Raw genomic sequence first — 57,671 nt, forward strand, 5'->3', positions numbered from 1 at the left:
CCGATGATAGTGTGGCATTTGCCATGTGAAAGTAGGACATCGCCAGGCTCCAAATTAAAGAAAGCCCGATTCGAAAGAGTCGGGCTTTTTTGCGTCTGGGAGCTGTCAGCTTTCAGCCGTCAGACGTCAGCTGAAATACAGAGATATCAGTGGTTAGAGATTAGATGTCAGAGTTAGCGAGTTGCAAGTTAGCAAGGGTAAAGTTGATCTGTGGGGTTGTTTAGTAAAGAGTCACCCTCAGCAACACCCCCCGTAGGAGGCATTTCAGTGCCGAATCTAGACCATAACAAATACATTCACGGCTAAATAGTTAGCGAGTTGTTAGTTAGCAAGGGTAAAGTTGAACTGTTGGTTTGTTTAGTACAGAGTCACCCTCAGCAACAAACCCCGTAGGAGGCACTTCAGTGCCGAATCTAGACCTTAGCAAAACATTCATGGCTAAAGCCATTCCTACAAGTACACTTTACCTAGAACCTAAAACCTAGAGCAGAGGAAGACGCTGCACCAAACACCCACACCGCGCAGCTGATCGCTGACGGCTGAAAGCTGATAGCTCTGTGTTGGGTTTCACTTCGCTCTACCCAACCTACGCCAGACCTTAAAACTTTCCCCTCGCTAACTTTACCCTTTCAAACTTGCTAACTAGCGACTAAAAAAGCCCATACTCTTCGGTTTCTTCTGCTTCGTGGCGCATGAGGTGCTCAGGGCGGAAAATGGCGCTTGGGTCTAATAATAAGCTGTGTTTATGCTTCATTTTGATTAGTCCGCGCATCATGTTTTTAGTTTGCGGATCAACATCAAAACCCACAGAGGTAAGTTGGTCTAATGGTTTGATATCTTCTTTCTTCACGTTGATGTTGTCTTCTACTTTGTCGACTAGAAGGCCTATATGAGGTGTTACGCCATCTTTTGTGGTGAAGATGATGATAGGCTTATAATCAAGAATGATCTGCTCACGTGCCGATTCAAACAGTCTAATAAGTTGGTTGAATGTTTGGCGCTTTTTCTCTGCAAATAAGCTGATTACTTTGTCGTGAGGTTGGCTCTTTTGTAATTCTAATAATTCACCGGCCATGGCATGTAATTCACGGTGTGGCTTATCAAACTTGGCTAAGATACTTTGTAAGTCTTCGTTATCGGTTTCAAAATTGTTATACCAGCGACCAAAAGCGCATTTGTCTGGATCTGTGGCTTTTGTAAAAGGTGCACCTGTTACTAGGCTATTTTCTAAGGCATCTAGCCAATCTAAATGGTCTTTTTCTCTTTCGACTAAAAGGTCAGATAATTCGCTATTGGTCTCTTTGGTTGAGTGATTGTTTAATACAATTCCTAAATCAAAGATAGGCGTTGGGGTTTCCATATAATCTTTAACCCCAATGAAGCTTTTATTTTCATTTGGCAACGACGTTAAATTTCCTTCGTAACGCTCAGTTAGAAGAATATCGAGAATTTTTAGTGAAATGGTCTTTTGGCCAACTCGAAAATTAATCAGATCCATATTTCCCTCAAAGCCTTGTTAAGTCTCTATAGCATAGAACATTATTGTAATTTAGTCGTAGTTTAACCTAATTACTTTTAAAATATGAGCGGTAGATTTTTTTGTTATTTCCCGCAGTGTGAGTGTTAAATAGATCAGCGAAATCTGATGTGTCAGTAAAGAGATGATTTAGCTCGGTCAGCAGACATTGATTGTTTAGTGGCGTTGGGCATTTTTGGGCAGCGCTAACCAAGGCAACGGCATTCAAATAACCTTCAAATATAATTCTATTTGCACTCGTGTGATAAGGCTCGATATCTTCAATAAACTGCTTACACCAAGGGTTTTTACAGTTATTAGGGTCGGGAACCACTTCAGTGACCATAATGTTGGCGGGCTGTTTAACTCGCTGATATAAATCATGGCTCGAAACGAAAGACACCGAAGTATAATCTGGGTTGAAGCTTTGTTTGTTTGCTGCATTAATGAATTCAGCGAGAGGCTCGTAAGTGCCGACTAAACAAATTGCGGTTGCTTTACTTTCTTTTAGAAGCGCTAAAGCTTTTGAAATATCATCACTATTGCGCTTAAACCGAGCGACTTCTACAGGTTTAATACCATGTATTTTTAACGCATTAACAAGGTTGTTTTCTACCATATAGCCAAACTCATCGGCTTGGATCATCAAGCCAATTTTTTCATGCTTACGCTCTTTCACGAAATAATTAATCTGCTCTATGGCTTCATCTTGGTAGCTCGCTCGAAGATTAAATACATTTGGCATTGAGCTGTTATGTAAAAAATCAGCGCCTGTAAATGGCATTAGAAAAGGAATGCGGTGCCTATCCAGTAAAGGTTTAATTGCATGAGCTGTTGGTGTGCCCATAGAGCCAAAAATTGCATGGATCTTTCGATCAAATAAAAACTCGCGGGTATTCACTACGGTATTTTTTGGCTCGTAGCCATCATCAGCTAATATCAGATCGATACTTTGCCCATTAATACCGTTTTCTTTGTTGATTTTATTAAAGTAAATATTACTGCCAAGCGCCAGTTGTTCGCCTATTTGCTTTGCCGGTCCTGTGAGTGCAGTGGACATGCCTAGTTTAATGGTAGGCTGTGCGTGTTCAGCTAAAGCTATCTGAGATAGCAGCAAGGTATAAATACATAAACACTTAATGGCTGTGATTTTGAAGTGATTTATAGTGAGCATACCAACCTTGCACTGCGGTTTTGAACTGTGAGTCTAAGTCTTTTTTACCTGTAAAACCGGCTTCATCGATTAAGCTATTTACAGAGGTTTGCTGTAATACTAGTCGAATAAGGATGAATTTTGTATGTTCATCTAATAAATTTAGACTAATTGGTGTGCTCCAAATCATTTGCCATAGCAATGGCTGCACTTGGAAGAGGTTAATATCACCAATTAACAGTCGCTCAGCTCTTGCATCTAAGGCAGGAGAATAGTCACTTTTTGGTAAGCTTTTGAATAGCTCTGCAATAAGCTGCCAAGGAAGCGAGCTAAAGTGACCAAGGAGTTGCAAAGACAGGTCTTGCTTAAACTCCTCTATAAAGAGTTCTGCGCTATCTGAAGTTTGCTTATCTAACGCTTTAATCACTAAAGCAGCATGTTCAGCCGTTGCTTTGTCATGACTAAATCCAAGCTTAACAACATTAAAGCCATTACTTTGCCAAAACTTAACTAACGCTGCATTGGCGCCAAAGCTGGCACCAAAATAACTGCAATTATTTAATTGGCTTTCGCAGTAGTTTAACAGGGCTGAGCCAATACCTTGTTGATGACATTCAGGTGCAACAGCTATTCTCACGACTCTCGCTGAGTGTTTACACAAGTCTTCTGTATTTCGGCTCAATTGAGTCAGAGTTTGCGCCATTAAATGACCATGTGGCCGACGCTTTCCTCTTATAACCTGCTCTGCGATTTCTGGTGTTAAGCCACCCTCAATAGCAATTAAGCAAACGGCTTTTAATGTACTTTCTTGTTTGCAGATCGATAGTTGTAACTCTGGGGCATCAAGCAATTGGCGTAAGTCGTTTACCGTAGTTTGATAATGAGCTAACGCCAATAGCGCCATAATTTGGCTAAGCAGCTGCTCATCATCAATGAGTTGCTCTTTGCTTATGCTTTCAAATTGGTAAGAATTACCACTTTGCGCTTCTAGGTACTTTGCATCGAGTAGTAATAGTTCGCGTAGGCTATTTTCGAGGGGGTCACGTTTAGCAAAACGAATAGGTTCATCCAGAGTAACTGCCTTTAGCGATTTATATTGGCTACGTAAGTAATGTAAAAAACGTAACGTGTAACCACGCCCATTTCCTTCATAACCAACCATAGTGCTGGCAAATACGATCCGTGGATAACTTTTTAGGATCTGCAATAGCATAGGAACCGGAATCGCTGCTGCTTCGTCGACAAATAACAGATCGCAATCAGGTTTTTCGTTTAGCAGTGTATCTGGCGCAATATAGCTAAGGTTAGCTAGCTGCTTACAGTTTTGCTCTTTGCTAACACCAAGCTCAGCGGCTAAATGTTTAAAGCTTGTTTGTACGGCTTTGGCTTGGGTGGCACAAATAAGGATTTTTTTATCTTGAAGACATGCTGCTGCAAGCCCTAAAGCAGCTGACTTACCACGACCTCGGTCTGCACTGATCACGAAAGGACGATTAGCGCGCCCTGTCGCGGTTTTAATAATTTGCTCTACACATGCTTGTTGTTGCTGATAATTTATCTCAGCATTTGCTGGCGAAATTGATTGGTAACTAGGAAGCGAGTGCTCAGTAAAATAATGTGGCTGCAATTTTAGCTTGGCGAAAAAGCGCTGATTAAAAAAGCTGTGTTTAACCTCTTCGCCATAAGAGGTGATACTTGTGAGTGCTGGGTCTTGCCACTTATCGTCATCGGGCAGCAATAATATCAGTACACCGCCTGCTTTTACGGTACCTGCAAGCGCGGCTAGTTTATTGGCATATAAACCGCTAAAACCATCAAAAATTGCGTGATGAAACTCTTGACCAAGAATTTGGTGAGCATGTTTTGGAAACTCACTATTTGCTAATAATGAGTTGCTACTGAAAACATAGGTATTTTTAAGCGCTAATTGGTTTGCAAACTGATAGCACCAAGTTTCGCTGCCTTGCACAAAGACAAGCTGGCGATGCTTTGCAATCACCAGCTCATTACACAGTGCTGTTATATACTCATTATAAGGCTTGAAGTCTTGCATACTGTGTTACAAGCCATTTGCTGCCTAGGTCATCAAAGTTCACTTGAATACGTGACTGTGCGCCGCTACCTTCGTAATTGAGTACGGTTCCTGCACCGAACTTAGCGTGTAATACGCGTTGCCCTAAGTTAAAGCCGCTATCTTCAAATGCGGCATGTGTTACTGACGGACTAAAACGACCTGCCGCAGGTGGTCTTGAAACCTGTGTTTTAATACGAATTTCTTCGATACAGTCTTCAGGCATTTCGCGTAAAAAGCGTGATGGGCTGTGGTATTTTTCTTGTCCGTATAAACGGCGACTTTCTGCATGGCTAATGTATAGTTTTTCCATTGCGCGAGTCATACCAACATAGCAGAGGCGACGTTCTTCTTCTAAACGACCAGACTCTTCATTACTTTGTTGTGATGGGAACATGCCCTCTTCAACACCAACCATAAATACCAGTGGGAATTCTAGGCCTTTTGCTGAGTGCAGAGTCATCATTTGCACCGCGTCTTCGTGCTCGTCAGCTTGACCTTCGCCAGATTCTAGTGAGGTATAAGCCAAAAAGCCCTGTAGTGGTGAGCTGAACTCTTCATCTTCTGGGAGTTCATATTGACCACAAGCACTAATTAGCTCTTCTAAGTTTTCTACGCGGGCACGGCCTTTTTCACCTTTTTCAGCTTGATACATTGCCATTAACCCCGAGCTTTGAATGGCGTATTTCGCTTGCTCTTCTAAGGTGAGATCGCTGATCTTATCTTCGATATGCTCAACAAGCTCTAAGAATTTAGTGACGGCACTCGCTGCACGGCCAGATAAGTGCTGCTGCTCGATAATAGCTTTTGCGGCATACCAAAGTGGCAATGACTCATTGCGCGCGCAATCACGAATGTGGCTTAGTGTTTTATCACCAATGCCGCGAGCAGGGGTGTTAATAACGCGCTCGAAAGCAGCATCATCTTGACGGTTACCCACTAAACGTAAATACGAAAGTGCATCTTTGATCTCTTGGCGCTCGAAGAAGCGCATACCGCCGTAAATACGGTATTTTAAACCTTCTTGTAGCATCGCTTCCTCGAGTACACGAGATTGCGCATTGTTACGGTATAAAATGGCGGCATCTTGTAATGCATTACCTGCATTTAGCCAGCTACGTAGTTTGCTGCTGACAAAGCGCGCTTCGTCTAACTCATTAAACGCAGCGTAAACAGAAATAGGCTCACCATCATTGCCGTCTGTCCACAGGCTTTTACCCATGCGTTCAGCATTGTTTTTGATCAGCGCATTTGATGCTTTCAAGATTGTTGCCGTTGAACGGTAATTTTGTTCAAGGCGAATGGTTTCGGCTTCGAAGTCAGTTAAAAAGCGTTTGATATTCTCAATTTTTGCGCCACGCCAGCCATAGATACTTTGGTCATCATCACCTACGATCATAATACTGTTAGTGTCACCTGCGAGTAATTTTAACCAGGCATACTGAATAGTATTAGTATCCTGGAACTCGTCGACCAGCATATGGGCAAAACGCTGTTGATAATGACGTAAAAGTGTTGGGTGGTTTTTAAGTACTTCGTAGCAGCGCAGCAGTATTTCTGCAAAGTCGACTAAACCTGCACGGTCACAAGCCTCTTGATATGCAGCATAGACTTTCAGCATCATTTGCTCATTAATATCGTAGGCTTGAATGTCTTTAGGTCGCAGACCTTCATCTTTTTTCGCGCTGATATACCAACCAAATTGTTTTGCTGGCCACTTTTTATCATCGATGTTCATCGCTTTAAGTAAGCGTTTGATCATACGTTGTTGATCGTCAGAATCTAAAATTTGAAAGCTTTCAGGCAAGTTCGCTTCACGGTGATGGGCGCGCAGAATACGATGAGATAAGCCGTGGAAAGTACCAATCCACATACCACCAACCGGTGCTTTTAAGGTTTCTTCTACACGAGTGCGCATTTCTTTCGCGGCTTTGTTAGTGAAGGTTACCGCAAAGATGCTGTATGCAGAAGCTTGCTCAACTTGCATGAGCCATGCGATGCGATGAACAAGTACTCGAGTTTTACCAGAACCTGCACCTGCAAGTACTAGCATATTTTGCAATGGGGCTGCGACTGCATCCCGTTGTTTGTCATTTAAGCCATCGAGTAATTCAGAAACGTCCATCGTTACGCCTTTTCAATCTATAATGGGTGGAGTATAACAGGTGTTTATGCAAGGCTAAATAAAATACTGTTTTTATAAACAGCTATTTGGGCAAGTCATTAAAATTGAAGTATAAAAATTGTGAATTTGACCGATTTTTAGCAAAAAAAACTAAAATCAAAATAACGTAACTTTTTAACGCTTTGATTTGTAAGCCATAATAAGTTGGCATAAAGTGTGTTTACTAAAAGTATAATCATTAAAAACTACAGAGGTTAGTATGGCAGAGCAAGGTTCTGGCGGTAATGTAATCGCAGCAATATGTAATATCTTTTTTCCTGGTTTAGGACAATTGGTACAAGGTCGTTTAATGGCGGCTATTGCATTCTTTTTAGCATGGGTTATTAGTGGTGCACTAATTTATGTTGCAGTTGGCTTTATTTTACTGCCAATCGTATACCTATGGGCGATTATTGATGCTGCGCGTTTCAAATCGAGAGTCTAGCTATTTTAAATAGCATAAACACGAGCGCCACGTTGGCGCTCGTGCTGCTTTAAAGCTACAAAACTCGCCACGTTTAGCTGCAAACGGTATAATTAGCAGATAACGTATTATGAGTACCCTCCATGGAATATCAATTTATCCGCGATCCTATTAGCGGTTTACGCATTAAAATCTCCTCTGAGCATGCAGTTATTGGCCGTTGGCTAAATGAAGAAGTCGGCAAAGAAAAAATCGCGATGGTGCAAGCGTTGATCTCTGCGGTTAAGAGCAGTCATGAGCCTTTAACCTTACAGGGTCAAGAAATTGATTTGATCTTAAGTAAAGACGAAGCGCTATTCGAAGCTCATGCATTACATCAAGACAACGAAGACTTAGTTGCCTACCAAGATGATGATTTAATGCTTGAAGAAGAAGGCCTGTGCAGTGGCTGTGGTTTTGAAGACTTTGTTGATTTAATTGAATCTTGGCAAGAATTTACACAAGGCCGATAAGCAGACGCATGGTCTGCTTATCGATTACTAAATTATTGCTCGCTAACTGATTTAACAGCGGCTAGTAATAAATCTTCTGTTAAGCGGACTTTGTAATTTGGGTTGGCGTATTGAAAATGAACTAACCCATTTGTATCTATCACGAATACTGCGGGTACTGGCAGTGCTACTTTCGCTTCACCCTCTAACGAGACAAAGTTAACCCCAAGCTTATTGCGGTAAATCTTTGCTGTTTTGTCATCTAAGTAAAACGCTAGACCTAACGTTTGCGCCAAAGTGAGGCTGTCGTCAGAAAGCAATTGATAGCTAGGAGCTGTAATTTTTGTTTCAGCGAGTTTTTCAGGGCTATCTGGTGAAACGGCAATTAATTGCGCGTTTAAATTTGCTAATTCTTTCTCAATTTTTTGCACGCTGGCCAATTGCTTTGAACAATATGGACACCAGCCACCACGATAAACAATCAGCACAGTGGTTTTCTCTTTAAAGCGCTCAGCGAGCGAGACGGTTTTACCGTATTGGTCTTTCAATTCAACATTTGGCACCGTTAAGCCAGGTAATAACGGACTAACTTGCTCTGCTGACTCGGCAATATTGGTCGCAGTTGCAGCGATAACGTGGCTTGATAGTACAAACAGTACACTAATGAATAGGGATTTAAACATGGGCTTCCTCGGTTATTTTTATCAACTGCAAAGATGACCTGATTGTTGCGGGATTTATTTCATCTTTACCTACATCAAACTCAAATTTAACTGTAGTATATAGGCAAATAAAAAATGCAAGTTGGGATAAAGAATGTCTGCTAATTTACAAAAACTCGTTGTTATGCTCGAAATGCAAAATGCGATGAATACCAAAGTTCATGAGCAATGGTTTAGCCAAGGTTTTGAATGGTATCGTGCAATTTGGGTTGAGTGTGCTGAAATGCTTGATCACTACGGTTGGAAGTGGTGGAAAAAACAAACCCCAGATACAGAACAAGTTATTTTAGAGTTAGTTGATATTTTCCATTTTGGTTTATCTTTACGTATTGATGGTGAAACCAGCTATGAGCAGTTGGCTGCGCAACTTGAAGCTGAGTTAAGTGCACCAGTTCAAGCCGATGATTTTAAACAAACACTCGAATTATTAGCCGCATCAGCTGTTGCTGAAAAGAGTTTTAATGCCGCTGCATTTGCAGGTTGTATGGCGCAAATTGGTATGGATATCGATGATTTATACCGTGGCTACGTTGGTAAAAATACCTTGAACTTCTTCCGCCAAGATCATGGCTACAAAGACGGTAGTTATATCAAAGTGTGGAATGGCCAAGAAGATAACGAGCACTTAGTTGAAGTGGTAAAAAGCCTCGATACAGAGCATGCAGATTTTGCAAAACTTGTATACCAAGGCTTAGAGCAGCGTTACCCGAAGTAATTATTTAACGGGGATAAACTCGCGAAAATCGATGGTCGATAAAAAGCCATCAAATTGCTTATGCGGTTGCTGACTATCAGGGTTGGCAACCGCAAGTATATGGCCGATACCAAACTCTTTTGCCGCATCTAGTACGGCAGGGCTGTCGTCCACAAATAAAGTCCGTTCCTTATCAAACTGCCATTCTTGGTGGACTTGTTGCCATAATGGTTGATGCTCTTTACTCACGCCATATTGGTGAGTTGAGATCACCCCGTCTAAGTAATTATCGATAGCAGTATGTTCAAACTTTAACATGGCACAATCTGGGTGCGCGTTAGTAAGCATGATCAATTGCTTGCCTGCTTTTCTCAGTTCAGTTAAGAAAGGCGGAACATCTTCACGAATTCTGATTAAATGTTGAATCTCACGTTTTAGCGCCATAATTGGTAAATCAAGTTGCTGTTGCCAATAATCTAAACAGTACCAATTAATTTGTCCGTGAACTTGTTGATAACGGTGCAAAATGTCAGCTTTTGCTGCGTCTAAACTGATTTTATGTTTACGTGCATATTGCTCGGGAATAACAGTAAGCCAGAAATAATTATCAAAATGCAAATCGAGTAAGGTGCCATCCATATCTAACAACACAGTATCGATTTTTGACCAATTTAACATAGGCAATTCACTTTAAAAGATTTATGATGAGCATAACTGCCATGATAGCAAATTAATGCCAATGACACAGAAAAAGCATCCTACACCACCGCAAATTTTGTCTAATGAAGTTGTCGCTAAAAGTCGACTATTTACTGTTGAATCGCTCGAATTGAAGTTCTCAAATGATGAGCAAAGGCAATACGAAAGAATTCGTGGCGGTGGTAGGGGGGCTGTTATGATCGTGCCAGTAACGGCCGATAACGAACTGTTATTAGTGCGAGAATATTGTGCAGGTACCAATGATTATCAGTTGGGCTTTCCTAAGGGCTTAATTGACCCAGGCGAAACACCTCAGCAAGCTGCAGACCGTGAGCTGAAAGAAGAAGTTGGCTTTGGTGCTAAACATTTCGCTGAACTTAAAAAAGTTAGCATGGCGCCAAGTTACTTTAATGCCACTATGCATATTTTGTATGCTGAAGATCTCTACACTGAAACCTTACCTGGTGATGAGCCTGAACCGCTTGTCGTTGTTAAATGGCCAATAACTGATTGGCAATCATTATTGCAACAAGAAGACTTTACTGAAGCACGAAGTGTCGCAGCTTTGCTATTATTAACAAAGTACTTAGAGTCGGGAGCGGGCAATGAATGATTTTTTAGAACCGTGTATTCGGTTAGCTGAGCAAGCAGGCGATGCCATTATGGCCATTTATCAGCAGGATGATATTGGTGCTGAGCAAAAGTCAGATCATACTCCGGTCACCAAGGCTGACTTAGCATCAAATGACGTATTAATGGCAGGTTTGAAGACCCTAGCCCCTGATATTCCAATTATGTCAGAAGAAACACCCATTCCAGCGCTGGCAGACAGAAAAGATTGGCACCGTTATTGGCTGCTTGATCCTATGGATGGTACTGGGGAGTTTATTCTGGAAAGCGGTGATTTTGCAGTTAATATCGCATTAGTTGAAAATAATCGCCCAGTGCTGGGTGTTATTCATTGGCCAGCGAAACAAGTGACTTATTTTGCAAGTTATCAAAATGGCGCGTTTAAACGTGAAAATGGCCAAGATCAGCAAATTTCGGTAGCAACACCCGATAATTTAACCTTAGCTGTAAGCCGCAGACAAAAAATTGAAGCGGTCAGCCAGTATCTAAATACTCAGTTTGCGACAGTGGCATTAGGCTCATGTTCATTAAAAGCGTGTATTATCGCTGAAGGTAAAGCGGATTGCTTTTTACGTATCGGGCCAACAGGTGAGTGGGATACCGGCGCGTCACAAGTGATTGTAGAAGAAGCCGGTGGTTGCATTACAGATGCTGAATTTAACCCGTTAACTTACAATCAACGAGAAAGCACAGAAAACCCAGATTTTATTGTGATGGGTCACCCGGATTGGGAATGGCAAAAAATGATTAGTCCTCATCAGCGTGCATTTTAGCTTTGTTTTGTGTGCTTTTTGTTCGTTTGAGTTAAATTTATCACTATAACCCTTGATTTCTAATCTTATTGCTATATGATAGCGCTCTCTTTGAAACAGGGCGTCGTTAACATGCTCATGTTACTAAGAGATTACAGGCGCGGGATGGAGCAGAATGATAAATCATTCGTCGGACTCGCTAATACCTGAAGTCGAAGGTCGTCGGTTTAAATCCGGCTTCTGGGACTATAAACATACAGGCGCGGGATGGAGCAGCCTGGTAGCTCGTCGGGCTCATAACCCGAAGGTCGTCGGTTCAAATCCGGCTCCCGCAACCAACTTCTTAAATTAAGTGAGAAGTAAAATAAACTTAATAATTTCAGGCGCGGGATGGAGCAGCCTGGTAGCTCGTCGGGCTCATAACCCGAAGGTCGTCGGTTCAAATCCGGCTCCCGCAACCAACTTCTTAAATTAAGTGAGAAGTAAAATAAACTTAATAATTTCAGGCGCGGGATGGAGCAGCCTGGTAGCTCGTCGGGCTCATAACCCGAAGGTCGTCGGTTCAAATCCGGCTCCCGCAACCAACTGAAATTATATAATAGGCACGCGAAAGCGTGTTTTTTTATGCCTGAAATTCAGGTTCAGAGCCCGAAGTTCGTCGGTTCGCTCTCAAAATTCACAGCCCCCGCAACCAACTGAAATTAAAAATTAATATGTAATACTAGACACGCGAAAGCGTGTTTTTTTATGTCTGGAATTCAGGCTCAGAGCCCGAAGGTCGTCGGTTCGCTCTCAAAATTCACCCGTTAATTCTACGGGTAGGTTGGTTTGAGCGCAGCGAAACCCAACATAAACAGAGCTATCAGCTTTCAGCCGTCAGACGTCAGTTGATCAGAGCGATAGGCTTGACCTAGAACCTAGAACCTAGCACCTAGCACCTTTACCCCGCTAACTCGCTAACTCGCTAACTCGCTAACTCGCTAACTCGCTAACTCGCTAACTCGCTAACTCACATCTAAATCCAACTCCTTGATATCTTTCCTAGTTATTCATCCCTAAATTGGGAAATGATTATGAATGTTAGCTGAACTGAACTACGCTTGATTAATAACTAATAATAAATGTGTAGATTTAGGGATGATCCGTTTTTTTATAGCGCTCTTAGTAGTTCTGTTTTTACCTTCAGCTTGGTCTGCATTTCATAATTACGATATTGATGATGGTCTATCGCAAAGTGTTGTGTTCGATATTGTGCAAGATCAGCAAGGTTTCATGTGGATTGCAACACAGGCAGGCTTAAATCGCTTTGATGGCAATGAATTTACTGTATTCACAGCATCTGATGAGGAAAATAGCCTAGCGAATAACTATATCTATCCGTTGGCACTTGATAGCGAATCACAGCTATTTATAGGTACTCGAAATAGTGGTGTAAACCAACTCGCATTACATAATTATCAATTTTCTGAGCCGCTTTTAAAAGAGCGCCGTATTACCAGTTTATTGGTGGCGCAACAGCAAGTTTATATTGGCACTTACGACGGCAGCCTATTTCGTTACGATAAGCGAACAGAGCAACTTGAAACCTTAATAACAGGGTTAAAAAAGCCTATTTATGCGCTATCAAAAATCGCTGACATACTTTGGATAGGAACGCATGGAGCTGGGTTACTTCATTATGATCTTATTAATAAACAACAAATTAATACTGTTTTTTCTGGCTTTGCTGAGCCAGTAAATATTCATGCCAGTATCTTTGCAATCAAACAGGCCGCCGATGGCAGTATTTGGTTGGCAAGTCAGGGCGGCGGTTTATATAAGATTGAGCTTAGTACCAAAACAATAACGCAGTGGTTAACTTCTAATGATGATAATTCTGGGCTTAGTAGCAATGAAATTCGTGATATTGAGTTTGATAGCCAGGGCCGAGTTTGGCTAGCAACGCGAGGCGGCGGAATTAATGTTTACAACCCCATTGATGCAAGTTTCACCGTTTTAGCGCATGACCCGTTTGATAAATATAGTCTTGCCCATGACCGGGTATATAGTATCTATCGAGACAGTAGTGACATCATGTGGTTTGGTACTGCACATGGGATCAGTAAGCTCGACCCCGCATCATTACAATTTAGTAAGTTAAAAAAGCCAACGCCACTTTCAAGTAACGATGCGTGGGCGTTATTTGAAGACTCAAAGCAACGTATTTGGTATGGCAGCTGGGGTGGCGGTATCGATATTCTTGATCAGCAATTAAATCGTTTAGATCGCATAACCACCGAAAGTTCACCGTACTCAATAAGCAGTAATGCAATTAAAGCCATCGCCGAAGATCGTAATGGCGATATATGGATTGGCAGCTGGCAGCAAGGGATTGATGTTTTGCATACCGATGGCAGCATCAGTCACTTTCGAGCAGATGAAGGTGAGCATGGCTTAACTGAAAACAGTATATATGCCCTTTTAGTTGATGAGAAAAATAATGTTTGGGTCGGCACGAATGGAGGAGGACTGTTTTGTTTTGATAGGAAGCGTGGCAAATTTATTAGTTTTGCACAGCCTGTAGCTAGTACACAACTGGTAATTCCAACGGCGCGGGTGACGAGTTTATATAAAACCTCGCAAGCAGATCTGTGGATAGGTACAGATGGTGATGGGGCTTATCATTACAATGCTGCAACCGATACCCTCACTAATTATCGTAAAGGGGACCTGGCTTTATCTGATAATACAGTGCGTGCATTTTTAGAAATTGACCAGCAAATGTGGCTCGCAACGTCGAACGGCTTAAATATTATTGATTTGAGCAACCAGCAAGTTCATCAGTTTAATGTCGCTCAAGGCCTTCCTAATCAAGTCGTTTATGCGTTGTTAAAAGACAACGAAGATTGGGTCTGGCTAAGTACTAATAACGGTCTCGCTAAAATAGATCCTGCAACCATGAGCATTAAAAACTATAAAGCTCGCCATGGCTTACAAGGTAATGAATTTAATGCCGGTGCTTATTTAAAAACCCGTGATGGCCGCTTGATGTTTGGTGGCACACAAGGGGTTAGTGTGATTAATCCTGCTGACCTTGAAGTTAATACTATTGGTGGGCAATTAGCGCTTACCAGTTTGCAATTTGATGATGAGAATGTGGTAAATCAAGGTGAAGGTCGTTTAGGCAGTTTATATCAAATAGAAAAAAGCCGTACAGTGACTATTCCTGCGGGCATAAAACGGGTTCATTTCCAGGTAAGTTATCTGCACTACTCTGAGCCGCAAACTAATCAGTATTCTTATCAGTTAGCTGGCTTTGAGCAGCAATGGCGCAAGGTAACTGGCCCGAATTTGGCTGTTGACTACACTAACCTTCCTGCAGGTGAATATCAGTTGATTGTAAATGCCAGTAGTGAAAATGGTGCTAATGCACTTACCCCATTACTGTTAAACATAACCGTTCTTGCTCCTTGGTGGCAAACAAGTGAGTTTTATCTGTTAACAGTTATGCTGATGTTGGCGATGGTGTGGCTATTCACAGTGCTTTGGACTCGGCGGATTCGCCAACAAAAATATTATCTGGAGCAAATCGTCACCGAGCGCACTGACGAAATCGCAGAGCAAAAAATGCTAATCGAACAGCAAGCTGATGCTCTGAGTGACTCACTCGAAAATAAAGTGCGTTTTTTCACTCATGCATCTCATGAATTACGCACTCCTTTGAGTTTGTTGATTGCGCCGTTGCAAAAGCTAATCGCAGATGAACGAAATACTGAAAAGCGTGAGCAATTGAACTTGGTATTGCGTAATAGCCGGCGCTTAGAAAACTTGGTCGATAAGCTATTAACCTTGACTCGATATGATGAGCGCCATGAAGAGATTATTAAAGTAGTGTCATTATCGGCAATAGCCAGAGAGGTCGCGGGGCAGTTTGCTGTGTTAGGTGAAAAGTCCATCGACTTTCAGGTTGATATTGAAGAGGCTGTATTTATTGAAAGTACCCGAGAAGGAGTGATCACGATTCTTACCAACCTATTAAGTAATGCCTTTAAATATACTCAACAAGGTCAAGTCAGCTTAACCGTAAGCGCATCAGGTGAGCTTGCCAACATAGAAGTAACAGACACAGGCAAAGGCATCGCAGACGCTGAAAAAGACAAGGTGTTTGATACATTCTACAGAGTAAGTAGTCATGCAAATGTAGAAGGCAGTGGCGTTGGTTTAGCTATCGTTAAACGTTTGGTCGATAAATACAAAGGCACTATTATGCTGGCAAGCCGTTTAGGAGAAGGAACCAGTTTTAAACTCGCCTTTAAAACTGCACAATTTGCAGATCAAGTTCCTGTCGATAACACAAGTCTAAAGTCAAAAGTGAGTCATGACAAAGCGAGTGTACTAATTATTGAAGATAATGACGAGTTGCGCCATTACCTGAAAACCGAGCTGCAACACCGTTATCAAGTATTATTAGCTGAAGATGGTCAAGCCGGTTTACAAATAGCGCTGAGCCAAGTACCAGATTTAATTATTACTGATTTAATGATGCCAAAGGTCGACGGCTTTACTGTGTTAGATTCATTACATAATTCGCCTGTTACATGCCACATTCCAGTGATTATTTTGACCGCTAAGGGCGACTATGAGACCAGAGTAAGTAGTTTGCAACAGCATGCATTAGATGTGATCACCAAACCATTTGATAGAGAAGAGCTATTTTTAAAAGTTGAGAATTGGATACAGTGGGTCAACTTATACTCTCAGCAGCAAATTTTGGCTGTACCAGAACATGTGGAGGATGAGCAATCAATCGCGGTTGATCCTCGTGACAAACAGTTACTTGAAAACCTTGAACGGTATGTTGCCGAGCATTACCAGCAACAAGGCTTCTCTATGATGAATTGTGCGAAAGAGTTAGCGCTTAGTGAGCGTCAATTACAACGTAAGTTAAAAGTGTTACTCAACATCACACCCAGTGAGTATTTACGTAATTATCGACTGAGTAAAGCTGCTGAATTACTAAGGCAAGGGCGACAAATAAGCTTAGTAATAGACGATGTGGGCTTTTCTTCACGTTCCTATTTCTCTAAATTTTTCAAAGCAAAATATGGTATGACGGCGAAAGAATATCAATGCTATTATGTATAACTCGTTGTTTATTATTGAAATGTCGTATTTGAGTACATTTTTGTCGGCATTCAGCATACTTATTTCTTGTAACTAATCTACCCTTGAACCTTAACGAAAAATGAATCGCTTTGATGGGATCTCTGGTGTTCATATTTGACGGGCAAACATGACTGAACTCAGATTATGGTTAAGGACGACACTGAGATCCCGCCTTTATTTCATGTTCAAAATAGGTTTTGCTTCCCTTGAGTTATGGCAACTGTGTAAGCAGTTGCCTCTTTTTAGGGAAATACAGCACTCAATGTAAGGATTAGCATGATGAGCCCCCCTAATTTTCACTCCATAAAGTATTTAAAACAATTATTACTAGCGACAAGTCTTGTCGCTTTAACCGCTTGTGGTGGAGGCGGTGGAGGTGGTGATGACGATGATGATACCCCTCCTGTCGCGACAAACAAAAATCCCACGGTATCTATTAGTAGTGATAGCAGCGTAACAGAAGGCGGCGAGTTAGTCCTACAAGCGACGGCAACAGACAGTGATGGCACAATTGCAAGTTATGCATGGCAGCAAACATCAGGTCCAGAGTTAACACTTAGCGGAAGCGATACAAGTAAACTTACGATCACCGCACCAGAAATTGAAGAAGATGCAGATGTTGCTGTTTCATTGACTGTTACTGATGATGATGGTGCTACCGCCACAGCTAAGGTAACGATTGAACTGAAACGTAAAGTGCTCAGTGTAACGATTACCGGTATTGTAACGGATGAGCCGATTATTAACTCAAGTATAGTGGTACAAATTGGCGACGAACAATTTGCGATTACCGCTGATGCAGAAGGTCGCTATAGCGTAAACATTGAGGTTGATGACTCAGATGCCGCTGAACTGGTTAAGCTGGTGGCGCTAGGTAATAACGCCATTGACCCAGGTGTTGAGTTTGTATCCCAGTTGAAATCAATCGCAACGCTTATTTCACAAGCGGGGGCAGATGGCACATTAAGCAAAGATGAAAACTTCGGTGTAAACATTACTAATGTTAGTACTGCAGAGTTTGCACTTTTAAGCCGCGATGGTACAGACATCGACTCTGAACAGGCATTAGATGACGCTTTGCTCGCCGTTGATGCTGATGAAAAACTGCTACTTGCAGCGTTAATCAAGATCATTGTCGATAATGATGACTATGAACTACCAGAGGGGGTCGATACGACCCTTGATTTAATATCCAGTGCAGAACAAATTGATGACTTTATAAATACAGTTGAAAGCCAAGATCCTGGATTAATCGACAGTACAAAAGAAGAGATTAAAGATGATGATGAACTCGTTGATCAAACAATCAATAATCTTACTGGCAATTATTTATTAATGCAGCCGCAATACTATCGCACCTCAGTTGGGCAGTTTGAGTTTAATACTGATGGTAGCGGATATGTTAGTTTGCTGGATGTTGATACTGACTTTAGTTGGTCGCAACAAGATCAAGACATCACGATTACACTAGCTGAGCCGGCATTGATGAGTTGCTTTGTGATTACTGATGCAAACAATGAACAGCAAGATGCCTGTGAGTACTTAGTTGAGTTAGATCTAACGATTCTTTTAGAGAACGACGCAAACAGAACGGTCGAATTTTTCCGCAAAAGCGAAACTCGCCTAACCAGTTCAGATGTCGTGTATAGAACCACAGAATCGAATTATAACGCGACCCTTATTGAACAACAGCAAACACTTGCTGTGACGGCTGATGAACTTATTGGTACTTGGGTTATAGATAACTTAAGTGAGTTTGGTGGTTACAGTAGTGCTGTCAGCATTGAGCTAGTTTCTGGTGGTACAGGGACGCTCACAGATAATGATAACGCGCCTGTTAGTGTGGCTTGGCAAGTTGATGGAAATCAACTACTAATAACCAATAGCGCAGAAGATATCAGTTATGACATCGCAATTTGGCTCGTTAAAAATGTACAAGTTGGCTATCAATTTGCGGCATCACTTGAAGCGAAAGCTGATGATAGCTCGCGTACTGTCACTGGTTTAATGGTGAAGGATAATCAGCTTTCATTTACTAAAGCTGATCTATTGGGTAAATGGACTGTTTATCAGGGCTATAACTCACCACAAACAGACCTTCATTATGATGTGTATGATGATGGTTTAATGAATTTTAACTTGAATCAGAACTTCCGTTCATGGCAAGTGAGTAGTGAGGGAGTGTTCTTACGCCACAACTATTATACAAGTAATGGCGTTCAACCAATCTGCCCTGAAGGCGAAGTTTGCCAAGTATACAGTGAATTCTCGCAGCGATTATTAGCGACTAATAATGGCCAAAACTTTACCTATCGCAAATATCGCTTTTTTAACTACGATGGTTCGGAGCGTGTCGAAGATTATTCATCTCACCTACGTAATTTTTCTGTATCAGATGAGTATGGGGTAACCAAATTCGCACCTTATTGGTTAGAAGAAAACGCAAGTTATGATGATAATGGCTACCCAATTACAACTAACTACATTGAACTCTATACAGCAAGAGAGCTCGGTGTAGAAACCATTAAAATAGCGACTATTTATGATGAGATGACGGCTGAGTATAGCCATCAAATCACCTTTACTTATCTTGGTGTGGTCAATCAATACGACTACAGTTTAGCATCAGGCAAGTTACTATTTGGTAGCATGCAAGCAGAAGTGAGTGATTTTGATCGACACTTCTTAACCATTTGTGTTTATGAGCAAGCAGGTACATGTACTGAAGATGCTAAACAAGCGTGGTACTTTGATAAGGCAATGGCTGAAGAGCAAGTTGTTATAGAGCGCCCAGCAACGGATCATCCATTAGATGGGGCTTGGCAGCTTGCTGATGAACCTGATGTTGCGGTGATTATTCGTGACGGAAAGTGGTTACAAATTCAAGCAATGGACGACCCTGATGACGATACCGCATTCCCAGGCTATGAAATTGGTGATTTTACTTGGAATGAAACAACAGGTGCATTTGTTGTCACTATTACAGAAGATACCAATGGTAGTTTTGGTATTGATGATGCCGGTAGTATCGTTGCCAGTGTTGATAGGGATACGCTGACATTCGATATTGAAGGTGAGGGTATTATCACTTTAAGTAGAATCTACAGCGAATCAAATCCGTTGATAGGGGGTTATACATATGGCTCTTACGATGGTGATTTCTTTATTGGCGTATTTAAAGAAGATGGTACTTTCTTAGAACTTGCTCATGATACAGAGTTTAATGAGTTAGGTATCTCAGGTGGTTACTATACCTATGATCCAGAAACTCAAAAAGTAGAGGTTGATTTCTATGTGAAAACCTATGGTGATCCCATTGAACAAGCTGACCCTTACTTTATTGTTAAACCACAAGGTAACTTTATGCAGTTTAAAGATGGCGATGATTTTGGCCTCTTTGAACGAGTGACCCGAGTGATTGACCAAGCAGCCTTTACTGAAGCAGATCTCGTTGGCTCACATGTATTCACTTTTATGGCGGATGATGGCAGTGGTTTAGAAACCTCTAATGTCGTTATAAGCAATGATGGTACTGCAACATTTGAATTAGATGGTGAAGTACGCTCTGCAGAGTGGGTATTAGATCTTGGGTCGTTGATGATGTATAGCGAACCAACAGCTACACAAAATTATGGCTACGGTGTCATCATGACGCCTGTGATAACCATTGATGGTGGCTTTAGTGTAGCGACGCTAGGTTTTGAAGTACCTGAAATCTATGATGATAATGATGATCCCGAACTACATACTTTTGTATCGGGCAGTTTAATTAAGCAGTAATTTTCTGAGCCTAGTAGCAGCAATGCTACTGGGCTTTTTTGAGGAGTTAGTTTATGAAAGCGTTATATTTCTCAGTATTACTTCTTACCCTTAGTGGGTGCCAAACGATGGATGCAATGCAAGAAGACATTAGCGATTTAAGTAATAGTTTGTTTTCAAGTGAAGATATGAGCGAAGAATCACAAGATGCATTCTTAAAAGCACAAGAGGCATTTTATGAAGCCGACAATGTTCGTAAGAAACATGCGCAATTAAATGCTCAAGAACGAAGCTTATGGGTCGAGTTAGAAGATGATTACAACATCTTATTAGCTGCGCCAAGTAAAGCCACTGAGAAGGAATCTTACTTTTCAGACTCCACACTTGCAGACAGCGTTATGATGCAGAGTTTAAAGTTTATTGAGCTGGTCGAAAAAGGCGAGTAATCGAAACTTCGCTTAAAAGATTGAAAAGTTTATGTTACAACGACACTAACATTACTTTTTAGTTACAAACATGACTGAACTTTACCATTGGTTTGATTTAATCGGCGTAGCCGTGTTTGCTGTTTCTGGAACGCTATTAGCGTACGACAAAAAAATGGATGGCTTTGGGGTTGTTGTGTTAGCCACAGTCACTGCTATCGGGGGGGGGACTGTGCGCGACGTAATTTTAGATGTACCCGTATTTTGGCTACATGATCAAAGCTACTTCTGGGCTATATTACTTTCTGTATTTGTTACCACTCGTTTAATCAATAAACAGCGATCGATTTCACTCAATGCACTACAAGTGGCAGATGCTTTTGGTTTAGCATTTTTTGCGGTGATGGGCGCACAAAAAGCCATGCTCGCAGGCATGCCTGATACCACCGCAATTATTATGGGGGTGATCACAGGCTGCTTTGGTGGCGTTATCCGTGATGTGCTCGCTGGAAATATGCCGATGCTATTAAAGGGCGAGCTCTATGCTATCACCTGTATCGCAGGTGGAATTGTTTACACGCTAAGTATCTCACTGGGTTTCGTGACCGAAATGGCCATGGTATTAGCCATGCTAATGACCTTATCACTGCGTTTAGCTGCAATGAAATGGCAGCTGACATTACACGTTTTTAAATATCCCGACTAAGCTTAACCTAAGGATGAATGATAGGGACATCATGGATCGTGTCTTTAGCTAGAATATTTTCACGTGCACAAGTGGGCGTGCAAGCTCCTGAAGTAATTGTAGAAGTACACTTAGGAAACGGCTTACCTGCTTTTCATATCGTTGGCTTGCCTGAAGCGTCAGTCAAAGAGTCAAAAGACAGAGTGCGTAGCGCACTCGAAAACTCACAGTTTGGTTTTCCAGATCAACGAATAACCGTCAACCTTGCGCCCGCTGATTTACCTAAAGGAGGTGGCCGTTTTGACTTGGCTATTGCTGTGGGTATTTTAGTCGCCTCAGGGCAAATAAGCTGCCCTGATATTCATCGTTATGAGTTTTACGGAGAGTTGGCTTTAAATGGTGAGGTAAGAGGGGTAAATGCTATTTTGCCTTCGGTGTTAGGAGCGAAAGAGCAGGGTCGTTGTTGTTTCTTACCCGCTGAAAACGATAATCTCGCAAGCCTTGTTTCGGGCGTTTCTCGAAAAGCTGTTTACTCCTTACAAGATGTCTGGAATGACTTATTAAATCAGCAACCTCTGCCACTTAATATTAGCTACCCAGAGCAGCAGTCGCAGCGCGAATCACTGCTTGATTTAAGTGACGTGAAAGGCCAACCAGGTGCCAAACGAGTACTCGAAATAGCCGCTGCTGGTGGCCATAATTTATTGTTTCTTGGCCCTCCAGGTACTGGCAAGTCAATGCTTGCCCAGCGTATGCCAACGATTATGCCAACCATGTCGGATGATGAAGCAATTAGTACTGCTGCGCTATATTCGATAATTGGTCAGTCAGTTGATTTATCTAATTGGCGTGAACGGCCCTTTAGAAATCCACATCATACTTGCTCTGCTGTTGCCCTTGTTGGTGGCTCTTCGAACCCTAAGCCGGGGGAGATCTCCCTTGCTCATAATGGCGTATTGTTTTTAGACGAGCTGCCCGAATTTGAGAGAAAGGTGCTCGATTCACTGCGTGAACCAATGGAAACGGGCGTGGTGACTATATCGCGAGCGGCCCGACAAATGGAATTTCCATCGCAATTCCAGCTAATCGCCGCATTAAACCCTAGCCCCACAGGAAGCCATACTGATAAGCGTGCAACGCCAGATCAAGTATTGCGGTACTTATCTCGGGTGTCTGGACCATTTATCGATAGGATTGATTTACAAATTGAGCTGCCGAGACTCACCAGTAGCCAATTACAGAGCACGCAAGTAGAAGAAAGCAGTGAACAAGTAAGAGCCAGAGTCGAAAGAGCTTATGCAATTCAACTTAACCGACAAGGCAAAGTGAATGCGCGCTTGAACAATAAAGAAATGAGTATTCATTGTGAGTTGGCAGCAGCTGAGCTGCAGTTTTTAGCAAAAGCCAGTGAGAAACTGGCGTTATCACCACGCTCGTATCATCGCATTATCAAGGTTGCACGCACAATTAGCGACTTGAAAGCACAGCCAGCAATTACCTTAAATGAATTAAAAGAGGCGCTGAATTATCGCGCCTTTGAACGGTTAATTAGCCAATTAACGCAGTACTAGCAAGCTTGCTAAATAGATAGCATGTAGCCTTTGCCGCGAACGGTAACGATACGTTTTTGGTCTTTTTCATCGCTTAACTTTTTACGTAAGCGGCCAATCAGCACATCAACGGTACGATCACTTGGGCTCCAGTCAGGCTGGCCAATTTCTTCGGAAATTTTTTCACGTGATGTCGCTTTACCGGCATTTGCAATAAGGCAAATAAGTACCTTGTGCTCTGCTTCGGTCAGACGTGATTCTTCACCATTAGGGGTGATCAAGGTGCGGTTATCTGGGTGTAGTTTAAAGTCGGCATATTCAATAAACTCTTCACTCTCATCATCTTGCTGAGAGCCTTTTATGCGCTTAAAAAGAGCGCGCATTCGCAGTTCGAGTTCAAGTAAGTCAACCGGCTTGCAAATGTAGTCATCGGCACCTTGTGCAAGACCAGCAATACGGTCAGCTTGCGAGTCACGACTAGATAGCACAATAACGCCAATATCCGTCAGTGCATTAAGTTCTTTGGCAAGCAAAAGCCCATCGCGTTTTGGTAACACAATGTCGATAACGGCTAAAGAAATTGCTTCTTTTGATGACGCACGCGATTGCACAATGCTTAATGCATCGGCCCCCGTTGAATCTACCTCAATATTAAACTCAGTTTCTTTAAAATGATTAAGAATGCGCTTAACGAGTAGTTCGTCGTCTTCAACCAATAAAACTTGAATAGTCATTCGCTTTAATTTCACACTTGATTTGTTGTTATGTTAGCACTGTATGGCAAAGGCTGAGAAGTGTCATAGCGAGGTTTGTAACTATTTCTTACAATTTAATGGCTTAGCAATAGTTGAAAAGAATGACAGCTGAGCACTCACAGCGTGCCCAGCCAAATGATTAAACTACTTTTCAGGATAAAGGTATTGCCACCATTGTGGCTGATCTTTTAAGTTTTTATCGAAATAAGCCAACATGGTATTCCACCAGTCGAAGCGTTTATCACGAGCAAAAATTTGGTGATCTGCACCTTTGTACTCAATCAGGTCAACATCTTTACCTAATAACTTTAATGCCGTGTACATATTGTGGCTTTCACCAACCGGTACGTTGGTATCTGAATCACCATGAAGGAGTAATAACGGCGTTGTTACTTTGTCAGCATGAAAAACCGGGCTGTGTTGGCTGTAAAGTGTAGGATTGTTCCACGGGTAGCTATTTTTAGATGCTTCAGCTGAGTATAAGTAACCCCACCAACCTTGACCCCAATACGAGGTGATATTTGAAATCCCTGCATGGGCAATCGATGCACTGAAAATATCCGTTTTAGTTGCGAGTAGCATGGTCATAAAGCCGCCGTAAGAGGCCCCTAAATTACCCACACGTTTGCTATCTACAAAGTTATATTTATCTAAAAAGGCTTTAGTACCGTCGATGATATCGTTGGCAGTGTATTCACCCCATGCGTTGACGTGTTTAGCTGAGAACTCTTGGCCAAAGCCTGTTGCGCCAGTAGGTTGCACAACGTAAACAACATAGCCATGCTCAGCCCATAAGTTAAACGGGTAACGGCCTGTAAAGCCACGAGTTACTGGCGATGTACCACCATAATAATAAACCAGTGCAGGGTATTGTTTATTGCTATCTAAATCATGGGGTAAATAAACTCGCCCCTTTATTTCAATGCCATCTTTATTAGTAAAGTTAAACTCTTCCAGTGAGGCTACTTGCGTATTTTCATAGCCAATTGGTTTAGAATCCCACACTACTTTAGCGCGACCCTTACCTAAGCTGAGTTGTTTTAACTGCTGAGGTGTTGACGCTGTGGTGCCGGTAACCAAAATGCGTGGGGTACGCTCGTTTGAGTAGCTAAATTGCTCCACAACATCAAAGCCCGTATTCACTTTATTAAAACGCTTTTTGCTCAAGTCGAATTGATAAAGTTGTACGGTATCTTGCTCGGTAACTTTAATAAGCGCATCACCGTTTTCAAGCACATTTAACTGGCCGATAGCCGGGTTAAACTCTTTACTTAGTGCACTGGTTTTTTTACCGTCACGGCTTAGCAAATAAAGTTGACCGTCATAGTTATTAGCAAGCATACCTTCAGGAAGGTTACGACCTAAGCCATTGTTAAAATCTGGACCGGCAGTGACATAAATTCCGTCGTCAGTATATTTAGCTTGATTAAAGGTATTGTATTGACCAAGTACCGTGATAGCCGATGAAGCTAGGTTTAGCTCAACAAGCTCTGTTGCTGGCTGTGGTGATAGCTGCATTGCTTGTGCTGAGCGGCTCATCAAAACGTGGCCGCTTTTAGCGTCAAAATCTTCAAGTGAATGGCTAAGCGGGCCTTGGCTTAATATTTTGCTTAAACCAGTTGCGATATCGAGTAAATAGACTTGCGACGTGGTACGAGCATAAGACCAACGGTCTTGCAGGCCTTGGTAATGCTTAGTGAGCTTGCCATTGTCTGTTGGAGACTTCGACCAACTAAAAATTAAGCTGTTGTTATCGAAAAACTGAAAGCCACTTGCACCCGCGAGGTTTTTAGCAATGACGCTAAGTTGCATGGTTTTCAGGTTTAAACGTTTAAGCTCGCCATTTAATAAATACACTAAGCTTTTGCTGTCTGGGCTCCAAGTAATGTTACTCGGTTGGGCTGATTCAAAGCGATAAAGCGTATTGCTTTTTGCGTCTTTAAGCTCAGTAACATATTGCGCTTGATTAGCGGTTGCATCTTCGTAATGACGTTGGCTGGTAATGAAGTAATCGCCATTTGGTGCCATTGAAATATAACTGACCGTTGGCGCATCGAATAATTGCTTAGCTGACAAACCGTGTTGTTGTTTAGCACTAAATTGCACTGCATCTAGTTCAGACTTAGCCGTAAAATCAAGCTCAACCTCATTCCAGTTAGCTACTTGCTCAGTGATGATAACAAACTGGTGATCGCCTTGGCTTAAAGCTAGCTCATAGCTTTTATTTTTTTCTGTTTGCTTTTCACCATCAATAAATAGCTGCGCGTTTTCAATGCCTTTAAGCGTTAATGAGCCTTGGCTAAAGCGTGCAGTTGAGGCGGTAAATTTGAGTGCCTGTAAACCACCAAGTGTTAGCGCACTCACTTTGTCGAATGATTGCCAGTCAAGCTCATTGCCAAATACGCGTATGCTATCGCCGCTTTTTTGCAAGCTAGGTAATAGGTTAGCAATAATGGCATCGCGATGATCCGTTTGATATGGCTTAAGTTGCATATCTTCGCCAAGAGGGCCAATAAATTGCACCGCTGATTTATCAATGGCAGCGGCCATTGCTGTATTACTTAACGCACATAACGCTAATGCACTAAATGTTGTTTTTAGCTTGGCTGATTGGCTTAGCCAAGTAGTTGAAAGTGTCATAGTTTCGCCTGTTGAAGGTAATTTAAACCAATATAGCACGCTGCAAATTACCCAAAAAGTGCTCTGCGTTAGATTGCAGTCGGGTTTGAGCTTGTGGTTTTCAATTGCTATGGTGAGCAGGTTAACTTTTTTAAGAGGGCTCAGCGTGACATTGCTACTTGTTTATATGTTTGTTGCCATTGCGGTTTCGTTTTTGTGCTCAGTGATGGAAGCGGTACTGTTAAGTATTACGCCAAGTTATGTTGCGATGCTAAGAAAGCAACAACCGCAATTAGCAAAGCGGGTAGGTAAACTCAAAGACAATATAGACCAACCGTTGGCGGCAATACTCACGTTAAATACCATAGCGCACACGGCGGGTGCCGCTGGCGTTGGCGCACAAGCTGCAGTGGTGTTTTCAGATGCTGCGGTTGGCGTAGCCTCCGCAATTATGACGTTATTGGTACTGGTGCTTTCTGAAATTATTCCTAAAACATTAGGGGCTAATTATTGGCGAGGATTAACACCCATTGTTAGTGTGAGCTTAATTTGGTTAGTGTTTATTCTAAAACCCTTTGTGTGGTTTGCTGACATTTTAACGCGCTTTTTGGGGCGTAATTACGATGAAGCCTATTATATTCGCCAAGAGATTGAAGCCATGGCTGATATTGGCACTGAATCAGGAGCCCTTGGGCAAGATGAATCTGAGATCATACGCAGCCTGCTGCATTTTCGTCATGCCAAACTCGATACTTTAATGACACCACGTACGGTGCTTTTTAAAGTCCATAAAGATTTAACCGTAAACCAATACTTGTCGGAGCATGGTTCTTCTTCGTTCTCACGGGTATTGGTTTATGACAAAAATGGTGATGATATTATTGGCTTTGTGCATAAAAATGACATTATGCTGGCTTATCATCGTCTGGGTGAAGACTATAAAATTAGCAAGCTCGTTAAGCCTATTTACACCGTACCAGAAACCTTGCATGTGCCGACCTTACTCGAAACCTTACTGTCTGAGCGTACGCATATTTGTTTAGTCGTGGATGAATACGGTGATGTTCAAGGTATTGTCACCCTTGAAGATTTAATTGAAGCATTAATGGGGCTTGAAATTGTTGATGAGCATGATCAATCAGCCAATATGCAAAAAGTCGCCAAACAGCGTTGGCGACAGCGTTTAGCATCGAGTAACACCATCGTCAGTGACGATAAGCGTAAACCTTAGCGGCGATGCCCCGCTGCGGTTTTGACCATTTGCCGCCATGAGAGTGACCAATTTAAAAAGTCTTCTTTGGCTTTTGGACGGCACAGCAAAAAGCCCTGCATTAAAATAAATTCTTTGTAGCGGTCGAGGTATTCAAGTTCTTCAACGCGTTCAATGCCTTCGGCCACAATAGCGAGATCTTCTTGTATCGCTATATTCACCAAGCTACTAACAATCACTTGGGAAAACTGATCGGTTTCAATATTACTGATCAGGGTGCGATCGATTTTAATTTCGGTAAAGGGTAGTGTTTTTAGCTGCTGAACATTAGTAAAGCCAGTGCCAAAATCATCTAGTGAAATACCAAAACCGCGCATTCGTAAGCGGTTGAGTGATTCAAGTTGCGATGCACTACGCAGCGCATACTGTTCGGTAATCTCTAATATAACTTCACTAGGCGTGAGCTTGTTAAGGTGCAGTATTAAAGCCAGTTTATCTGGACAACTTAAGTCCTCAAGCTGCGAGGGAGATAAGTTAAATGCGAGCTTTAAGTTAGGATCAAACTGCTCTTTAATTTCTGCAAAATCGTTAGTGGCCTTTTCAAATAATTGGAAAGTAATAAGGTTTATTAAATCTAGGTCTTCAGCAATACAAATAAAGCGATCAGGTAAAATTATTTCGTCTTCTTGGCTTGTGTTGATGCGGGCAAGTACCTCAATGCTTTCAACCCGATTATCATGGCGATTTATCTTAGGTTGATAAAACGGAATAATCTCATTATGACTGATGGCATGTAGTAACAATGACTCAGAAATAGGGGTTTTTGTACGCTCAACATGAATAGCAAAGTGCTCAAGCTTTTGCAGTAGTAAGTACACTTGATTAAGTTGCACTGGTTTAGTGACGTTACCAATTAAGTGAGCGTTATGCTTACGAGCAAGGTCTGCTGCAAGGTCAATGACTTTAGGGTCCATCTCAGAAATTATGGCAATTGCACCTTGGTATTTCATGGCGCCTAAGTGACGAATAAGCTCCATGCCATCCATATCTGGCATATTGAGATCGGTAAAAATGGCATCAAAAAAGCGAGGGGCTTTTTTAACTTTTTCTAAGGCTTCTTCTGCACTTAGGCAGGTTGTAATGTGTGGAACCTCAAGCTCATTCAAGATGGCATGCATAACAATCAGGATAGCTTTTGAGTCATCCACTACGAGTATGTGTCTATTTGACTTAACCATATTCACTCCTTGAACAAGAACGCTATAGTTAAAAGTAGTAGATAAACCCTATTTAGTCATGTTTTTTGCTTGTTTTATAGTGCGAAAAATACACAGTCTTGTACCTAAAGGAAATTCGTAATTTTGCAAGGTCTCAGTATAATAGCCGCACTTTTTATTCGTATTTATAAGAACTATGGTCAGACTTCAGCTGAGTCTCGCAGACGAAACCTTTATTTTGCATTTAAATGGCTCACAGTTAATTCAGCTTTTTCATCATCAACAAGCAATTGCTTTCGATAACCCAGAGCCAGAACTTTATGAATTTGATTTTCAGGGGCAACGCATTGGTCTTGATACCAGCAAAGTGCACGAAAAAAGCTTAGCCATTTTTGTTAATCAGCAGCAGGTGAGCCAGCTTGCTTTACCGGAGTTACAAGAAGCCGAACCCAAACGCGGCATTATTGGTTTGCTGGCACTGGGCTTTAAATTATTTAAAAGTGCAAAAGTAGTTAAAGCGGCTTTAGCGGGTGCTTCGGTGGCAGGCTATGCTTGGTTATTTTCTATTGAATTTGCCTTGATGCTAATTGCTTGCTTGGTGGTGCATGAATATGGTCATGTACGTGCGATGAAATACTTCGGCATTAAAACTAAAGGTATTTACCTTATTCCCTTTGTCGGTGGTTTGGCTGTTTCCGATGATAAAATTACCACGCGATGGCAAGACGTAGTGATCTCACTCATGGGGCCTGCTTTTGGCTTGATTACCTCAGTACTGGGAGTCGTGCTTTACTACGCCACTGAAATGGAAATATTCGCTGGTGTGGCAGTACTCAGTGCACTCCTAAACCTCTTTAACTTGTTACCTATTTTGCCCTTAGATGGCGGCCATGTACTTAAAAGTATAAGTTTTTCTATGCGGTCATGGATAGGTCTAAGTGTGTGTTTATTAGGTGTGTTATTTGGCTTGTGGCTGAGTTATACCTTTGGCTTGATGCTACTGGTGTTCTTCTTATTTGTAGGGGCTCTTGAAATTATCTTTGAATGGCGCGGACGTCACTATTCACATCTCATTCCTCTTGATACATACGGGCAAGGCTTTTCAGCTGTAATGTACGCACTGGTTGTTGCAGGTCATGTCGCGGTAATGATGCACTTTGCCGATTCAGAAAGCGCAATCCTAAGCTTACCAATGAAGATTCTAGCAAGTTAAATAATGCTTAAGATTAAGCCGGTATTTTTGTTTAGGCACTAATCAATTCTTACTTGTAATTGCCCTAAGCTACACACTCAAAAATTTGTTAAACTCATGGTTGGATTATTTACTTAAAGCAATCATGAGTCGCAAAATTACCCCCGTTATTCTTGCTGGTGGCATAGGTTCTCGTTTATGGCCTTTGTCGCGTAAAGCGATGCCTAAGCAATTTTTATCTTTGCTTAGCGAAAAGTCACTCTTACAGAGCACGCTTTTACGTGTCGCTGACTCGCGATTTAATGCGCCGATTTTAGTTTGTAATGAAGAACATCGTTTTATTGCTAAAGCGCAAATTGCAGAAATCACTGATAGCTTTACGTTGCTTCTTGAGCCCGAAGGTAAAAATACTGCACCGGCGATTGCGTTAGCGGCTGAATTTGCATTGCAAAATGGCCTAACGGATCCCTTACTGGTGATGCCTGCTGATCACCACATTAGTGACTTTGAGAAGCTTATTGCCTGCTTAGATAATGCTATAGCACTTTGTCAGCAACAACAGTTAGTGACTTTTGCTATTACTCCCACAGAGCCTCATACCGGCTATGGGTATATTCGCCAAGGAGAGCCGTTAGCCCATAAAGGCTGCTTTAAGGTGGCTGAATTCAAAGAAAAACCAGCACTGCAATTAGCCAAAAAGTACCTTGCCAGTGGTGACTATAGCTGGAATAGTGGCATGTTTTTATTTCTGCCAGATGTGTATTTAAGCGAGCTTACTCGCTTTGCACCAAAGATTGCTGACAGTGTCGCCAAAGCTGCAAGTTTCACTGCAGATTTAGGTTTTCAACGGCCTGTTACTAATTCGCTCGCAGCATGCCCCAGTGATTCTATTGATTATGCTATTTTGGAACGTAGCGCTAACGTTGCTGTTATCCCTGTTGATTTAAATTGGAGTGACGTAGGTAGTTTTTCAGCGCTGTCGAAAATCGCTGAAAAAGACCACCATGGTAACTATTTAGCCTCGCAAGGAGTGAGTTTAGATAGCGAAAATAATCTACTTATTAGCGAAGCTGATCACACCATTGCGGCGCTCGGTGTGAGTAATCAAGCCATTATACATACTCATGATGCCACCTTAGTGGCAGATAAAAGTGCACTCGATAAGCTCCCTGATTTACTTAAACAGCTTGCTTTGGTTGATAGTGACAAATTGACCCATCACCAAGCGGTATTTAGGCCTTGGGGTAACTACCGAACTTTAATTGAAAGCACCGGCTTTAAGGTGAAAAAAATAATTGTAAACCGTGGTGCAAAACTCTCAACTCAGCGCCATCAACATCGTGCAGAACATTGGGTCGTCGTATCAGGAGTCGCAAATGTCCGAGTTGGCGATAACGAATTTGAATTAACAGCTGACCAATCTTGTTATATTGCGGCAAAGCAATTACATAGCCTTGCTAATCAACAAAACACACCGCTGATCGTTATTGAAGTACAAACCGGTGCGATACTAGATGAAAGCGACATCGAGCGTTTTGATGATAGGTATGGCAGAGACTAGCTGGAAGCTCTGAGCCATAAGTTTTAAGTAGATTAAGCGGGTTGTTTTCTTTCTGTTCACAGGAACTAATTGTTGCTTGAGGGTAAACTGGATTTAGTGTGTCCTAGCACCTAGCACCTAGCACCTAGCACCTAGCACCTAGCACCTAGCACCTAGCACCTTCTATCATTTCCCCAATGCTTTATCTAGCTCTTCTCTAAGGCGTGGGCCCTTTAGGTTTTCAGCCATGATTTCGGCAACTTTTGCATTGCTACTATTTTCAAGAGCGGTAATGCGTTCTGCTAAATCACTGGCATAACTGTTGTTGCCGTCTCTTGTGGCACGGAAAAATTGGCCGATGAGGGCTGTGGCAGAAATATTGCGAACATAGTCATTATCGTCAGTTTGTAACAGCTTTTGGAAATGCTCAGCGAGCTTAGGTGAGACGTTATTTTGGCGAGATAAATTCTCTAATGTACTGACACGAATCTTAGGATCATTAGTGTATTCGCTAATGCTTATCATGGCATCGATTACTGCATTTGCTTGGCTGTCGTCCAAGTCGCGTCTGAGCATGCTTAGGGTCATTTTTAGTTGCCCGTAGGCTGCTAAGCGCTCATTTTCTGATTTGCTCAAATTGAGTAAGGTAGCAAGTGCTTCATTTATTGAGCTGTCGGCATATTGTGGGTCTGCTTTGATGCGTTCTCGGTAGTCATCAGGTAAATTACTTAGCCAGCCAAGCGCCGGATTTCTCTTCTCAATTTCGGCACGTCGCTCGTTTTCTTGCTTTTCTATCGCTTGTTCAACTAATGTTGCTAGCAGTTCGGGATCAATGGCTGGCGCTTGATTTTCAAGCTCATGAATGCGTGTTTCGAGATCTAAAATATAGCCATGTAAGGCGACTAGGTTTTCTCTATCTTGTTCTGGAATGGCCAGCTTTTTTAAGGTGGGTTTTGCCTGCTGAATCGCGACAGGCTTGTCCGTCGAGATTGATTTTGTGTGGCTATAAATAGATAAGCCCAGTGCAATGCTTGCAAATGCCAGCGCAGTATTCCCTTGCCAAGTTGACATATCACATCATCCAAGTTGCTTTGTAATATCAGCAGATTAAAACAAGCCATTTGTATTATCAATTACTTATGATGATAAAAACAAAAAGCGCAGCTAGTTAGCTGCGCTTTTAAAGAGAGTTTATGTCGATTAATGGGCTTTTGCGTATGCTTCAGCTTGTTGCCATACACGAAGCATATTGCCACTTAAAATCTTTTTAATGTCTTTATCGCTATACCCACGGTCCATTAGACCTTGCACTAGGTTAGGATAGCTAGATACATCTTTTAAGCCAGTAGGTAGAGAGTCGCCGACACCATCGTAATCTGAGCCAATGCCCACATAATCGATGCCAATTAGCTCAACGACATGATCGATGTGATCAAGTACTTGTTCTAAGCTTGCAAATGGAAACGGGTTTTTAGCGCGATAAGCAGCATCAAAATCTTTACTTAGCTTAGTACCGTCTTTTTTCTTTTCAGCCTTTGCTGATTTAAGTTGATCGTACCAAGAGCCTGCTTGAGCTGTAACAAAGCTTGAACCGAAGTTAATTTGAATAACACCACCATTCTTTTTAAGCGCTAACAGCATATCGTCGTTCATATTACGCTCAAAGCCTGGGGTGTATTTACGCAGTGATGAGTGTGAAGCAATCACAGGTACTTTTGAAATTTCCATCACTTGATAAAACGCATCATCAGAAATATGCGATACATCAACCAGCATACCAATGTTATTCATTTCTTTTACCAGCTCTTTACCAAATGGGCTCAGGCCTTTCCACTTACGACGAATATCATAAGATGAATCAGAAATGTGGTTACTCTGCGAGTGGGCTAAAGTGATGTAACGTACGCCACGCTCATAAAAATGCTTAAGGTTCTTAATGTCGCCTTCGATAGGTGAGCCGTTTTCCATACCCATAGCAATCGACATTTTGCCTTGTTTAAACTGCGCTTTAATATCAGCAGTAGAGTCTGCAATAGCGAACTTATCTGGCGCGCGTTGCACAATCGCTTCCATCGAGTCGATCAGCTGATTTGCTAATTGGTAGCTTTTACCTTTGCCTTCAAATTCTAGGTTTGCAGGAATATAAATTGACATGAAAGGGGCATTCAAACCACCTTGCACAGCACGCGGGTAATCGAAATCACCGTCGCTTGTGGCTTTTGTTACGTCAGCCCACTTGTTATGAATACGATAAGGCACATCGATATGGGTATCGATTAAAATAGTGTCTTTTGCCAGTTTAATGGCTTTATCTGATGCAGTAACCTGATCTGCGCTTGCTTGGCCAATCAAGGCCAAAGAAACAGCGGCAACCAATGAGCTTAGTTTTTTCATTTTTAATGGCTCTTTAAGTTAAAAAGCCATTGTGAAGGGATACGGTTTAACTTACAAGTTTAGTCGTTAAACGACGCTTGGTACTCTGGATCTGCCTGCAAGGCAATGAATTCAGCCTTTGAGATAATAGTCACTGATTCATGTAACTCAGAAAAAAACACCATGGCTTCACCACTTTTAAGCTGTTGATGAACCTGCGCTACTTTGCTTTCAATACTAAACTCTTGTTCGCCGTAATCAGTGCCTTCACGTAACACATAACTTTCGATTAAATTATACAGAGTCTCTTTATCTAGGCGGTCGTGAGGAATGATCATAGCTGCTCTTTTTTAACTAATTGTTGAAAATACTCAGGCACAATTCGTTCAAGCCAATACTCGGGTTTAAAAGGGTTTTTACCGCAAATAAAGCCGACATGGCCACCTTGTTCTGAGATGCGCAGCGTAACATGTTCACTGACATCTCCGCTATCTGGCACGGCTTTTATTGATAACATTGGGTCATCTTTGGCGTGCACAATCAGTGTAGGTGTTGCAATGCTTTTTAAAAACGGCTTAGCACTCGCTTGTTGATAATAATCTTCAGCGCCCGCAAAGCCATGCAATGGTGCCGTGAGCATATTATCGAATTGCCATAAGTCATCAATCGCCATAAGTTTTTCTGGCGTTAGGCTAATTTGTTGTTCGATTTGTGGCAGCTTTCTTTGCATCGACTTTTTCATCCGGTCGAGCAAATATTTTTGATAAATTTTACCCAAGCTTTTACGAATAACTTCGCAAGATGAAGATAAATCAAACGGTGCAGATACAACGGCAGCACCTGTTAAGTTCGATTTAGCACCTTGCTCACCTAAATACTTTGCCAGCACATTACCACCTAATGAAAAGCCCACTGCAAATAACGGGCGTTTTGGAAACTTGATCTTAAGATGGTTGATGAAAAAACGCAGATCTTCAGTTTCACCGCTGTGATAAGCACGTGCCAAACGGTTAACTTCGCGAGAGCAGTTTCGAAAATGCATTAAGACCACAGCAAAGCCTTGCTGCTTAAGTTTTTTCATCATGCCTTTAGCATAAAAGCTATTTATGTTGCCTTCTAAGCCATGCAATACAATAGCGAGGGGGGCTTGTTCGTTATGAGGTGTTGCCCAAGCCAGTTCTAAAAAGTCACCATCAGGAGTATCGATTGTCGATAAGTCGTAGCGGGTATTATGAAAAGGGCGAAAAAAGCGCGGCATTATGGTTTGTAAATGGCGATTGCGCATCCACCACGCAGGCTTAAACTCAGGTAACATAGCTGACACTTTCGAAACAAAATAAGCGCCTATTGTAGCAAGTTTTTGCTTTTTGAGAACCGCTACAAGATTTTAGCTGAATGTAAATAAAAAGCCCCTAAACAATAAATTGGATAGGGGCTTTGTGCGTCGTGCTTAATTCTTATTTAGGAACTTCTGCGTCGTGAATTTTCTTAATAAAGAAACCAACGTAGAAAAGGCATAAAACGATAACAACTGCCAAAATGCCGAATGACATAAATAAAACTGGGTCGCTAAAAAAATCTCTGAAGAATACGTTCATGGTTGTGCCTCCTAATGTCTATGGGTTAATCATAGGCTGGCTTGAGGACGGCTGATATGATCCAGATCAAGCAATTTTCCTGATGCTAAATAAGCCGATTTAATAGTTGATTTGGATCAAGTTTATTAGGGCAGTTCAAATTTTTAAGCAGAGCGAGAGGGGGGTCTTGGTAAAAGTCAGTATTTAGCCTGCGCTAAGCGCTAACTCTTTTTGCTAAACATGTCATCTGTACTATCTTTTCTAAATCCAACTTGCAGGAGAGTAAGATGTATTTAGTTAGACTGATTTACACAAGTGAAATTAGCGATGGGTTTGGGCCTAATGACATCGAAGATATTCTTGAGAAAGCGAAAAAGAATAATGCTGAATGCAATGTAACAGGGTTGCTGTGTTTTAATAGCACACATTTTCTGCAGTGCTTAGAAGGATCTCGTAAAGCGGTCAATGAGACTTATCATCGTATTCTTAATGACACTCGCCATCGCAATATAATCATGCTTAATTACTGTGAAATTGTTGAGCGTGAATTTGAAAATTGGTCAATGGGCTATATACCTTATTCAAAACTTACAACCCCATTAAACTTAAAGTACTCTGGTAGCAGCGAATTTAATCCATTGGCCATGTCAGCTGGAAGCGCCCATAAACTTATGTTGGCTTTACGGGACTCGTTGCTCACACATACTATGTAATGCTTGCAAGTGTCACTACAGTGACACTTGCTCACCTTCATTCAATATGTAAAGGGGAACTTGGCTGTTCATCTGCTTTTGCATGTGCAGTAATCTCAATAATGCAGAGTGACTTGAATGGTCGCCCATTTGCCAGCTTGAGTTGCCGTAACCCCATGGGATCATCACTTTACAACTTAGCTCCTCAGCAGCGTTTAAAGTGTCTTCTGGCGTTGTGTGAACATAGCGGTACCACTTACCGTTTTCTTCATGATAATAAGAAGCGATGGGCATTAAACATACATCAATCTCGCCATATTTTTGCTTAATATCCTGAAAATGTTTTGAATACCCAGTATCGCCAGCAAAATATAATGTTTTTCCATTTTGCTCAAGTAACCAGCCACTCCATAAATCTTTGTTGTGGTCATCGTAGATGAAAGGCACCATGATACGGCTGCTAAAGTGATGGGCTGGCACCGCATGAATCGTTAAATCATTAATCTGTGTACTTGCGTACCAGGCCATTTCTGAAATATCAAAGCCACCTGTTGGGAAGTTATCGGCAAATCCTAATGGCACTAGATAGCGTGGTTTGTTACCAATTTCTTCAATATCGGCTTTGTTAAAATGATCATAGTGAATATGTGAATACAGTACCGCATCTAAGTCATTAATTTCAGCTTGTGAGGGCCAAAAACCTGGCTTGCGATAAATACCGCCTGCGAGCTTAAAGGCCAAGTCTACGGGCGAATCAAATTGCTCTTTGACTGGATCAAACAAGAGCTGTTCACCATTGGGTGATTGAATATAAAAACCAGCATGGCCTAGCCAGCGAACTGTAAACCCTGAGTTGATTTCTGGCACATGTTGTTCTGCTTGAAACTGGCATTGTGAGTTGCTGTCGTCGCAAATAAGCAGGTCTGATTCTGCATAGCAATTATCAGTGCAGGTTGTTGGGTATTCTTTATCCCCGGGGTAAAGGTTGTGGTAGCGACCTTCGTACTCCCCCTCGGTTTTTAATGGCGTGATGGTGCCTTCACCGGCAATAACATTGACCTTATTAGGGCTGCTACAGGCTGTTAAAAGTGCTGCTGCAATAAGTGTTGAGAGTGTTTTTAAATGCATACCATGCTTACTTTTTATTCTTTGCCATGAGTTTAGCAAAATAAGATTTAAGATAAATCATTAAAAAGTAACAAGAGATTACACAAAAAAGCCTACGTTTAAGTAGGCTTAGTAAAAAATAGTGCGGGCTAATTAACCTGCTTTATTCATTTGCTCAATGAACTTATTAGAGTCTTCAATAGATTTGTTCATGTCGTCCATTAACACTTTAATATCGCGTTTAAGATTAGTGAACTCACCTTTGATGGCAGAAACTGCTTGCGCGTTTAAGTTATGTTTTAAATACAGAACGTTGTCATGTAAAGACGATAACACGGGTTCCATCTTGCTTTCAGCGCTGCGCATTGAGCGTAGCAGTTGGTCAAACTGGCGTTTAGTTGCATTAAGCTTTTTGCTGCTTTCACGTTTTAGTGAGGCACTTTTATATTGCTCAAGTTCATCAGCCCACTCTTCAAATAACGCTTCGGCTACATCTTCAACTTTATTGATGTTGCTTGTTACGTCGTTTGCTGCCGCTAGGCTCGACTCGTAATCATCATTCAGTTGATTGTAGGCATCTTGTAGTTCACCACCATCAAAATTGATAAGCGTGGTTAATCTGTCTAATGCTGATTGAAACTCTTCTTGTGACTCTTGTTGTGCTTCTTTTGTTTCTTCTACGCGGTCCACTAAAATGTCGCGTTTATGCACACCGACAGACTCCATGGCTGAGTAATAAGCTGACTGACAGCCTGATAATGCCATTGTTACTGCAAATAGTGGTGCACTTAAAAGTGTCAGTTTTTTCATTGAGAATCCTTTTTAGGTACCTGTCATTTCAAATTATGTGGTGGATTGCTATGATTATCAAAACATTTTAGCAGAAATTAGATTCTATGGATGAGAAGCTCACTCGTTATAAGCTGCAAATAAGCATTTTCTTAAAGCAACAGCCTGCTTGGTGGATGCAGTATCTTAATCGTTGTATTGACGATCAAATCACTGTCAATGCGGGTTATTTGGCTTATGTAACCTTATTATCAATTGTGCCGTTAGTGGCGGTAGGTGTGGCTATTTTTTCTGCTTTTCCGGGTTTCGAAAGCACCTTGGTAACCATAGAAAACTTTTTGTTTACTAATCTTGTGCCAACTTCGTCAGATGTCATTAAAGAGCATATTAGCGCCTTTGCCGGTAATGCGAATAAAATGACTGCCGTCGGTGTGGGCTTTTTAGCGGCGGTATCTTTGCTGCTTATTCGCAATGTCGATGCCACATTGAACCGGATTTGGCGAATCAAGAAAAAACGCCCTATGATGATTTCGTTTGCTGTTTATTGGATGGTACTGAGCTTAGGCCCTGTACTATTAGGGGCAAGCATTGGTGTTACCTCATACATCGTGTCTTTAGTGTCATTTGCTGATCAAGGAATACCGGGATTTAGTGGCTTTTTATTGAAATTATTACCTTACATAATTTCAATGGTTGGCTTCATTATGCTCTATACTTTAGTTCCTAACACACGAGTTCCATTTAGAGCGGCAATTCCAGGCGCTTTGTTTGCAGCTATGTTGTTCGAGCTGACAAAGAAAGGCTTTGCTTTGTACATCAGCCACTTCCCATCATACGAAGTAATTTATGGTGCACTGGCAACGATCCCAATTTTGTTTGTATGGGTGTATTTGTCATGGGTTGTCGTATTACTCGGTGCAGAATTTACTGTTTGTATCAGCCCTGAAAACATTGAAGACACGCCTGATATAGAAGTTTAAATATACTGCACCTAAGGAGAGCGAGGTGCAGTTACATCCACATTATATTGCCAACCGTGACTATCATTTGAGTGTTGGCGATGGTCATCAAATTCATGTGCAAGAGTATGGGGCCACGACAGGTATCGCTGTGGTGCTATGTCATGGCGGGCCCGGTGTGGGTTTGTGTCCTGAAAATTGCCGCTTTTTCGATTTAGAACGTTTTCGGGTGATCATGTTCAGCCAGCGTGGCTGTGGTCACTCAACTCCTCATGATATCTCTCAAAATACCACCTCAGAGTTAGTCGCCGATCTCGAGTTTTTACGCAATCAGTTGGGCATTGAAAAGTGGCTAGTGTGTGGTGAGTCTTGGGGGGCAACCTTAGCGCTCGTATATGCAATTAAGCACCGAGAACACATTTCGGGGCTTATTTTACGTGCCAGTTTTTTAGCTTGTAACAGTGATTTTGAATGGCTTTACACAACAAAAGGAGCCGGTGCGCATTTCTATCCTGAATGCTTTAATGAATTTGCACATGATTACACTGATTGGCATGCCTTACTCGACTTTTATCAGCAACAACTAAACAGTGATGATCAAATTAAAGCCAGTAAATTTGCCAAGCTGTGGTGTCATTGGGAGCAGGTGTTATGTCATGGTGAGCCCTTAACAAACTGGGGGTTACAAGAGCCTCATGTTGGGCTAAATCAAGCAAGGTTAATGGTGCATTATTTTCGTCATCACTGTTTTATTGAAGAGGGCTATATCGCAGAAAATGCGCATGTCTTAACGCATCTACCCATGTGGTTTATTCATGGCCGTGCCGATTTGATCTGTCGCTATAGTGCCGTACAGCAGCTTGCTGAACAGTTAAATGCGCAATTATTGATTTTAGATGGCATTGGGCACAGTAGCGATAATCAGGTATATTTGGCGGCAATGCGACGTGCCGCAGATTTAATGTATATCAAGTTATCGAGGGATCAATGCAAGGCTTAATTCAAAGAGTAAAACAGGCAAAAGTAGAAGTGGCAGGCGCAGTAGTCGGTGAAATTTCACAAGGTATTTTGCTGCTATTAGGTGTTGAAAAACAGGATACCGAGCAAAGCGCTCAAAAGCTTTTACACAAAGTCAGTAATTACCGTATTTTCACCGATGAACAAGGAAAGATGAATTTAAGTTTGAATGATATCAAAGGTGAGCTTTTAGTGGTTTCGCAGTTTACGTTAGCAGCCGACACTAAAAAGGGCATGCGTCCGAGCTTTTCAAGTGCTGGCACGCCAGAACAAGCTAATACGCTCTATGAGTATTTTATCGCAGAAGCTAAAAAAGCAGGCTTAACAGTGGCTACAGGGCAATTTGGTGCTGATATGCAAGTAAGCCTATGTAACGATGGTCCCGTTACTTTTAATTTATCTGTGTAACAGACAGCTACTTTTTTATCATCACGATGTGGTTCACGTAGTCGGGGATTTTTACAATGCTTGGCCGTTTACCGAATTCAGTGATCAGTAGGTGTTCAAGTTGTTTTAGCTGCGATGGGTGATTAGATAAAAAATTAATGAACAACAAGCCATCTTTGGCCATCGCTGCTCTTAGTTTGGTGTAAAACTGGTGTTTGTATAAAAATAATGGCGCATCTACCTCACTGAATAAATCTAGGATAATCCAATTGTATTCGTTGTTTTGCTCTAACACTTGCTGAGCATCAAAACAGTGTAGGTTATTAGCGTGATCGCCCCCAAAATAGCGTTTATAGCAGTGAATTATGTCGGGGTTTTTATCTACTGATGTCAGTTGGCTATCAGGGTAGGTGTGCTGTAAGTAATTACGAATAGCACCACCACCTAGCCCTAGTTCTAAAATCTTTTGAGGTTCGTCTAGGTCTTGCCAAAGTTTTGCAAGGTATTGTAAGTGTGGGAAAAGTAATCTAGCAGGGCGGCGTTTTTCGATAACGGATTGCAGGGTTTCGTTGATCAGTAACCAACGTAATTGGTTAAGTTGCCTAACTTGAATACTGTAATTGCCTTGCTTATGCCAATAAATGAGTTGCCCTAATCGGTGACAGTCCTCAATAAAACTATGTTTTACTGCGCCACTGGGTTCAAGAAAATGTTCCATATTTCGGGCCTTTAGCAATATCATTATAAAAATAAGACAATTATTTCAGCATAGACCAGTAGGCATAAAGTGCAATTGTGCATTAGTTTTTACAGCTAAGAATAATAATTTAGGCTGGGTCACCAAAGTATTATTCCAACTTGTTAGAAGATAGCGTATCGTAATTCGCATTCAAAAGGCCATGAGAAAAACAACAGACAGTGGCTGAATTATCACAGGAGTTTTTATGTTTAAAGTGACCACCCCACAAAGCAGCGAAGATTGGCAAGCGTATTATTCATTACGTTGGCAGGTTTTAAGAGCACCTTGGGGCGAGCCGCGCGGTTCTGAGCAAGATGACTTGGAGCAAGACGCAGAGCACCGCTTTATCAAAAATAATAACGGCGACGTATTAGGCGTAGCTCGCCTGCATTTTAATAATCACAAGCAAGCGCAAGTTCGATATATGGCGGTCGCTGAAGGTAATCGCAACCAGCATATTGGTAGCCGTTTATTACATGAATTAGAAAAAATAGCATGGACTCAAGATGCCGACGAGCTGGTATTGTTTGCTCGTGAGCGAGCTCTTGATTTCTATAAGCGCCATGGCTACGAAGTAAAAGAAAAAGCGCACCTTGCTTATGATGATGTTCAGCACTGGAAAATGGTAAAACAAAAGCCGTCTGAGCCGGGGTGGTTCCGTCATCCAAACTGGACACAAGTGCTGCAAAATACGTGGCGTGAGTCGATCCCAATCAGTGATGCGATGGGCATTAAAGTAGAAAGCTATACCGATTGGCAGTTTACTACTCGCGCTGACTTAGATGCGAACTTAAACCTTCATAACACCATGTTTGCTGGCTCGATTTATAGTTTAGCGACTTTAACAGGGTGGGGCGCAACTTACCTTGCACTAAAAGAAGCAGGGCTTGAAGGGAATATCGTGTTAGCTGATGCCAACATTAAATACCTTAAACCACTGAATAACGACCCTCGTGGTAGTGTTGAGCTGGCTGGTTGTAAAGGCAAGTTAGCGGAGTTAGAAGACAGTGGTAAAGCAAGCTACCATGTGCCAGTGAATGTATACGATGGTGATGTGTTAGTGGCAGAATTTGAAGGTCACTTCATCGTTAAAAAATAACGACTATTTAGAGCGAGCTAACTAAAGCTCGCTCTTTATCAGTTAAAGTAAGTCAGTTAATAGAATACCCACACCAAAACGTTCAATATCGGCGTTGTAATCAATTAAGCTTTCGCCATAACCATTAAAGTATTGTGCGTAACCACGTAATCGGCCCCAAAGAGGGAAAGACCAATCTAATTGGATTGCACCGCGGTTATCTGAATTTAAGTTATTACGGGTCATAAAGCTAAATTCATGCTCGTTGTAACGGTATGCACCCGAGAACTCAAAGTAACCCATGTATTTGTAGATATCTGGATTATCATCGCCACGGGCTTCGATCTCATCGTCTTTTTTGTCTTCAGGAATGCGGTACCAAGGCTTAAAGCTAAATACAAAGCCATCTTTTTCCCATAAGAAATCCGCATAAATACGGTTCCATGAACGTGAATTTGGCTGGCTGCGGCCATTCGATTGATGTGAGGCACCAATTGCAATTGCCATTTCATCGCCCCAAAGCACATGCTCAGGGTCGAGGTAGTTCACCCAGAATATCTCAGGTTCATAATTCGTTTCACGAAACGGTGATGAAATATCTTTGTTATAAAACTGCCAAAACGATTGCATGGTAAATGCAAAAAATACGCCTTGGTCTTTATCTGAGAAGCCTTCGAAGATAGGCACTTTGATTGATAGTTGATATTTTACTTCAAGATTATCAAGTGGCTCGCCATCGACTTCTTCAGCGAGGTCTTTTAGGCCATCAAAAGGGCGCTCATTAGGATTGGATACGTAAGACAGCGGCAATATATAGTTACGCTTATGTGGGGTGATCACATTACGGTTTTTCTTACTTACTTCTTCACGGGCTTTACGTTTTTCAAGAGCGGTGAGCTTTTTGCTCTCGTCTAAGTCAGAACATTTTTTACGAAGTTCTTCGAGTGTTTGTTTACCGTCACCGCCAATAGCTTCGTTCAAAATACACTGCTTTACGAGTTCTAGCGCGTCATCTTGTTCGTTAGTTTGTGGTTGTTCAGTTTGAGCAAATACAGGTACAGAAAATAAGCCAGCGGCTGCCAGCCAAATGCGCCATCCCATTGCAGTTCCCTTTCAGTAGACTTGTAAGTAGGTATAATTATAACGATTTTTACATAAGTAACCGTGAACTTGTACTGAATTGTTGAAATTTTAGGTAAATAGAGAGCCCCAAGCTAAGCTTGGAGCCCTGCTGTAACGGCCTAAGGGCATAAGCCGTCGACTCTCACGCAATGAGAAGGAATGAGCTTATAGCTCAAATACGTTGGTAAAAAACTTATAAAGTTCAGTACCTTGATTCACGCTTGCTGAAGCAAAATGCAAAATAGCGATGGCGTCTTTATCAAAACTTAATGTTTGTAGGGGCTGCTCAGAAAGGTAGCGCTCCATTCTTAAAATACGGGCGATAGGCTCACCTGCTTTAATATGGCCACCCAGTGGGGCAAGGTATTCAACCATGCCACCCATAGGGGCGTAGTAAGCTATATAATCTTCAAGCATACAGGCATAGCGTGTCATCGCTTTTGGTTGGTGCGCAGCATCAACTAATACCTGTTTGTGATTGAGGTAACTTAAAATGCTATTTGCATCATCAAGTGCTGCACTTAAATCGATTTTTTCTTGGCTACCTAGCTCAACGGTGAATGCTTCGACTTGAACAGCGAATTCACGGCCTTGCTTGCCAAGCTCTTCAGATAGTGACCACCATGGACAGAAACTCGCTTCATCCATCGCGCCATCAAAATCACTTGGGATCAATAGCACATGTTCGATGTTAAAGTAGCTCGCGCTGTCTTTGGCGTATTCAGGACAGTATAAGTGCTGACTTGAGATAGGCCCGGTGTGAAGATCTAAAACAATATCAGCCTGATGAGCAAGCTTTTGCAAGTTAAGGGCAATACGCTTACCCGTTGGTAGGCTGTAATCTGGGCCCGTTAATTGACTGTCGATGTCAGCAACGAGTGCCTGTTTAAACGCCGCTTTAAGGGTCGCATCATCACTGTCTTTATACTGTTCAGCAATCTGTGACGGTAACGCTTTATTAAAGCGGTACATACGGTTCCAGTTGGTGCCAGTAATTGGATCGAAGCGACCTAAAGTAAACTCACCTGATTTTTGGTTGCAGCCAATAGGGTTGGCATAAGGCACTAGGGTAATATCGCCACGCAGCTTGAGTGATTTTAGCTGCTCAAGCAATTGATAAATTACGGCGTTACCTTGTACTTCAGCGCCGTGCATATTGGCTTGTATATACACGTCTGGCCCCGTGCCATCGCCTTTTAAGCGATACACTGGGATTGTTAGAGGTAGGCCGTTTGCAATCTCGCCAACAACAATATTCTCTTGGCTGATTAATTCTTTACTCATGGTGATTACCTTAAATAATAGCTGGCATCTTCAGCGCTACGGATGCACTCAATATTGCCTTGTTCAAGGATGTATTCAGCCGCTAATTCGTGGCATAGAAAGTACGGCATACTTTCGGTAAAGCCATACGCGCCACATTGGCTGAATACCAACCAGTCTTGCTCATTTAAATCGCTCGCTAATTGGTGCTCACCTAAGCAATCAAGGGCGGTGCAAAGTGGCCCGTATAAAGTCATTGCTGCAGGCTCAGCCGTCGATTCGCGTAGTAACGATGCAGGAAAATCTTGGCTTGTCACAGCTGGGCGAAGTAAATGGTTAATACCGCCTGATAAAATGACCTGCTGTTGATTGTAATTTACTTTACGCTCAACAACTGGCGTTGCGTAATGGCCGCATTCGCCCACCGCATAGCGGCCAAGTTCCATCCAAAGCTCATTAACACCGGCATCTGCTTTTATGCTCGCTAGGGTCTCGATAAGTGCAGACCAATCAAGTCGGTTAGCATCTTGAGTATAAGGAATGCCTAAGCCACCCCCTAAGTCGAGAATATTAAGATTAATGTTTAATGAGCGTGCTAGCTGTTGCAGTGGCGCAATCATCGCGCGCCATAGCTCGGCGAGCTTGTCAGTGCTCAGCATATTGCCCCATTGGAAAATATGCAGACCATCAAAGCTAAGAGCAGGGTAATCACTTGCAGTGAGTGCTTGCCACTCATCACAGCCCAAACCAAAAGGGGTAAGGCTATCACCACCAAGTGGGTTCTTTTCGCTGTCTGGCCAACGAAGTTGTACACGCAATAGAACTTGCAGCTGACAATTTGTTTTTGTTGCTTGTTCGTTTAACCAGCGAACTTGGTTAATGCTCTCGGCCACAAAAGTACGTACGCCGCGAGCAATAAAATGTGAAATTTGTGCAGGGCTTTTTGCAGGCCCTGTGTTGAGCACGCGCTTGCTATCGATGCCTTGGGCAAGTACTTGCTCAAGTTCACCTTTACTTGCAACATCAAAGTTAAACCCTGCGCTGTCTAAACATTGAATAATGCGAGACAGTGGGTTGGCCTTAACGGCATACCAAAGTTTTACATCGGTTTGTGCAGTCAGTTGATTTAAATGTGCAGTTAATTTATCTAAATCATAGATAAAAAATGGCGTATCAAGATGCGTTGAAACTTGTTCAACCGCTTGCTTGATAGGCGTGCTCAAAAAGCTCATTAACGTAAAACCTCTTCTAACAGTAATGATGCATCGCTTTGTTCGTCACGGTATTTCACGATCAATGCACACGACATGCTTAGACCTTGTTCACGACCCCATGCATTTGAAGCTGGACGAGAGCCTGGGATCACAATCGCGTTTTCTGGAATTGCTTCACCTTTGTCTAGCTGGCGCTCGTTAACGCAATCGTAGACAGGAATGGTTGCCGATAAGCGAACACCCGGCGCAAGTACAGCACCTTTTTTCACAACCACACCTTCAACAATAACGCAGCCTGCACCGATGAATGCGCCATCTTCAATAACCACAGGGCTGGCACCAATTGGCTCAAGTACGCCACCTAATTGTACTGCCGCACTTAGGTGAACATTTTTACCCACTTGTGCACATGAACCCACTAATGCGTGGCTGTCGACCATTGTGCCTTCGTCGATGAATGCGCCAATATTTACATACGCTGGTGGCATGATAATGGTGCCTTTGGCAACGTGTGCGCCACGACGAACACTGCTACCACCTGGTACCATACGCACGCCTGCATCTGCTGCAAAGCCTTGTGGTGCTAAGTTGTGCTTATCAACAAAACCACCCGGGAACTCGGTATTTGTACCATTCTTAAAGGCTTCTAAAATGCCTTGTTTAACTTCAACATTGGCGTGCCAGTTGCCGTTCTCGTCTTGTGTTGCTGCGCGAACTTCGCCTGATTCTAAGTTGTTTAATAATTCTAACCAGCTCATGATAAAACCTGTTTTTAGTTCCAAGATAAAATTGTGTTGTTTGCGTGGGTGATGCTGTCTGTTTGCTCAAGCTCTAAATGTGTAAGCGGCGGACGTAAATGCGGGGTATTTATTTTACCTTGCAGGTGCATCAGTACTTTTACGGGGATTGGATTTGCTACAGCGAATAAACTTTGGATTGCTTGCGACCAATCGGTGAATAGATTTGGGTATTGACCACTTAAACTGCGTTTAACAAACTCATGGGTTTGAATCGGCCAAGCATTCGCGGCAACCGAAACTAAACCTTTGGCACCAGCTTGAGCAAAATACGGCATAAGTGCATCATCGCCACTGAAAATGGCTAATGTTGGTGATGCCGTTCTAAAGCCTTCAAATTTGCTAATGTCGCCACTGGCCTCTTTTAAAGCCCAAAGGTTTTTGTGTTCAGCAAGGTTTTTGATCACCTGCGGTGAGATCTCAACTGCGCTACGTCCTGGTACGTTATACAACATACAAGGGTGATGGCTTGCGTTGAGTAGGCTTTCAAACCAATGTGTTTGGCCAACAACCCCAGGTTTTGCATACAGAGGTGAGCCCAATAGATAGCCATGAATAGGTAGTTGGTTGCAGTATTCAACCCAAGCAACTTGTTGCTTGAGGTTCATGCCGCCCACAGCAACCATGAGTGGTACAGTCGGTGCTAATTGGCAAACATGCTCAACAATGGCTTGTTGCTCTTTGAGTGAAAGCGCCAGTCCTTCACCGGTACTGCCAAGCAATAAAATGCCGTTATTTGCATCTTGCTGCTCAGCGACCAGTTGTTCAAGGGCCGTGTAATCGACCTCGCCAGATTCAGAAAATGGCGTGACAAGCGCTGTCCATAATGGATAGTCGTTTAAATCAAAATTGTTGATCATCTCTCACGAACTTATAAGGTATTCGAAGAGTTTATGCGGGAGCAATTGAATGGAGCCGCATGTCGTCATTCGAACAAGGTATAATTCGAAGAGCGAATGGGCTTAAAATAATAAAGACGCAACGGCCTTATTATACTAAGACCAGAAGCTCTCCACCAAACTAATCAATAGCGTTTTGCTATTGTTGGTGACAGTCGCTGGGATTCAGCCCAGTCGCCCGAAATAAGCACCTCACAAACGGTGTTACTTCTCGGCGTTAATTCCCCTCACGTATGATCATCAGAGTCTGTGCTCTTCCCATACGCTACCTGAATAACGCACCTCTTCCAGCCCTTTATGCTCGCTTCAAAGGTTAAAGCCAACATAGTTAAATAGGGTATTGGCGGCGATTAAAGCATTTTAGCCATCTAGGTGTCAAGGCGAAGGATTTGTTTTTTAGTGACCGATTTTGCAACATGGTTACGTATAACCGTGTTTTTACGTACACTTAGCGTTAACCAAATAAATTGGAAAAATGATGGAAAAATTCAACGATATTTATCAACGAGCCGTATCTCGAAAGGGCAGTGAAGAAATGCTGCATGCGCTGTTATCAAACCCGCTCGATGATACTGATATTGCCAAAATGAATGACGATTTATGGTTAGAAGAGTTTACGCGTAAAGTATTTCAAAGCGGCTTTTATTGGTCTGTAATCAATAATAAGTGGGCTGGTTTCCGTGATGTGTTTTGGGATTTCAGCGTAGAAAAATTATTGATGATGCCACCGGATATGCTTGAGCAAAAGGCCAGTGACGAACGTATCATCCGAAATTTCAAAAAAGTACAAACGATCCCTGAAAATGCGTACATGATCCACGAAGTTGCTGAGAAACATGGCAGCTTCAGTCAATTTATCGCAGATTGGCCAACTGACAAAATTATTGGTCTGTGGGCTTATCTTAAAAAACATGGCGCTCGATTAGGAGGCAACACTGGCCCTTACGCTTTGCGAGCGCTTGGTAAAGATACCTTTTTGCTTTCTCGCGATGTAGAAGCCTACTTGCGTGCCCATGAGTTGATTGATGGCGGCTTACAAACTAAAAAGTCATTACAAGCGGCGCAAGACTTCTTCAATGAATTACAACAGCAAAGTGGCTACAGCCTGCAGGCACTTAGTCAGCTCGTGGCTTATGGTGTAGGTGATAACCGCGTAGGTGTCGCAACACGTTAAGGACAGTTATGAAACTGCAAACTCGATACACAGATATTAGTGAACTACTTGCGATTAAAGATATGCCTAGCGCCGTTGCTGAGCCGCAATTGCTGCTCTTCAATGACAAGCTCGCTGATAATTTTGCGATTAATCACGACAGCGAATTTTTAGCTAAATTGTTATCTGGTTCAACGATAGATAACGACGTTGCACCAGTTGCACTTGGTTACTCAGGTCATCAATTTGGTCATTTTTCACCGCGTCTTGGTGATGGCCGAGCACATTTGCTTGGCGCTATTGCAGATAAAGATGGCACATTGTGGGACTTGCAGCTAAAAGGCGCTGGAGCAACAGTATTCTCGCGCGGTGGTGATGGTCGCTGCGCCATAGGCCCAGCAGTACGAGAGTACATCATGAGTGAGGCGCTTTATGCGCTTGGCATCGCAACTACACGCTGTTTAGCTGTGGTTACAACTGGTGAAACGGTATATCGTCAGCCACCTCGCCCGGGTGCAGTTGTTACTCGCCTAGCTAAAAGCCATATCCGTGTTGGCTCATTTCAATACTTAGCCACACAAGGGGATATCGAAGGGCTAGAAAAGCTCGTTGATTACGCAATTAATTGTCATTTTCCTGACATTAGCAGTACGGGTGAAAAACGCTACATTGAATTTTTAACTGCCGTACTCGATAAGCAAATTGAGCTGGTTATCAGCTGGATGCGAATTGGCTTTATACATGGCGTGATGAATACCGATAATACCTTGATTAGTGGTGAAACGATTGACTATGGTCCTTGTGCGATGATGAATCAGTTTGACCTAGACACGGTGTTCAGTTCAATTGACCATCAAGGACGTTATGCATTTGGTAATCAACCCAATATTGCCAATTGGAATATTGCACGTTTGGCTGAAAGCTTAATTCCGTTATTTGCTGATCAAGAGAGTGCCGTCGAAAAACTCTCGCCGGTAGTGAATGGCTTTGCAGCTAAATTCAATGATGCATTTAATACTATGTGGCAGCAGAAATTAGGATTAGCAGGTCAGCAAGAAGGCGATCATGCTTTAGTTTCAGAATTGCTGAGTTTAATGAAACAACATCAGCTTGATTATACCAATACTTTCAATGCGCTTACTGAATCTTTAGTGAGAGACTTTGCTATTGACTCTCAACTTAAAGGGTGGGTTTCAAAATGGAGGTTAAGAACATCTTCTGAAAGTTACAGCACAATGCGCGCTGTTAATCCTGCAGTCATTCCACGCAATCATAATATTGAAATGATCTTGGCTGAGTATGAACAAACAGCTCAAAGCGTTTCACTTGATGAGTTTATGAAAGTCATCAAAGCTCCATATAAGTATGAGGAACAATTTGCTGCATGGTATCAACCTCCGAAGGAAGGTGATTGTAATTACCAAACTTTTTGTGGTACTTAAGGGTTAATCTTTATGGTTGATAACAATTGTAAATGCTCATTTTTTAAAATCTAAGTGTTCGTTGATTGAGCAAGCTAGCCGCCAGTGTTATGATTTATATCAATAAAATAGCACTAAAGTTTTGCTTTTTAACGAAAATTTACAAATAAAGTTGCTTTCAACTTGTTGATTTAAAAATAACCAATATAATAATGTAATTGGGAATGGACTTTTATCGGTTTTGAAGTCAGTAGATTGGGCTGAAAAGCGGCTTTCACCTAATCATAACAAAGCGATCTAAAGGCATTGTTATGCAAAGTTATTTAGATAACCTATTATTGGGTAATTGACTGAAATTACTCGGCAAGATTTTTGTTCTGTACCGAGTTCGTTAAGTTTTGATTAACTATTAGTCGACTACTCTGTTTAAACTGATTGAGCTGGTTCAACTTAGCTACAATTTTAATTGTGAAAATGGGAAGGAAACAATGAAATTAAAATCACTTACTATTGCTTTAGCACTTGCTGCAACTAGTGCTTCAAGCTTCGCTGCCGAAAAGCAAGGTTTCTACATCGGCGCATTTGGCGACTACTATGACGCATCTTGGGAAGACGTTCGTGACTTTTCAGCTGGCGGCCTAAATGTAGATGATTCTACAGGTTGGGGCTTAGAGCTTGGTTATCGTTTCAGTGATTACTGGAGCGCTCGTTTAGAATACGCTGATATGGATTTCGACTACAGCGTAGATTTAAACGATGGCACTACAATGAGTGGTTCTGAAAGCGGCAAGCGTTACGGTATCGACGCTTTATATCACTTAGGTGGTGGTCCATTCTACGGTATTTTCGGTCTTAAAAATCTTGATGCGGTTGACGAAGATCTAATGTTCGCAAACGTGGGTGCTGGTTACCAACACTACTTCACAGATAATTTCGCATTTAACGCTGAAACATCTTTATACCAAGGTCTTGACCGTGGTTACACAGATGTTGGCGCTAAATTAGGCCTAAGCTACATCTTTGGCGCACAAAGCTCTGCTTCAGAGCCAGTTGAACCTGCTCCAACAGTTGTTCCTGTTGCAGTTGAGCCAGTTGATAGCGATGGCGATAACATCCCTGATGCTGATGACCAATGTGCAAACACGCCAATGACTGACGCTGTTGATGGCACTGGTTGTACATTATATGAAGATCGTGAAGTAACTAAGAGCTTACTAATCACGTTCCCTAACAACACTTCTAAAGTATCTCAACAATACTTAGATGATATTGACCGCGCTGCTAAGTTCTTAAAAGAGCACCCAGGTACTGACGTAGTACTTGAAGGTCACACTTCATCAGTAGGTAAAGCTGACTACAACAAGTGGTTATCTAAGAAACGTGCTGATGCCGTTGCTAAGAAACTAATCGAAGACGGTATTGACCCAATGCGTCTTACTACTGTTGGTTTAGGTGAAGAACGCCTTAAAAACCCTGCAAATACGCCAGAAGCTCACGCTGAAAACCGTCGTGTTGAAGCGAAAGTAACTGTAATTGAGCGTGTTAAAGTAGAGCGTTAATCTAACCCTTTACGAAAATTTTAAAAACCCAGCCTAGTGCTGGGTTTTTTTATTTCTAAGACTTAAAGTAAGTAGATAGGAATGATTCTTAATAAATATTCATTTGAATAGCGTTTTTTTCTAGTACTATTCATGGTATTTATAGTGAATATAAAGTGCCTAACCACAGCATGGATTTTCATCTATACTTAAAAGCTTTATAATTAACCGTCAGAATACTATAAGTACTGGGTCTTAATTGGTATTTAGCTTAATACTACCGAGTACTTTCACGTCACCAAGAGGGCAATATTGTGCTACAAGAATATCGTAAACACGTAGAAGAACGTGCCGCGTTAGGTATCGTACCAGCGCCACTAGATGCTCAGCAAACGGCTGATCTTATTGAATTAATCAAAAATCCACCGGCAGGCGAAGAAGAGTTCATCGTTGATCTTCTAGTTAACCGTGTACCACCGGGTGTTGATGATGCGGCTTATATCAAAGCTGGTTTCTTAGCTGCAGTTGCAAAAGGTGAAGCGAGCTCTCCACTTGTATCAAAAGAAAAAGCAGCTGAGCTACTTGGTACTATGTTAGGTGGTTACAACATCGCACCTATGATCGAGCTTTTAGATGACGAAGCGTTAGCGCCAATCGTTGTTAAAGGTCTTTCAAACACATTATTAATGTTCGACGCTTTCTACGATGTAGAAGAAAAAGCGAAAGCAGGTAACGAATTTGCTAAGCAAGTGATCGCGTCTTGGGCAAATGCAGAATGGTTTGTAAACAAGCCTGCAGTTGCTGAAAAAATCTCAGTTACCGTATTCAAAGTAACTGGTGAAACAAATACAGATGACCTTTCTCCTGCGCCAGATGCTTGGTCACGTCCAGATATTCCATTACACGCTTTAGCTATGCTGAAGAACGAACGTGATGGCATCAACCCTGAAAAACCAGGCGAAGTTGGTCCAATCTCACAACTAGAAGAGCTTAAAACTAAAGGTTTACCTCTTGCATACGTGGGTGATGTAGTTGGTACGGGTTCATCTCGTAAATCTGCAACTAACTCAGTACTTTGGTTCATGGGTGATGATATTCCTTTCGTACCAAACAAGCGCGTTGGTGGTGTATGTTTAGGTGGCAAAATTGCTCCTATCTTCTTCAATACAATGGAAGACTCTGGTGCATTGCCAATCGAGCTACCTGTTGATGAGCTAAACATGGGTGACCAAATCGATATCTTCCCTTACGAAGGTGTTGTAAAGCGTCACGGTACTGATGAAGTAATCTCTACTTTCTCTCTTAAATCAGACGTAATTCTTGATGAAGTGCGTGCTGGTGGTCGTATCCCACTAATCATCGGTCGTGGTTTAACTGACAAAGCGCGTAAATCTCTAGGTTTAGAAGCAGAAGATATCTTCCGCAAACCAGCTCTAGTTGAAGATTCTGGTAAAGGCTTCACATTAGCGCAGAAGATGGTTGGTAAAGCATGTAACATGCCTGGCGTACGTCCTGGTCAATACTGTGAGCCGAAAATGACAACTGTTGGTTCGCAAGATACAACAGGCCCTATGACGCGTGACGAACTTAAAGACCTTGCGTGTTTAGGTTTCTCTGCAGATTTAACAATGCAGTCTTTCTGTCATACATCAGCTTATCCTAAGCCAATTGACGTAAACACTCACCACACACTTCCTGATTTCATCATGAACCGTGGCGGTGTATCACTGCGTCCTGGTGACGGTGTAATCCACTCATGGTTAAACCGTATGTTATTACCAGATACAGTAGGTACTGGTGGTGACTCACATACTCGTTTCCCTCTAGGTATTTCATTCCCAGCGGGTTCAGGTGCGGTAGCATTCGCAGCAGCAACAGGTGTAATGCCTCTTGATATGCCTGAGTCAATCTTAGTACGTTTCAAAGGCGAAATGCAGCCAGGTATCACATTACGTGACCTAGTACATGCGATCCCTTACTACGGTATCAAAGAAGGTCTTCTTACAGTTGAGAAGAAAGGTAAGATCAACGAATTCTCTGGTCGTGTACTAGAAATCGAAGGTGTTGAGCACCTAACAGTTGAGCAAGCGTTCGAGCTTTCTGATGCATCAGCTGAGCGTTCAGCTGCAGGTTGTACAGTTAAACTTTCTAAAGAGTCTATCGCTGAATACCTTGAGTCAAACATCGTAATGCTTAAGTGGATGATCTCTGAAGGTTACGGCGATGTTCGTACTATTGAGCGTCGTATCACAGCAATGCAAGAGTGGTTAGCTAACCCAGAGCTTATGGAAGCTGATGCAGATGCAGAGTACAAACACGTACTTGAAATCGACCTAGCAGACATCAAAGAGCCAATCCTTTGTGCACCAAATGACCCAGATGATGCGCGTCTTCTTTCAGACGTTACTGGCGAGACAATCGACGAAGTATTTATCGGTTCGTGTATGACTAACATTGGTCACTTCCGTGCTGCAGGTAAACTACTAGATGGTTACAGTGGCCGTATCCCAACTCAACTTTGGGTTGCACCACCAACGAAGATGGATAAAGACCAACTTACTGACGAAGGTTACTATGGTATCTTTGGTCGTGTAGGTGCACGTATCGAAACTCCAGGATGTTCACTGTGTATGGGTAACCAAGCGCGTGTTGCTGATAAAGCAACTGTTGTGTCTACTTCTACGCGTAACTTCCCTAACCGTCTAGGTACTGGCGCAAACGTATTCTTAGCATCTGCAGAACTTGCAGCAGTAGCAGCAATCCTAGGTAAACTACCTACACCTGCTGAGTACCAAGAGTATGCAGCTAAGATCAATGCAACTGCAGCTGATACGTATCGCTACCTGAACTTCCACCGTATGCCTCAATACACTAAAAAGGCAGACCAAGTAATCGTTCAGCAAGCCGTATAATTAGTAATAATTTAATTTACTAGTATAAAAGCCCGCATTTAGCGGGCTTTTTTATTAAGTTTTTGTTCAGTTTGGTTTGTAAAATTAATACATTTGTCTACACTGATTGTTGTGAAAAGTTAACAGTTGTAACTTTGTGTTTAATGTTGTAACCAAGGAAGGTAAGCATCATTTCTTGGCTGCATAGATTTTGCAAATCAAGGAATTGAACAATGAAAGCACTTCTTCTTTTACTCCCTCTCAGCGGTTCGGCTCTTGCTGTTAACCCCTCTTTTAGCGAAGTTCGACTCGGTTTTGAAACGATTAGCTACAGTGAAACACTCAATGATGTAGCGGGATTTGGAAAGCTGAGTCAATCAATTGATGTTACTAACCCCGCAATACGACAGATATCATATACAGGGATTGATGATACATGGGGCTTTTATATTGAAAGCGCAGCAACAATTTCGACTGAAATTGAAACTGAAACTTGGCACTTGGCTGAGTTTGGCGATATTCAAGAAAATGCATTTAAAACGAAAGCGAATGAGATTGGTTTTAAAGGCGCATATAACTTTTCAAAAGCGATACAATTCACCCTAGGTACCAAGTTTTTTACGTCGAGTTTTACACGTTCAAATTTTGCCTTTGTGCAGCCTGGTGCAGCGGCATTTGATGAGGCACTTATTGCTATCTCAGCGGATCCCGATAACCCAGCACGTTTTACCTTGCCGGGTATGAACAATGCAAACAATATAGGTGACCAACAAGACTACAATTCTCAGCTTCGACCTGTGGTCTCTGTGTCAGAAGATCAAATGGGTATCTTGCTTACTTTAGGTGCTCGTTACGATAGCCGTTTGAAAGACAGTTTTAATAAATACAGTTGGTATGCCGAAGCTGAGCTGAGTACGCCAATGTACTCAGAAATTCAAAACACCCAATTTGAAACAACCACGCTTACCGACAGCTTTAATGGCTGGGGAGTGTTGGGGAGAGTGGGACTGCGTTATCAAATAATGTCGCATATTGCGTTAATGGGCGGTATTGATGCGCAATACAAGTCTCGCGATATTGTGACCAAGAATCTTGAAAATGGTCAACGTCTGCGCGTGCCTGAAGTTGAATATAGTAATGTGTCATTTGCCGTTGGTTTACAGTGGAGCTATTAATGAACAAGTTAGTCATTGTTAGCTCGATATTCATTTGTGCTTTATCTGGATGTAAAACTATTGATTCTGTACAGCAAGATTTAGGTTCTCTAGCTAGTAGTATTACCGGCGAAGAAGCAACACCTGAGCAAATACGTGCAGCATTTGATAAAGCCCAAAGTGTCTTCCAAGAAGCCCTTAGTGCTTATAATCAAATAGATGCAGATAACCTAGCGCAATTTGATGAGGAGCGTGTAACTAAGGCTCGCAAAGTATGGGCGGTGCTAGAACCTGAATTTAATGAACTACGGTTAGCTCCTGAATATGCGCTAAAAAGCGCGTCACTATTTTCATCGGATACAGTTTCAGATGAAATCATGTCTCAAAGTCAGGAAGTCATTTCGTTGGTTGCTGAAGCGCAGCTTGCTAAGCAAAGGATCACTTCTGTTTTACAGCCAATAAGAGATGAGTTTGCAATTTTAGATCAATTGGATGCGGAAACCTCTTATGAGAAGCGTTATCGAGAGCTAGATAAGCAACATCAGCAATTAAAGGAAATGCTCATCGATGGACAAGAGCAACAAGTTGCTGAATATGTACCTAAGCTATTAGGACAACTCATTGATTTAGAAAAAGACGCCGTTGTGCAGTTTTATTTTTCTCAGTATATCGAAAAAATTTATGCAATAGCTAATTCCAAAAAAGTCGATATTTTTCCGACTGTTTATCAGGACGTTCGCAAGCAATTAGAACAAGGCGAAGCATACAGCAAAGCGAACTATCGTGAGTACGAGCAAATTAAACAACAAGCAGCATTATTGTCACTGCAAATAGATCGTATTGATAGCCTCTATGCTGAGTACTTGGAGCAAAAAGCGGCTATTGATAAAGACACCGTTGAAGCACACATGCTGAGTCTAGAAAGTGAAATTTATGCACTGACTATGGCAGCAGGCTTAGGCGACCTTAGAGGCCTGCCATTCCAAGAGCAGCTTCAGCAAGTAAGAAAAGCAATTAATTGAGTAAACCAAGAGCCACAGTTCGCTGTGGCTTTTTATCAACGTTAAGGGATTTAGCGTTTAAATAGCTAAGAGTTTCCCTGCTATAAGCGAATGTAATGGAGTATAGATATGTTAATTCAAAAGCGGCTGTTAGCCGCGATTTTTGGTACCTTATTTTTAGTTGGATGCGGGGGAGGTGGAAGTAGTGACTCTGGAACTAAACCAGATCCTGTAGACCCCGTTAATCAAAGTCCAACAGTTTCTATTAGTGCTGACTCAGAGGGCACAGAGCAAACCTCATTTAAATTAAGCGCCGTAGCTGGTGATAGCGACGGTAGCATTGCTTCTTATAGTTGGACATCTGATGCTAGTTTTGATTTTGCACAAAGCGGTGGCTTAACAAGCGCAGAAGCTACTTTTCAAACACCTGATATAGATGCTGATACAACTGTTAACTTCACTGTCACTGTAACAGATAACGATGGGGCAACAGCTTCAGCAAAGCATAGCGTTATATTTAAACGAAATGTATCAACAGTGACAATTACCGGGATAGTAACGGATCAACCAATTGCTAATGCAGAGTTAGAGATTAATGTCGGTAGTGATGTCTTTTCGGTCAATGCAGATCCAACCGGGCGCTATACAATAGAGCTTGTTGTGGACGAATCTGCAAGTGAAAAGCTTGTGCTGGTTAAAGCAAAAGGTCTTGATAGCACCAATCCTGGGGTTGTTTTCGTTTCACAGTTAAGCTCAATTCAAGCGTTATTGGAACAGGCTGGTGAGGATAATACGCTTGATAGTGAAGACAACTTTGGCGTCAACATCACGAATGTGACGACCGCAGAGTATGCGCTTTTAACGCGTAATAATGAAGAACCTCAATCTGTCGAAGAGCTAAACGCAGCGTTACTAAATGTTGATGCTGATGAAAAAATCCTATTGGCAACTCTTATCAAAATCATCGTGGATAATGCTGACTATGTTCTTCCTGAAGGCGTAGAAAATACACTCGATCTTGTCAGTGACGAAGATACCGCTAAGAGTTTTGAAGATGAAGTAAATGAGAAAGATCCTGATCTCATTG

At 42.1% G+C, this 57,671-nt stretch carries 47 protein-coding genes, 3 tRNA genes and 1 riboswitch (1 of these 51 running past the window's edge); of the genes, 28 read left to right on the plus strand and 22 right to left on the minus strand.

Annotated features, from left to right (window positions below):
- Nucleotides 1–649: 649 nt before the first annotated feature.
- The 4 genes from NH153_RS04585 to uvrD form a co-directional block, all read right to left on the minus strand.
- Nucleotides 650–1,498: a CZB domain-containing protein gene (locus tag NH153_RS04585; protein WP_063701484.1), complete on the minus strand. Its 849-nt coding sequence runs from the start codon at nucleotides 1,496–1,498 to the stop codon at nucleotides 650–652.
- Between the two features lie 67 nt (nucleotides 1,499–1,565).
- Nucleotides 1,566–2,690: an ABC transporter substrate-binding protein gene (locus NH153_RS04590; protein WP_105175101.1), complete on the minus strand. Its 1,125-nt coding sequence runs from the start codon at nucleotides 2,688–2,690 to the stop codon at nucleotides 1,566–1,568.
- On the minus strand, nucleotides 2,653–4,722 hold the full coding sequence (locus tag NH153_RS04595) for a GNAT family N-acetyltransferase (RefSeq protein ID WP_063701486.1): 2,070 nt from the start codon (nucleotides 4,720–4,722) through the stop codon (nucleotides 2,653–2,655). The genes NH153_RS04590 and NH153_RS04595 overlap by 38 nt, the downstream gene beginning before the upstream one ends.
- Nucleotides 4,700–6,865: a DNA helicase II gene (gene uvrD / locus NH153_RS04600; RefSeq protein ID WP_063701489.1), complete on the minus strand. Its 2,166-nt coding sequence runs from the start codon at nucleotides 6,863–6,865 to the stop codon at nucleotides 4,700–4,702. Before uvrD ends, NH153_RS04595 begins: the two co-directional genes overlap by 23 nt.
- Before the next feature lie 259 nt (nucleotides 6,866–7,124).
- On the opposite strand from uvrD, the gene NH153_RS04605 reads away from it, so the two are divergent.
- A complete protein-coding gene (locus NH153_RS04605; RefSeq protein WP_063701490.1) occupies nucleotides 7,125–7,349 on the plus strand; it encodes a hypothetical protein in 225 nt (74 codons plus the stop codon).
- Nucleotides 7,350–7,471: 122 nt separating this feature from the next.
- On the plus strand, nucleotides 7,472–7,840 hold the full coding sequence (locus NH153_RS04610; RefSeq protein WP_063701492.1) for a YacL family protein: 369 nt from the start codon (nucleotides 7,472–7,474) through the stop codon (nucleotides 7,838–7,840).
- A gap of 32 nt (nucleotides 7,841–7,872) precedes the next feature.
- On the opposite strand, the gene NH153_RS04615 is transcribed toward NH153_RS04610, so the two are convergent.
- Nucleotides 7,873–8,502: a peroxiredoxin-like family protein gene (locus tag NH153_RS04615; RefSeq protein ID WP_063701494.1), complete on the minus strand. Its 630-nt coding sequence runs from the start codon at nucleotides 8,500–8,502 to the stop codon at nucleotides 7,873–7,875.
- Between the two features lie 133 nt (nucleotides 8,503–8,635).
- On the opposite strand from NH153_RS04615, the gene NH153_RS04620 reads away from it, so the two are divergent.
- Complete coding sequence (locus NH153_RS04620; RefSeq protein WP_055199370.1) at nucleotides 8,636–9,256, plus strand: dUTP diphosphatase; 621 nt, start codon at nucleotides 8,636–8,638, stop codon at nucleotides 9,254–9,256.
- Here NH153_RS04620 and yrfG read toward each other — a convergent pair whose 3' ends face one another.
- The gene (gene yrfG, locus NH153_RS04625) at nucleotides 9,257–9,913 is read right to left on the minus strand and encodes a GMP/IMP nucleotidase (protein ID WP_063701496.1); all 657 of its coding nucleotides are present in this window, start codon (nucleotides 9,911–9,913) and stop codon (nucleotides 9,257–9,259) included. It lies immediately after the preceding gene.
- 61 nt (nucleotides 9,914–9,974) lie between these two features.
- Here yrfG and nudE point away from each other — a divergent pair, with 61 nt between their 5' ends.
- From nudE to NH153_RS04675, 10 genes are all read left to right on the plus strand, one after another.
- Nucleotides 9,975–10,547: an ADP compounds hydrolase NudE gene (gene nudE, locus NH153_RS04630; RefSeq protein WP_171038326.1), complete on the plus strand. Its 573-nt coding sequence runs from the start codon at nucleotides 9,975–9,977 to the stop codon at nucleotides 10,545–10,547.
- Entirely contained in the window at nucleotides 10,540–11,337 is a 798-nt protein-coding gene (gene cysQ / locus NH153_RS04635; RefSeq protein ID WP_054563939.1) for a 3'(2'),5'-bisphosphate nucleotidase CysQ, read from the plus strand. The genes nudE and cysQ overlap by 8 nt, the downstream gene beginning before the upstream one ends.
- A 240-nt stretch (nucleotides 11,338–11,577) precedes the next feature.
- Nucleotides 11,578–11,654 (plus strand) — tRNA-Met (locus NH153_RS04640).
- A 46-nt stretch (nucleotides 11,655–11,700) separates the two neighbouring features.
- A tRNA-Met gene (locus tag NH153_RS04645) sits at nucleotides 11,701–11,777 on the plus strand.
- Between the two features lie 46 nt (nucleotides 11,778–11,823).
- Nucleotides 11,824–11,900 (plus strand) — tRNA-Met (locus NH153_RS04650).
- 553 nt (nucleotides 11,901–12,453) lie between these two features.
- Nucleotides 12,454–16,440, plus strand: a complete 3,987-nt coding sequence (locus NH153_RS04655) for a hybrid sensor histidine kinase/response regulator transcription factor (RefSeq protein ID WP_063701501.1) — start codon at nucleotides 12,454–12,456, stop codon at nucleotides 16,438–16,440.
- Between the two features lie 297 nt (nucleotides 16,441–16,737).
- Complete coding sequence (locus tag NH153_RS04660; protein WP_156503615.1) at nucleotides 16,738–20,241, plus strand: PKD domain-containing protein; 3,504 nt, start codon at nucleotides 16,738–16,740, stop codon at nucleotides 20,239–20,241.
- A gap of 53 nt (nucleotides 20,242–20,294) precedes the next feature.
- A complete protein-coding gene (locus NH153_RS04665) occupies nucleotides 20,295–20,666 on the plus strand; it encodes a hypothetical protein (protein WP_062564682.1) in 372 nt (123 codons plus the stop codon).
- A gap of 70 nt (nucleotides 20,667–20,736) precedes the next feature.
- On the plus strand, nucleotides 20,737–21,351 hold the full coding sequence (locus NH153_RS04670) for a trimeric intracellular cation channel family protein (protein ID WP_063701506.1): 615 nt from the start codon (nucleotides 20,737–20,739) through the stop codon (nucleotides 21,349–21,351).
- Nucleotides 21,352–21,389: 38 nt separating this feature from the next.
- The gene (locus NH153_RS04675; RefSeq protein WP_063701508.1) at nucleotides 21,390–22,901 is read left to right on the plus strand and encodes a YifB family Mg chelatase-like AAA ATPase; all 1,512 of its coding nucleotides are present in this window, start codon (nucleotides 21,390–21,392) and stop codon (nucleotides 22,899–22,901) included.
- A gap of 8 nt (nucleotides 22,902–22,909) precedes the next feature.
- Here the strand turns inward: NH153_RS04675 and NH153_RS04680 are convergent, their stop codons facing one another.
- Together NH153_RS04680 and NH153_RS04685 are read right to left on the minus strand one after the other, a co-directional pair.
- Complete coding sequence (locus NH153_RS04680; protein WP_063701510.1) at nucleotides 22,910–23,614, minus strand: response regulator transcription factor; 705 nt, start codon at nucleotides 23,612–23,614, stop codon at nucleotides 22,910–22,912.
- A 165-nt stretch (nucleotides 23,615–23,779) separates the two neighbouring features.
- Nucleotides 23,780–26,275, minus strand: a complete 2,496-nt coding sequence (locus NH153_RS04685) for an alpha/beta hydrolase family protein (RefSeq protein ID WP_063701512.1) — start codon at nucleotides 26,273–26,275, stop codon at nucleotides 23,780–23,782.
- Nucleotides 26,276–26,420: 145 nt separating this feature from the next.
- On the opposite strand from NH153_RS04685, the gene NH153_RS04690 reads away from it, so the two are divergent.
- The gene (locus NH153_RS04690; RefSeq protein WP_063701644.1) at nucleotides 26,421–27,485 is read left to right on the plus strand and encodes a hemolysin family protein; all 1,065 of its coding nucleotides are present in this window, start codon (nucleotides 26,421–26,423) and stop codon (nucleotides 27,483–27,485) included.
- On the opposite strand, the gene NH153_RS04695 is transcribed toward NH153_RS04690, so the two are convergent.
- Nucleotides 27,482–28,702 (minus strand): EAL domain-containing response regulator, encoded by a 1,221-nt coding sequence (locus NH153_RS04695; RefSeq protein WP_063701514.1) that lies wholly within the window; start codon nucleotides 28,700–28,702, stop codon nucleotides 27,482–27,484. The two genes, NH153_RS04690 and NH153_RS04695, sit on opposite strands and share 4 nt — an antisense overlap.
- 175 nt (nucleotides 28,703–28,877) lie before the next feature.
- Here NH153_RS04695 and NH153_RS04700 point away from each other — a divergent pair, with 175 nt between their 5' ends.
- Together NH153_RS04700 and NH153_RS04705 are read left to right on the plus strand one after the other, a co-directional pair.
- Entirely contained in the window at nucleotides 28,878–29,894 is a 1,017-nt protein-coding gene (locus tag NH153_RS04700) for a metalloprotease (protein WP_063701516.1), read from the plus strand.
- A gap of 124 nt (nucleotides 29,895–30,018) precedes the next feature.
- Complete coding sequence (locus tag NH153_RS04705) at nucleotides 30,019–31,434, plus strand: mannose-1-phosphate guanylyltransferase/mannose-6-phosphate isomerase (RefSeq protein WP_205630226.1); 1,416 nt, start codon at nucleotides 30,019–30,021, stop codon at nucleotides 31,432–31,434.
- Between the two features lie 165 nt (nucleotides 31,435–31,599).
- Here NH153_RS04705 and NH153_RS04710 read toward each other — a convergent pair whose 3' ends face one another.
- The 5 genes from NH153_RS04710 to NH153_RS21715 all read right to left on the minus strand — a co-directional run bounded on the left by NH153_RS04710 (nucleotide 31,600) and on the right by NH153_RS21715 (nucleotide 35,384).
- The gene (locus NH153_RS04710) at nucleotides 31,600–32,484 is read right to left on the minus strand and encodes a hypothetical protein (protein ID WP_063701518.1); all 885 of its coding nucleotides are present in this window, start codon (nucleotides 32,482–32,484) and stop codon (nucleotides 31,600–31,602) included.
- A gap of 129 nt (nucleotides 32,485–32,613) precedes the next feature.
- Nucleotides 32,614–33,807 carry a dipeptidase gene (locus tag NH153_RS04715; RefSeq protein WP_063701520.1) on the minus strand — a complete coding sequence of 398 codons (1,194 nt, stop codon included), beginning with the start codon at nucleotides 33,805–33,807 and terminating at the stop codon, nucleotides 32,614–32,616.
- Between the two features lie 59 nt (nucleotides 33,808–33,866).
- Complete coding sequence (locus NH153_RS04720; protein WP_063701522.1) at nucleotides 33,867–34,124, minus strand: YheU family protein; 258 nt, start codon at nucleotides 34,122–34,124, stop codon at nucleotides 33,867–33,869.
- Entirely contained in the window at nucleotides 34,121–35,101 is a 981-nt protein-coding gene (locus NH153_RS04725) for a hydrolase (RefSeq protein WP_063701524.1), read from the minus strand. Before NH153_RS04725 ends, NH153_RS04720 begins: the two co-directional genes overlap by 4 nt.
- Nucleotides 35,102–35,243: 142 nt before the next feature.
- Nucleotides 35,244–35,384: a DUF3149 domain-containing protein gene (locus NH153_RS21715; RefSeq protein ID WP_119852677.1), complete on the minus strand. Its 141-nt coding sequence runs from the start codon at nucleotides 35,382–35,384 to the stop codon at nucleotides 35,244–35,246.
- A gap of 266 nt (nucleotides 35,385–35,650) precedes the next feature.
- On the opposite strand from NH153_RS21715, the gene NH153_RS04730 reads away from it, so the two are divergent.
- Nucleotides 35,651–36,076, plus strand: coding sequence for a BLUF domain-containing protein (locus NH153_RS04730; protein ID WP_063701526.1), 426 nt, complete (start codon nucleotides 35,651–35,653; stop codon nucleotides 36,074–36,076).
- Between the two features lie 15 nt (nucleotides 36,077–36,091).
- Here NH153_RS04730 and NH153_RS04735 read toward each other — a convergent pair whose 3' ends face one another.
- The gene (locus NH153_RS04735; RefSeq protein ID WP_063701528.1) at nucleotides 36,092–37,183 is read right to left on the minus strand and encodes an MBL fold metallo-hydrolase; all 1,092 of its coding nucleotides are present in this window, start codon (nucleotides 37,181–37,183) and stop codon (nucleotides 36,092–36,094) included.
- Between the two features lie 132 nt (nucleotides 37,184–37,315).
- On the minus strand, nucleotides 37,316–37,972 hold the full coding sequence (locus NH153_RS04740) for a DUF2959 domain-containing protein (RefSeq protein ID WP_063701530.1): 657 nt from the start codon (nucleotides 37,970–37,972) through the stop codon (nucleotides 37,316–37,318).
- Nucleotides 37,973–38,058: 86 nt separating this feature from the next.
- On the opposite strand from NH153_RS04740, the gene NH153_RS04745 reads away from it, so the two are divergent.
- The 3 genes from NH153_RS04745 to dtd are packed head-to-tail and all read left to right on the plus strand — an operon-like array spanning nucleotide 38,059 to nucleotide 40,335.
- Nucleotides 38,059–38,931 carry a virulence factor BrkB family protein gene (locus NH153_RS04745; protein WP_063701532.1) on the plus strand — a complete coding sequence of 291 codons (873 nt, stop codon included), beginning with the start codon at nucleotides 38,059–38,061 and terminating at the stop codon, nucleotides 38,929–38,931.
- 25 nt (nucleotides 38,932–38,956) lie between these two features.
- Nucleotides 38,957–39,910 carry an alpha/beta fold hydrolase gene (locus NH153_RS04750; RefSeq protein ID WP_063701535.1) on the plus strand — a complete coding sequence of 318 codons (954 nt, stop codon included), beginning with the start codon at nucleotides 38,957–38,959 and terminating at the stop codon, nucleotides 39,908–39,910.
- Nucleotides 39,898–40,335, plus strand: a complete 438-nt coding sequence (dtd, locus tag NH153_RS04755; protein ID WP_063701537.1) for a D-aminoacyl-tRNA deacylase — start codon at nucleotides 39,898–39,900, stop codon at nucleotides 40,333–40,335. The genes NH153_RS04750 and dtd overlap by 13 nt, the downstream gene beginning before the upstream one ends.
- Before the next feature lie 7 nt (nucleotides 40,336–40,342).
- On the opposite strand, the gene NH153_RS04760 is transcribed toward dtd, so the two are convergent.
- The gene (locus tag NH153_RS04760) at nucleotides 40,343–41,032 is read right to left on the minus strand and encodes a spermidine synthase (protein ID WP_063701539.1); all 690 of its coding nucleotides are present in this window, start codon (nucleotides 41,030–41,032) and stop codon (nucleotides 40,343–40,345) included.
- A gap of 226 nt (nucleotides 41,033–41,258) precedes the next feature.
- Here NH153_RS04760 and NH153_RS04765 point away from each other — a divergent pair, with 226 nt between their 5' ends.
- Nucleotides 41,259–42,152, plus strand: a complete 894-nt coding sequence (locus NH153_RS04765) for a bifunctional GNAT family N-acetyltransferase/hotdog fold thioesterase (protein ID WP_063701541.1) — start codon at nucleotides 41,259–41,261, stop codon at nucleotides 42,150–42,152.
- A 42-nt stretch (nucleotides 42,153–42,194) separates the two neighbouring features.
- Here NH153_RS04765 and NH153_RS04770 read toward each other — a convergent pair whose 3' ends face one another.
- The 5 genes from NH153_RS04770 to dapA form a co-directional block, all read right to left on the minus strand.
- Nucleotides 42,195–43,232 (minus strand): phospholipase A, encoded by a 1,038-nt coding sequence (locus NH153_RS04770; RefSeq protein ID WP_063701543.1) that lies wholly within the window; start codon nucleotides 43,230–43,232, stop codon nucleotides 42,195–42,197.
- Nucleotides 43,233–43,418: 186 nt separating this feature from the next.
- Nucleotides 43,419–44,537: a succinylglutamate desuccinylase/aspartoacylase family protein gene (locus NH153_RS04775; protein WP_063701546.1), complete on the minus strand. Its 1,119-nt coding sequence runs from the start codon at nucleotides 44,535–44,537 to the stop codon at nucleotides 43,419–43,421.
- 5 nt (nucleotides 44,538–44,542) lie between these two features.
- Nucleotides 44,543–45,748, minus strand: a complete 1,206-nt coding sequence (locus NH153_RS04780; protein ID WP_063701548.1) for a PLP-dependent decarboxylase — start codon at nucleotides 45,746–45,748, stop codon at nucleotides 44,543–44,545.
- Complete coding sequence (locus NH153_RS04785; RefSeq protein ID WP_063701551.1) at nucleotides 45,748–46,488, minus strand: 2,3,4,5-tetrahydropyridine-2,6-dicarboxylate N-succinyltransferase; 741 nt, start codon at nucleotides 46,486–46,488, stop codon at nucleotides 45,748–45,750. The genes NH153_RS04780 and NH153_RS04785 overlap by 1 nt, the downstream gene beginning before the upstream one ends.
- 14 nt (nucleotides 46,489–46,502) lie before the next feature.
- A complete protein-coding gene (dapA, locus tag NH153_RS04790) occupies nucleotides 46,503–47,387 on the minus strand; it encodes a 4-hydroxy-tetrahydrodipicolinate synthase (RefSeq protein ID WP_063701553.1) in 885 nt (294 codons plus the stop codon).
- 137 nt (nucleotides 47,388–47,524) lie between these two features.
- Nucleotides 47,525–47,721: riboswitch (Lysine riboswitch) on the minus strand.
- 183 nt (nucleotides 47,722–47,904) lie between these two features.
- Here dapA and NH153_RS04795 point away from each other — a divergent pair.
- The 7 genes from NH153_RS04795 to NH153_RS04825 form a co-directional block, all read left to right on the plus strand.
- A complete protein-coding gene (locus NH153_RS04795) occupies nucleotides 47,905–48,600 on the plus strand; it encodes a DNA-3-methyladenine glycosylase I (RefSeq protein ID WP_063701555.1) in 696 nt (231 codons plus the stop codon).
- An 8-nt stretch (nucleotides 48,601–48,608) separates the two neighbouring features.
- Nucleotides 48,609–50,021, plus strand: coding sequence for a protein adenylyltransferase SelO (locus NH153_RS04800; RefSeq protein ID WP_063701557.1), 1,413 nt, complete (start codon nucleotides 48,609–48,611; stop codon nucleotides 50,019–50,021).
- Nucleotides 50,022–50,488: 467 nt separating this feature from the next.
- On the plus strand, nucleotides 50,489–51,559 hold the full coding sequence (locus NH153_RS04805) for an OmpA family protein (protein ID WP_063701559.1): 1,071 nt from the start codon (nucleotides 50,489–50,491) through the stop codon (nucleotides 51,557–51,559).
- Nucleotides 51,560–51,852: 293 nt separating this feature from the next.
- A complete protein-coding gene (gene acnB, locus NH153_RS04810; RefSeq protein ID WP_063701561.1) occupies nucleotides 51,853–54,450 on the plus strand; it encodes a bifunctional aconitate hydratase 2/2-methylisocitrate dehydratase in 2,598 nt (865 codons plus the stop codon).
- Between the two features lie 212 nt (nucleotides 54,451–54,662).
- On the plus strand, nucleotides 54,663–55,604 hold the full coding sequence (locus tag NH153_RS04815) for a hypothetical protein (RefSeq protein WP_063701563.1): 942 nt from the start codon (nucleotides 54,663–54,665) through the stop codon (nucleotides 55,602–55,604).
- Nucleotides 55,604–56,605, plus strand: coding sequence for a hypothetical protein (locus NH153_RS04820; protein WP_063701565.1), 1,002 nt, complete (start codon nucleotides 55,604–55,606; stop codon nucleotides 56,603–56,605). The genes NH153_RS04815 and NH153_RS04820 overlap by 1 nt, the downstream gene beginning before the upstream one ends.
- Before the next feature lie 108 nt (nucleotides 56,606–56,713).
- Nucleotides 56,714–57,671: the beginning of a PKD domain-containing protein gene (locus tag NH153_RS04825; protein ID WP_063701567.1), read on the plus strand. The gene runs 3,047 nt beyond the window's last position; the window shows 958 of its 4,005 coding nt (coding positions 1–958); its start codon is at nucleotides 56,714–56,716; its stop codon lies off the right edge, out of view.

This window comes from Pseudoalteromonas gelatinilytica (assembly GCF_001641615.1).
GTDB classification, from domain to species: domain Bacteria; phylum Pseudomonadota; class Gammaproteobacteria; order Enterobacterales; family Alteromonadaceae; genus Pseudoalteromonas; species Pseudoalteromonas gelatinilytica.

Bases quoted from the DNA above. Each gene is read 5' to 3' on its own strand.
- NH153_RS04585 (WP_063701484.1), bottom strand. From the start codon at position 1,498: ATGGATCTGATTAATTTTCGAGTTGGCCAAAAGACCATTTCACTAAAA.
- NH153_RS04590 (WP_105175101.1), bottom strand. From the start codon at position 2,690: ATGCTCACTATAAATCACTTCAAAATCACAGCCATTAAGTGTTTATGT.
- NH153_RS04595 (WP_063701486.1), bottom strand. From the start codon at position 4,722: ATGCAAGACTTCAAGCCTTATAATGAGTATATAACAGCACTGTGTAAT.
- uvrD (WP_063701489.1), bottom strand. From the start codon at position 6,865: ATGGACGTTTCTGAATTACTCGATGGCTTAAATGACAAACAACGGGAT.
- NH153_RS04605 (WP_063701490.1), top strand. From the start codon at position 7,125: ATGGCAGAGCAAGGTTCTGGCGGTAATGTAATCGCAGCAATATGTAAT.
- NH153_RS04610 (WP_063701492.1), top strand. From the start codon at position 7,472: ATGGAATATCAATTTATCCGCGATCCTATTAGCGGTTTACGCATTAAA.
- NH153_RS04615 (WP_063701494.1), bottom strand. From the start codon at position 8,502: ATGTTTAAATCCCTATTCATTAGTGTACTGTTTGTACTATCAAGCCAC.
- NH153_RS04620 (WP_055199370.1), top strand. From the start codon at position 8,636: ATGTCTGCTAATTTACAAAAACTCGTTGTTATGCTCGAAATGCAAAAT.
- yrfG (WP_063701496.1), bottom strand. From the start codon at position 9,913: ATGTTAAATTGGTCAAAAATCGATACTGTGTTGTTAGATATGGATGGC.
- nudE (WP_171038326.1), top strand. From the start codon at position 9,975: ATGACACAGAAAAAGCATCCTACACCACCGCAAATTTTGTCTAATGAA.
- cysQ (WP_054563939.1), top strand. From the start codon at position 10,540: ATGAATGATTTTTTAGAACCGTGTATTCGGTTAGCTGAGCAAGCAGGC.
- NH153_RS04655 (WP_063701501.1), top strand. From the start codon at position 12,454: ATGATCCGTTTTTTTATAGCGCTCTTAGTAGTTCTGTTTTTACCTTCA.
- NH153_RS04660 (WP_156503615.1), top strand. From the start codon at position 16,738: ATGATGAGCCCCCCTAATTTTCACTCCATAAAGTATTTAAAACAATTA.
- NH153_RS04665 (WP_062564682.1), top strand. From the start codon at position 20,295: ATGAAAGCGTTATATTTCTCAGTATTACTTCTTACCCTTAGTGGGTGC.
- NH153_RS04670 (WP_063701506.1), top strand. From the start codon at position 20,737: ATGACTGAACTTTACCATTGGTTTGATTTAATCGGCGTAGCCGTGTTT.
- NH153_RS04680 (WP_063701510.1), bottom strand. From the start codon at position 23,614: ATGACTATTCAAGTTTTATTGGTTGAAGACGACGAACTACTCGTTAAG.
- NH153_RS04685 (WP_063701512.1), bottom strand. From the start codon at position 26,275: ATGACACTTTCAACTACTTGGCTAAGCCAATCAGCCAAGCTAAAAACA.
- NH153_RS04695 (WP_063701514.1), bottom strand. From the start codon at position 28,702: ATGGTTAAGTCAAATAGACACATACTCGTAGTGGATGACTCAAAAGCT.
- NH153_RS04700 (WP_063701516.1), top strand. From the start codon at position 28,878: ATGGTCAGACTTCAGCTGAGTCTCGCAGACGAAACCTTTATTTTGCAT.
- NH153_RS04705 (WP_205630226.1), top strand. From the start codon at position 30,019: ATGAGTCGCAAAATTACCCCCGTTATTCTTGCTGGTGGCATAGGTTCT.
- NH153_RS04710 (WP_063701518.1), bottom strand. From the start codon at position 32,484: ATGTCAACTTGGCAAGGGAATACTGCGCTGGCATTTGCAAGCATTGCA.
- NH153_RS04715 (WP_063701520.1), bottom strand. From the start codon at position 33,807: ATGAAAAAACTAAGCTCATTGGTTGCCGCTGTTTCTTTGGCCTTGATT.
- NH153_RS04720 (WP_063701522.1), bottom strand. From the start codon at position 34,124: ATGATCATTCCTCACGACCGCCTAGATAAAGAGACTCTGTATAATTTA.
- NH153_RS04725 (WP_063701524.1), bottom strand. From the start codon at position 35,101: ATGTTACCTGAGTTTAAGCCTGCGTGGTGGATGCGCAATCGCCATTTA.
- NH153_RS21715 (WP_119852677.1), bottom strand. From the start codon at position 35,384: ATGAACGTATTCTTCAGAGATTTTTTTAGCGACCCAGTTTTATTTATG.
- NH153_RS04730 (WP_063701526.1), top strand. From the start codon at position 35,651: ATGTATTTAGTTAGACTGATTTACACAAGTGAAATTAGCGATGGGTTT.
- NH153_RS04735 (WP_063701528.1), bottom strand. From the start codon at position 37,183: ATGCATTTAAAAACACTCTCAACACTTATTGCAGCAGCACTTTTAACA.
- NH153_RS04740 (WP_063701530.1), bottom strand. From the start codon at position 37,972: ATGAAAAAACTGACACTTTTAAGTGCACCACTATTTGCAGTAACAATG.
- NH153_RS04745 (WP_063701532.1), top strand. From the start codon at position 38,059: ATGGATGAGAAGCTCACTCGTTATAAGCTGCAAATAAGCATTTTCTTA.
- dtd (WP_063701537.1), top strand. From the start codon at position 39,898: ATGCAAGGCTTAATTCAAAGAGTAAAACAGGCAAAAGTAGAAGTGGCA.
- NH153_RS04760 (WP_063701539.1), bottom strand. From the start codon at position 41,032: ATGGAACATTTTCTTGAACCCAGTGGCGCAGTAAAACATAGTTTTATT.
- NH153_RS04765 (WP_063701541.1), top strand. From the start codon at position 41,259: ATGTTTAAAGTGACCACCCCACAAAGCAGCGAAGATTGGCAAGCGTAT.
- NH153_RS04770 (WP_063701543.1), bottom strand. From the start codon at position 43,232: ATGGGATGGCGCATTTGGCTGGCAGCCGCTGGCTTATTTTCTGTACCT.
- NH153_RS04775 (WP_063701546.1), bottom strand. From the start codon at position 44,537: ATGAGTAAAGAATTAATCAGCCAAGAGAATATTGTTGTTGGCGAGATT.
- NH153_RS04780 (WP_063701548.1), bottom strand. From the start codon at position 45,748: ATGAGCTTTTTGAGCACGCCTATCAAGCAAGCGGTTGAACAAGTTTCA.
- NH153_RS04785 (WP_063701551.1), bottom strand. From the start codon at position 46,488: ATGAGCTGGTTAGAATTATTAAACAACTTAGAATCAGGCGAAGTTCGC.
- dapA (WP_063701553.1), bottom strand. From the start codon at position 47,387: ATGATCAACAATTTTGATTTAAACGACTATCCATTATGGACAGCGCTT.
- NH153_RS04795 (WP_063701555.1), top strand. From the start codon at position 47,905: ATGGAAAAATTCAACGATATTTATCAACGAGCCGTATCTCGAAAGGGC.
- NH153_RS04800 (WP_063701557.1), top strand. From the start codon at position 48,609: ATGAAACTGCAAACTCGATACACAGATATTAGTGAACTACTTGCGATT.
- NH153_RS04805 (WP_063701559.1), top strand. From the start codon at position 50,489: ATGAAATTAAAATCACTTACTATTGCTTTAGCACTTGCTGCAACTAGT.
- NH153_RS04815 (WP_063701563.1), top strand. From the start codon at position 54,663: ATGAAAGCACTTCTTCTTTTACTCCCTCTCAGCGGTTCGGCTCTTGCT.
- NH153_RS04820 (WP_063701565.1), top strand. From the start codon at position 55,604: ATGAACAAGTTAGTCATTGTTAGCTCGATATTCATTTGTGCTTTATCT.